Origin of the sequence: Kitasatospora sp. NPDC127035, assembly GCF_042726075.1 — a bacterium.
Classification (GTDB): Bacteria; Actinomycetota; Actinomycetes; order Streptomycetales; family Streptomycetaceae; genus Kitasatospora.
Map to the genome: position 1 here is coordinate 1 of NZ_JBHXDN010000006.1, position 55,709 is coordinate 55,709.

Annotated in this window: 53 protein-coding genes and 1 tRNA gene (1 of these 54 running past the window's edge); 24 read left to right on the plus strand and 30 right to left on the minus strand. The window is 73.1% G+C overall.

What is annotated here, in order from left to right; genetic code table 11:
- Positions 1-59: 59 nt before the first annotated feature.
- Positions 60-278 (minus strand): zinc ribbon domain-containing protein, encoded by a 219-nt coding sequence (locus tag ACFWIC_RS05075; protein WP_329878954.1) that lies wholly within the window; start codon positions 276-278, stop codon positions 60-62.
- 118 nt (positions 279-396) lie between these two features.
- A complete protein-coding gene (locus ACFWIC_RS05080) occupies positions 397-1,716 on the minus strand; it encodes a hypothetical protein (protein ID WP_329878953.1) in 1,320 nt (439 codons plus the stop codon).
- A 214-nt stretch (positions 1,717-1,930) separates the two neighbouring features.
- On the opposite strand from ACFWIC_RS05080, the gene ACFWIC_RS05085 reads away from it, so the two are divergent.
- Positions 1,931-2,005, plus strand: a tRNA-Val gene (locus ACFWIC_RS05085).
- A gap of 55 nt (positions 2,006-2,060) precedes the next feature.
- Here the strand turns inward: ACFWIC_RS05085 and xerC are convergent.
- The 16 genes from xerC to ACFWIC_RS05165 all read right to left on the minus strand — a co-directional run bounded on the left by xerC (position 2,061) and on the right by ACFWIC_RS05165 (position 14,621).
- Positions 2,061-3,203 carry a tyrosine recombinase XerC gene (xerC, locus tag ACFWIC_RS05090; protein WP_380515922.1) on the minus strand — a complete coding sequence of 381 codons (1,143 nt, stop codon included), beginning with the start codon at positions 3,201-3,203 and terminating at the stop codon, positions 2,061-2,063.
- Complete coding sequence (locus ACFWIC_RS05095; RefSeq protein ID WP_380515925.1) at positions 3,203-3,391, minus strand: helix-turn-helix domain-containing protein; 189 nt, start codon at positions 3,389-3,391, stop codon at positions 3,203-3,205. The genes xerC and ACFWIC_RS05095 overlap by 1 nt, the downstream gene beginning before the upstream one ends.
- A gap of 159 nt (positions 3,392-3,550) precedes the next feature.
- On the minus strand, positions 3,551-4,816 hold the full coding sequence (locus tag ACFWIC_RS05100; protein WP_380515928.1) for a DUF3631 domain-containing protein: 1,266 nt from the start codon (positions 4,814-4,816) through the stop codon (positions 3,551-3,553).
- 79 nt (positions 4,817-4,895) lie between these two features.
- Positions 4,896-5,768 carry a DNA primase gene (locus tag ACFWIC_RS05105; RefSeq protein ID WP_380515931.1) on the minus strand — a complete coding sequence of 291 codons (873 nt, stop codon included), beginning with the start codon at positions 5,766-5,768 and terminating at the stop codon, positions 4,896-4,898.
- 183 nt (positions 5,769-5,951) lie between these two features.
- Entirely contained in the window at positions 5,952-6,953 is a 1,002-nt protein-coding gene (locus tag ACFWIC_RS05110; RefSeq protein WP_380515934.1) for a DNA cytosine methyltransferase, read from the minus strand.
- A gap of 186 nt (positions 6,954-7,139) precedes the next feature.
- Positions 7,140-7,415, minus strand: a complete 276-nt coding sequence (locus ACFWIC_RS05115; protein ID WP_380515937.1) for a hypothetical protein — start codon at positions 7,413-7,415, stop codon at positions 7,140-7,142.
- Positions 7,416-7,429: 14 nt separating this feature from the next.
- Positions 7,430-7,873 (minus strand): hypothetical protein, encoded by a 444-nt coding sequence (locus ACFWIC_RS05120; RefSeq protein ID WP_380515939.1) that lies wholly within the window; start codon positions 7,871-7,873, stop codon positions 7,430-7,432.
- Positions 7,874-7,911: 38 nt separating this feature from the next.
- Positions 7,912-8,100, minus strand: coding sequence for a hypothetical protein (locus tag ACFWIC_RS05125; RefSeq protein ID WP_355401005.1), 189 nt, complete (start codon positions 8,098-8,100; stop codon positions 7,912-7,914).
- Between the two features lie 230 nt (positions 8,101-8,330).
- On the minus strand, positions 8,331-10,484 hold the full coding sequence (locus ACFWIC_RS05130) for a hypothetical protein (protein ID WP_380515941.1): 2,154 nt from the start codon (positions 10,482-10,484) through the stop codon (positions 8,331-8,333).
- Positions 10,485-10,582: 98 nt separating this feature from the next.
- On the minus strand, positions 10,583-12,121 hold the full coding sequence (locus ACFWIC_RS05135; protein ID WP_380515944.1) for a hypothetical protein: 1,539 nt from the start codon (positions 12,119-12,121) through the stop codon (positions 10,583-10,585).
- A gap of 17 nt (positions 12,122-12,138) precedes the next feature.
- On the minus strand, positions 12,139-12,375 hold the full coding sequence (locus ACFWIC_RS05140; protein WP_380515947.1) for a hypothetical protein: 237 nt from the start codon (positions 12,373-12,375) through the stop codon (positions 12,139-12,141).
- Positions 12,376-12,392: 17 nt separating this feature from the next.
- On the minus strand, positions 12,393-12,740 hold the full coding sequence (locus ACFWIC_RS05145; protein ID WP_380515949.1) for an ATPase: 348 nt from the start codon (positions 12,738-12,740) through the stop codon (positions 12,393-12,395).
- A 51-nt stretch (positions 12,741-12,791) separates the two neighbouring features.
- Positions 12,792-13,121: an RRQRL motif-containing zinc-binding protein gene (locus ACFWIC_RS05150; RefSeq protein WP_380516323.1), complete on the minus strand. Its 330-nt coding sequence runs from the start codon at positions 13,119-13,121 to the stop codon at positions 12,792-12,794.
- A gap of 44 nt (positions 13,122-13,165) precedes the next feature.
- Positions 13,166-13,522 carry a hypothetical protein gene (locus tag ACFWIC_RS05155; protein WP_380515952.1) on the minus strand — a complete coding sequence of 119 codons (357 nt, stop codon included), beginning with the start codon at positions 13,520-13,522 and terminating at the stop codon, positions 13,166-13,168.
- Between the two features lie 14 nt (positions 13,523-13,536).
- Positions 13,537-14,346, minus strand: a complete 810-nt coding sequence (locus ACFWIC_RS05160) for a hypothetical protein (RefSeq protein WP_380515953.1) — start codon at positions 14,344-14,346, stop codon at positions 13,537-13,539.
- Entirely contained in the window at positions 14,343-14,621 is a 279-nt protein-coding gene (locus tag ACFWIC_RS05165) for a hypothetical protein (protein ID WP_380515956.1), read from the minus strand. Before ACFWIC_RS05165 ends, ACFWIC_RS05160 begins: the two co-directional genes overlap by 4 nt.
- 451 nt (positions 14,622-15,072) lie before the next feature.
- Here ACFWIC_RS05165 and ACFWIC_RS05170 point away from each other — a divergent pair, with 451 nt between their 5' ends.
- From ACFWIC_RS05170 to ACFWIC_RS05180, 3 genes are all read left to right on the plus strand, one after another.
- Positions 15,073-15,918, plus strand: coding sequence for a sigma-70 family RNA polymerase sigma factor (locus ACFWIC_RS05170; protein WP_380515958.1), 846 nt, complete (start codon positions 15,073-15,075; stop codon positions 15,916-15,918).
- A gap of 55 nt (positions 15,919-15,973) precedes the next feature.
- Complete coding sequence (locus ACFWIC_RS05175; RefSeq protein ID WP_380515960.1) at positions 15,974-16,729, plus strand: hypothetical protein; 756 nt, start codon at positions 15,974-15,976, stop codon at positions 16,727-16,729.
- 144 nt (positions 16,730-16,873) lie between these two features.
- Complete coding sequence (locus tag ACFWIC_RS05180) at positions 16,874-17,989, plus strand: hypothetical protein (RefSeq protein WP_380515963.1); 1,116 nt, start codon at positions 16,874-16,876, stop codon at positions 17,987-17,989.
- Between the two features lie 569 nt (positions 17,990-18,558).
- On the opposite strand, the gene ACFWIC_RS05185 is transcribed toward ACFWIC_RS05180, so the two are convergent.
- Positions 18,559-19,080 carry a toll/interleukin-1 receptor domain-containing protein gene (locus tag ACFWIC_RS05185; RefSeq protein ID WP_380515966.1) on the minus strand — a complete coding sequence of 174 codons (522 nt, stop codon included), beginning with the start codon at positions 19,078-19,080 and terminating at the stop codon, positions 18,559-18,561.
- A gap of 169 nt (positions 19,081-19,249) precedes the next feature.
- Here ACFWIC_RS05185 and ACFWIC_RS05190 point away from each other — a divergent pair, with 169 nt between their 5' ends.
- Positions 19,250-19,864, plus strand: coding sequence for a hypothetical protein (locus tag ACFWIC_RS05190; protein WP_380515969.1), 615 nt, complete (start codon positions 19,250-19,252; stop codon positions 19,862-19,864).
- 942 nt (positions 19,865-20,806) lie between these two features.
- Here ACFWIC_RS05190 and ACFWIC_RS05195 read toward each other — a convergent pair.
- The 7 genes from ACFWIC_RS05195 to ACFWIC_RS05225 form a co-directional block, all read right to left on the minus strand.
- The gene (locus ACFWIC_RS05195; RefSeq protein ID WP_329878952.1) at positions 20,807-21,832 is read right to left on the minus strand and encodes a methyltransferase; all 1,026 of its coding nucleotides are present in this window, start codon (positions 21,830-21,832) and stop codon (positions 20,807-20,809) included.
- A gap of 76 nt (positions 21,833-21,908) precedes the next feature.
- Complete coding sequence (locus ACFWIC_RS05200; RefSeq protein WP_380515972.1) at positions 21,909-23,348, minus strand: FAD-binding oxidoreductase; 1,440 nt, start codon at positions 23,346-23,348, stop codon at positions 21,909-21,911.
- 118 nt (positions 23,349-23,466) lie between these two features.
- Positions 23,467-24,798, minus strand: coding sequence for a sulfate adenylyltransferase subunit 1 (locus tag ACFWIC_RS05205; protein ID WP_380515974.1), 1,332 nt, complete (start codon positions 24,796-24,798; stop codon positions 23,467-23,469).
- Between the two features lie 2 nt (positions 24,799-24,800).
- Positions 24,801-25,688: a sulfate adenylyltransferase subunit CysD gene (gene cysD / locus ACFWIC_RS05210; RefSeq protein ID WP_329878949.1), complete on the minus strand. Its 888-nt coding sequence runs from the start codon at positions 25,686-25,688 to the stop codon at positions 24,801-24,803.
- Entirely contained in the window at positions 25,685-26,248 is a 564-nt protein-coding gene (gene cysC, locus ACFWIC_RS05215) for an adenylyl-sulfate kinase (RefSeq protein WP_329878948.1), read from the minus strand. The genes cysD and cysC overlap by 4 nt, the downstream gene beginning before the upstream one ends.
- Entirely contained in the window at positions 26,245-28,077 is a 1,833-nt protein-coding gene (locus ACFWIC_RS05220) for an FAD-dependent oxidoreductase (RefSeq protein ID WP_380515978.1), read from the minus strand. Before ACFWIC_RS05220 ends, cysC begins: the two co-directional genes overlap by 4 nt.
- An 86-nt stretch (positions 28,078-28,163) precedes the next feature.
- Positions 28,164-29,804 (minus strand): carbamoyltransferase C-terminal domain-containing protein, encoded by a 1,641-nt coding sequence (locus tag ACFWIC_RS05225; protein WP_329878946.1) that lies wholly within the window; start codon positions 29,802-29,804, stop codon positions 28,164-28,166.
- Between the two features lie 654 nt (positions 29,805-30,458).
- On the opposite strand from ACFWIC_RS05225, the gene ACFWIC_RS05230 reads away from it, so the two are divergent.
- The 8 genes from ACFWIC_RS05230 (at position 30,459) to ACFWIC_RS05265 (ending at position 38,867) form a co-directional block, all read left to right on the plus strand.
- Entirely contained in the window at positions 30,459-31,802 is a 1,344-nt protein-coding gene (locus tag ACFWIC_RS05230; protein WP_380358963.1) for an alkaline phosphatase family protein, read from the plus strand.
- A gap of 165 nt (positions 31,803-31,967) precedes the next feature.
- On the plus strand, positions 31,968-32,273 hold the full coding sequence (locus ACFWIC_RS05235; RefSeq protein WP_329878944.1) for a hypothetical protein: 306 nt from the start codon (positions 31,968-31,970) through the stop codon (positions 32,271-32,273).
- Positions 32,270-33,700, plus strand: a complete 1,431-nt coding sequence (locus ACFWIC_RS05240; RefSeq protein WP_355405807.1) for a hypothetical protein — start codon at positions 32,270-32,272, stop codon at positions 33,698-33,700. The genes ACFWIC_RS05235 and ACFWIC_RS05240 overlap by 4 nt, the downstream gene beginning before the upstream one ends.
- The gene (locus ACFWIC_RS05245; RefSeq protein ID WP_380515983.1) at positions 33,697-34,920 is read left to right on the plus strand and encodes a cytochrome P450; all 1,224 of its coding nucleotides are present in this window, start codon (positions 33,697-33,699) and stop codon (positions 34,918-34,920) included. Before ACFWIC_RS05240 ends, ACFWIC_RS05245 begins: the two co-directional genes overlap by 4 nt.
- Positions 34,921-34,996: 76 nt before the next feature.
- On the plus strand, positions 34,997-36,514 hold the full coding sequence (locus tag ACFWIC_RS05250) for an aldehyde dehydrogenase family protein (RefSeq protein ID WP_355405805.1): 1,518 nt from the start codon (positions 34,997-34,999) through the stop codon (positions 36,512-36,514).
- Between the two features lie 33 nt (positions 36,515-36,547).
- Positions 36,548-37,387: an LLM class flavin-dependent oxidoreductase gene (locus tag ACFWIC_RS05255; protein WP_329951562.1), complete on the plus strand. Its 840-nt coding sequence runs from the start codon at positions 36,548-36,550 to the stop codon at positions 37,385-37,387.
- Positions 37,388-37,485: 98 nt separating this feature from the next.
- Positions 37,486-38,250 (plus strand): phytanoyl-CoA dioxygenase family protein, encoded by a 765-nt coding sequence (locus tag ACFWIC_RS05260; RefSeq protein ID WP_329878939.1) that lies wholly within the window; start codon positions 37,486-37,488, stop codon positions 38,248-38,250.
- Positions 38,247-38,867 (plus strand): hypothetical protein, encoded by a 621-nt coding sequence (locus tag ACFWIC_RS05265; RefSeq protein ID WP_380515988.1) that lies wholly within the window; start codon positions 38,247-38,249, stop codon positions 38,865-38,867. The genes ACFWIC_RS05260 and ACFWIC_RS05265 overlap by 4 nt, the downstream gene beginning before the upstream one ends.
- Positions 38,868-39,091: 224 nt before the next feature.
- Here the strand turns inward: ACFWIC_RS05265 and ACFWIC_RS05270 are convergent, their stop codons facing one another.
- Genes ACFWIC_RS05270 through ACFWIC_RS05285 form a run of 4 tightly spaced genes read right to left on the minus strand, consistent with a single transcriptional unit; the run spans position 39,092 to position 43,929 of the window.
- On the minus strand, positions 39,092-40,213 hold the full coding sequence (locus ACFWIC_RS05270) for a hypothetical protein (RefSeq protein WP_380515991.1): 1,122 nt from the start codon (positions 40,211-40,213) through the stop codon (positions 39,092-39,094).
- A complete protein-coding gene (locus tag ACFWIC_RS05275) occupies positions 40,200-42,047 on the minus strand; it encodes a B12-binding domain-containing radical SAM protein (RefSeq protein ID WP_329951565.1) in 1,848 nt (615 codons plus the stop codon). The genes ACFWIC_RS05270 and ACFWIC_RS05275 overlap by 14 nt, the downstream gene beginning before the upstream one ends.
- Before the next feature lie 13 nt (positions 42,048-42,060).
- The gene (locus ACFWIC_RS05280; RefSeq protein WP_329878935.1) at positions 42,061-42,354 is read right to left on the minus strand and encodes a phosphopantetheine-binding protein; all 294 of its coding nucleotides are present in this window, start codon (positions 42,352-42,354) and stop codon (positions 42,061-42,063) included.
- Positions 42,355-42,387: 33 nt separating this feature from the next.
- Positions 42,388-43,929, minus strand: coding sequence for an alkaline phosphatase family protein (locus ACFWIC_RS05285; RefSeq protein WP_329951566.1), 1,542 nt, complete (start codon positions 43,927-43,929; stop codon positions 42,388-42,390).
- A gap of 621 nt (positions 43,930-44,550) precedes the next feature.
- On the opposite strand from ACFWIC_RS05285, the gene ACFWIC_RS05290 reads away from it, so the two are divergent.
- From ACFWIC_RS05290 to ACFWIC_RS05340, 11 genes are all read left to right on the plus strand, one after another.
- Entirely contained in the window at positions 44,551-45,480 is a 930-nt protein-coding gene (locus tag ACFWIC_RS05290; RefSeq protein WP_329951567.1) for a glycosyltransferase family 2 protein, read from the plus strand.
- Entirely contained in the window at positions 45,477-46,295 is an 819-nt protein-coding gene (locus ACFWIC_RS05295) for a PIG-L deacetylase family protein (RefSeq protein WP_380515996.1), read from the plus strand. Before ACFWIC_RS05290 ends, ACFWIC_RS05295 begins: the two co-directional genes overlap by 4 nt.
- A 60-nt stretch (positions 46,296-46,355) precedes the next feature.
- Entirely contained in the window at positions 46,356-47,468 is a 1,113-nt protein-coding gene (locus tag ACFWIC_RS05300) for a radical SAM protein (protein ID WP_355405797.1), read from the plus strand.
- On the plus strand, positions 47,461-49,827 hold the full coding sequence (locus tag ACFWIC_RS05305) for an AMP-binding protein (RefSeq protein ID WP_380515999.1): 2,367 nt from the start codon (positions 47,461-47,463) through the stop codon (positions 49,825-49,827). The genes ACFWIC_RS05300 and ACFWIC_RS05305 overlap by 8 nt, the downstream gene beginning before the upstream one ends.
- Positions 49,827-50,600 (plus strand): SDR family oxidoreductase, encoded by a 774-nt coding sequence (locus tag ACFWIC_RS05310; protein ID WP_329878929.1) that lies wholly within the window; start codon positions 49,827-49,829, stop codon positions 50,598-50,600. Before ACFWIC_RS05305 ends, ACFWIC_RS05310 begins: the two co-directional genes overlap by 1 nt.
- Positions 50,597-51,883 carry a Gfo/Idh/MocA family protein gene (locus ACFWIC_RS05315; RefSeq protein WP_380516002.1) on the plus strand — a complete coding sequence of 429 codons (1,287 nt, stop codon included), beginning with the start codon at positions 50,597-50,599 and terminating at the stop codon, positions 51,881-51,883. Before ACFWIC_RS05310 ends, ACFWIC_RS05315 begins: the two co-directional genes overlap by 4 nt.
- Entirely contained in the window at positions 51,883-53,118 is a 1,236-nt protein-coding gene (locus ACFWIC_RS05320) for an LLM class flavin-dependent oxidoreductase (protein ID WP_329878927.1), read from the plus strand. The genes ACFWIC_RS05315 and ACFWIC_RS05320 overlap by 1 nt, the downstream gene beginning before the upstream one ends.
- 43 nt (positions 53,119-53,161) lie before the next feature.
- Entirely contained in the window at positions 53,162-54,115 is a 954-nt protein-coding gene (locus tag ACFWIC_RS05325) for a transglutaminase domain-containing protein (RefSeq protein ID WP_380516005.1), read from the plus strand.
- A 159-nt stretch (positions 54,116-54,274) separates the two neighbouring features.
- Positions 54,275-54,643: an MmcQ/YjbR family DNA-binding protein gene (locus ACFWIC_RS05330; RefSeq protein WP_329951573.1), complete on the plus strand. Its 369-nt coding sequence runs from the start codon at positions 54,275-54,277 to the stop codon at positions 54,641-54,643.
- Positions 54,644-54,711: 68 nt separating this feature from the next.
- Positions 54,712-55,107 (plus strand): VOC family protein, encoded by a 396-nt coding sequence (locus ACFWIC_RS05335; protein ID WP_329878924.1) that lies wholly within the window; start codon positions 54,712-54,714, stop codon positions 55,105-55,107.
- 28 nt (positions 55,108-55,135) lie between these two features.
- A protein-coding gene (locus ACFWIC_RS05340) for an ROK family protein (RefSeq protein ID WP_380516009.1) crosses the window boundary here: on the plus strand, positions 55,136-55,709 show its 5' portion. It continues 359 nt past the right edge of the window; the window shows 574 of its 933 coding nt (coding positions 1-574); it begins with the start codon at positions 55,136-55,138; its stop codon lies beyond the right edge, outside the window.

The window sequence follows — 55,709 nt, forward strand, 5'->3', positions numbered from 1 at the left end:
GGTGACCCCTACGACCGTAGGGGTCACCGGGCCGCCGGGCGCGCCAGAAGCGGTGTTCCTCAGCCGCAGCATCCGCCGCCGCAGCAGCCGCCCCCGCCGGAGGCCTGCTGCGGCGCGCCACCGGACGACCCCGCGCCGGTCACGGCGACGGCCGACAGCAGCTTGACGGTGTCCTCGTGGCCCTGCGGGCAGACCGCGGGGTCGTTGGCCTGGGCCATCGTGCGGCGGAGTTCGAACGTGGCCCCGCAGGAGCGGCAGCGGAAGTCGTAGCGTGGCATACCCCGCAGCGTAGCCGGGGTCCGCGTCCGGGCGCCCGTGTCCGCGCATTCCGGCCTTCGGCTCCCGGCTTCCGGCGCTCGGCCCGGAGCTCCAGACTTCCGGCCTTCCCCCCGGCTACTACCGCTGTCCGCCCAGGTCGCCGCGGATCAGCTCCACCACGTTCGCCGCCTTCTCCCGCACCGCGGCCAGCTCGGTCAGGAACCGCCAGTAGTCCGGATGCCGCCCGGCCTCCTCCAACTCGACCGCCGCCCGGTCCAGCCGCGCCACCGCGGCATCCAGCGGAGCCGCGTGCCGCGGGTCAGGCGCCTGGCGCCCGGCCATCGCGAGCCGCTGCGCGTCCCGCAGCGCGAACCGGGTGCGCTCGATCTCCCGGCTCGGGTCGTGCTGCACCTCGTTCAGCTGCCGCAGCCGCTCGTTCACCGCGACCACCGAGCCGTCCGCCGTCTCCAGCAGGGCCCGCACCGTGCCGAGCGCGGCCGTCGCGTCCGGCCACCGCTGCTCGTCGCGCGCCCGTGCGGCCTCGGCCAGCTTCCCCTCGGCCGCCCGCCGGGCCTCCACCACCTGGTCCGGCACCCGCTGGAGGTCCTGCCAGCACGCGATGGTGAACCGCCGGCGCAACTCGCTCAGCGCAGGCTCCACCGTCTCCGCCTTGGTCTCCAGCGCCTGGATCCTGGTCCGCAGACTGGCCACCCGGCGGTCGATCTCCCGAGCCCGCTCCGGCAGCTGCTCCGCGTCCGCCGCGATCGACTCCGCGCGCTCCTTCACCCGCTCCGCGCGCTGCAGGGTCGCCTCCACGCCGTGCCGGCCCGCGCCCTCGTTCAGCCGCCCCAGCTCCGGCGCCAGCTCGGCCAGCCGCGCCGCCAGGTCGTCCGCCCGCAGCCCCGCGCCGCGCACCGCCTCCAGCGCGTTGCTCGCCGCCAGCAGCGCGTGCTTGGCCTGCTCCACCGCCGGCGCCACCCGCATCAACTGCGACTCGGCCCGGTCCAGCGACGGCTGCAGCTTCCGCAGGAAGTCGTTCAGCTCCGCCAGCGCCGAGCCGAGCTGCCCCTTCACGTCGTTCAACTGGTTCCTGGCCCGCGCCGCCGCGCCGGACTCCAGCTCCTCCGCGTCCAGGTCGTGCGCGTCCAGAGCCGCCAGGTAGTTGACGGTCACCTGGTCCACCCGGCCGGAGATCGCCTCGAAGTCCGACACCGCCCGCCGGGCCGTCGCACTGTCCCCGACCGCGCGCACCGTCTCCACCGCCAGCCGCACCTCGCGCTGGGCCGAGTCCACCTCGTAGAACGCCTGCTGCGCCGCGTCCCGGGCCGCCCGGGCGTCCGACCGCGCCCCGTCACCGCCGCGCCGCCCCCACCAGCCCCCGCCGGTCCCGAACGACGCCGCCCCGGCCGCCCCCAGCACGCCCGCGACCACCAGCGGCAGCACCAGCGCCTCGGCCATCACACCCCCCGGCCACCGCCGCCCCCGCCCGCCTCCGCCGGCCACCCTCACTGTGCGCTCCCTGCTCCGACAGCTGATCCACCGCCCATTGTTCCCGATCACCCCACCCGACCGGCACCCCACCCGTCCCACCCACCGAGCACCTGCACCACACCACCCCGCGGACCAGGTACTCTGGGCACTCGTCGTGCGCCCTCCACAGGCCCACGACCAGGGGCGCGTAGCTCAGTGGTAGAGCGCTGCTCTTACAAAGCAGATGTCGGCGGTTCGAAACCGTCCGCGCCCACCAGCCAAAATGCCCCGGACCGATCATGGTCCGGGGCATTTGACATCTCAGACCGACATCAGTGACGACGCTTGAGCAGCCGGTCCATGTTCCCGAGCGCCTCGCGCTGGGTGTCCTGCGCCACGTGGGTGTAGACGTTCATGGTCAAGCCGATCTGGCTGTGCCCCAGGATCTCCATCACCACCCGCGGCGGCACCCCACAGGCCACCAGCAGCGTCGCGCACCCGTGCCGGGCGTCGTGCAGCCTGATCACCGGGACGCCGGCGGCCTTGGCCACCCGGACGAACGAGCGGTAGACGTTGGTGGGCTCGATCGGACGCCCGGTGCGGGTGGTGAAGATGTAGCCGGTCTCCTCCCATGTCTCGCCCTTCGTCTCGGCGGCGCGGCGGGCTTCGTCCTGCTTCAGCCGGTGCCACCGCAGCGCCGCCACGCAGATCCGGGGGAGCGGCACCGGTCGGCGCTTGCCGCTCTTCGTGGTGTCCGCGTACAGCTCCCCGCGGACCCGCTGCACCTGCTCGCGGATGACCAGCACCCGCTTGTTCAGGTCGACCTCGGACCAGCGCAGCCCGATGATCTCGCCCCGCCGCATGCCGAGCGCGATCGCCAGCAGGAACGCGGCGTACAGCGGGTCCGTGCGGGAGGCGGAGAGGAACGTCAGCGTCTGGTCGAGGGTCCAGGGCTTGACCTCACGGCTCGTCACCCGGGGCGGCGGGATGAGCATCGCCACGTTGCGGACGATCAGCTCGTCCCGTACCGCCGCGGTCAGCGCGGACCGGAGTACCCGGTGCGACTCCTTCGCCGTGGCGGCGCTCGCCTGCTTGGTGACCTTCGCCAGGAACGTCCGCACGTCGCGCGGGCTCAGCGACTCCAGCCCCTTGGAGCCGAGTAGGGGAATCAGGTAGAGGCGTACGTGCGTCTCGTACTTGGCCTGTGTGGTCTTCTTCCGCTGGGGCTTGATGAAGTGCTCCAGCCAGTACGGCAGCCACTCGGAGAGCTTCGCCGATTTGGTGGGGGTGGCGATGCCCTGCTTGGCGCGCTCCACCAACTCCTTGCGCTTAGTGTCGCACTCGTCCCAGGTCTTGCCGTAGGCGAACTTGCGGGCCCAGGTGCCGTCCGGCTGCGGGACATAGACGGCGGCCTGGTAGCGGCCGTCCTTTCGCCGGGTCACAGTGCCGGCGCCGTTGGGGTTGCGCTTCGCCATTAGGCATTCTCCTCGATCTTGGATCGGATGTAGTTGGCGAGGCACTCGACCGGGATGCGGCGGGACCGACCCTCGGTGATGGTGCCGAGCTTTTTGGAGCGGATGAGGTCGTAGACCTTGCTGCGGCTCATCCGAAGTGCGGCCATGACCTCAGGCACGGTCATGACTTCGGGAATGGCAGTGGCCATTGGGCGACTCCCAGAGGTCGGAGCGTGGCGAAGGGGTGGAACCGGTGCAGGTTCCACCCCTTCGTTCTCTGAGGTGCCGCTACCGCCGCTACCCCGCTACCTCCCAGGTCAGAGGGGGTGTGGAGGTAGCGGATGTGGTAGCGGTAGCGGATAGGGCGGTCAGCCGACGGTGGTGAGGTCGGCCGACGGTTCGGTGGCGGGGGCTGGGTCGGTAGCCGCTACCGCTACCTCTGCCGCTACCGGAAAGAGGGCCCTGACCTGCGCGGTAGCGGCGGTAGCGGCGGTAGCGGATTCCTGGGAAACAAGGGGGCAGTACCGCAGCCAGGCGTCCGCGAGGTCTTCGGCGTAGTAGCCCTTGAGGACGGTTCGCGGGGCGGTCTTGATGTTGCGGGGGCGGATGGGCTTGCCCCCACCGGTGACGTACTCGCCGAGCATCTGGGACAGGGTTCGGGTGGTGAGCGGGCGGCCGTCGAGGTCGGCCCACGGAGCGTCATCGAGGTCGTTGAGCTTCTCCACTAGGGCGCTGCTGAGCATGCGCTCGGTGCCGTCGAAGATGGTCCGCAGGTCGGTCAACAGCCGGATTCCGAGGGATCCGCCGTCGTTCTCCTGCGCGGCTTTGACCAAGGCAAGGCAGGCTGCGCGGGCACGCTTGGGCCAGTGGCCGCCGGCGGCGTCGGCGACGGCGAGCAGCGGCTCCCACACGTCGGCGGGCCGGTCGCTGACACCTTCGGGCATCTCCGGCCACGCACCGTCGACCTGCTCGCGCACGGAGTCGGCCCAGGCGGCGAGCCGGTCACGCAGCACGTGACCCTCGGGCACGTGGATACGCTCGCGGAACGACTCGACCTTCTCGTTGGGGGCGCGGCGGCGCATCCGGATGACGATGGAGCGCCCCATGATCGTGTCGGGAAGGTCGCCGAGCCCGGCCAGCGCGAGGGGGGCGTAGACGGGGAACTTGACGACCTTGTGGGTGTCGCCTTCGCGGACGCTGCGGGTGACGCCGCCGGTGCGGCGGTAGCCGGAGTTGATGAGCCCGCGCAGGTCTTCGGCCCCGGCGGCCTTGGGGCCGAAGACGGTGTCGACTTCGTCCCAGAGGATCGTGGGCCGGCCGTCCTCGTCGCCGGAGATGGAGCGGAACAGGGCGCTGGCGGAGATGTCGTTGGTGACCAGCGGGTTGGGCACGAGGGTCTGGGCGATCTCCAGGACGCGGGTCTTGCCGCTCTGGGGTTCCGGGGACAGGAGGGCGAGGCGGGGGGTGGTCGCGAAGCAGTCGATGAGGTGGGTGTGGGCGTCCCAGAGCACGAGCGCGACGTAGGCGGCCTCGCTGGGGAGCGCGTTGAAGCGGCGGTGGTGCCGCTCCACCTCGTCGAGAAGGGTCGCGCCGTCCTCGGCGGTGGTGGTGACGGGCGCGGTGGGATCGGTCATGCTGGTCTCTCCGTTCTGTAGGGGCTGGATGGGAGCGGGCCGCCGGTCTTTGGCGAGAGGGCGGCCCGCTTCGAGCAGGTCAGACAGCGTGTGCGCCGGCGGCGGCGAAGCCCCGGTCGACGGCCCGGGCGGCGTACTCGTGCGGGACGCCCACCGAGACGGCGGCGTCGATGACGTGCCGGGCGAGGGTGTCGAGACCGCAGGGGCCGGGGCACTGGGAGTGTTGGGCTGCGAGAAATCGGGCGACGCCGAAGGCTTGCGATCCGGCGCCGCTCTCTCGGTGGTCCGCGATTTTGGCGAGGCCACGTTGCAGGCCGGTGTGGATGTAGCGCTCGGTGTGGCGGCACCCGGCGGCCACGGTGCGGGTCCAGGGCGGCGGGGGTGAAGAGGCCACCCGCGCCCCGTTCGCCGCCGGCCAGGTGGCCTTTTCCCTGACCATCAGCGCGCGGACGGCATCAGGCAGCGAGGCCATGGAGCCGGTGCCGTAGCCGAGCCAACGGGCGTACTGCATCAGCGACTTGACATCGACGCTCGGCCGGACGGCGTTCGCGGAGGCCATGGTGCCCCGGTAGACCCAGTGCTCGCCCCGGGTGGTGGTCACGGTGAGCGTGGCGGGCAGGGTCGCGCGGGCCCAGGCGAGGGCGTCGGCGCTGTCGAGGTCGACCACGGTGAGACCGGCGCCACCCGGGTGGTAGGCCACGGTCTCGGCCTCCCTCCACGCGCGGGCCCATGCCCGGCTCGTCAGGACGGAGGGGTCGGTGGTGGCGGCGGCCCACGCGTGGCAAGGCGCCGGGCAGGCGCACGGGCCGGGGTCCTTCATGTTCGACCGGCCGCCACAGGCCATGTTCTTGCAGGCCGGGCAGTTGTGGAGCGGGCCTTTCCCGGCCCGCAGGGGCAGCGCCGGAAGGCCGAGCCGGGCCAGTTCGAGGGCGAGTTGGAGGAGAGGGTTCACGCCGGTCTCCAGACGTCGGCGGAGGGCTGTTCGGTGACGTGCTGTTCGGCACAGACCTTGTGCGCGGGTCTGCGCTGCTCGTCCCGCAGGGGGGTGGGGCGACCGCACCACCGGCACGGCAGGGTACGGGTGCGGTCGTAGTGGGATGCGTCGCGCCAGTCGAGGGCGGCGGCCACGGGTCGCCTAGGCGTCGAGGGCGACGCTCAGCAGGTGCTTGCCGAGCAGGGGCGGGACGGCGTTGCCGATCTGCTGGCCGATGTCCCGGCCGGACCATGGCTGGTCGGCGGGGAAGGACTGCAAGGCACCGGCTTCGGACCAGGTGAACCGGTTTTCGGTGCCGTCGTCAGCGAGCACGCGCACGCGGGAGACCTTGCCGGTGACGGTCGCGGACGGCTCCGTGCTCGCCCGGCGCCCTCGGGCCTTGGGGTCGCCGCCGGTGCCGTAGTTGGAGACCACGCTGAACGCCCCGCACCGCCCGGGGAGGGCGTCGGCCATGGTCGTCCAGGGCAACAGGCCGGGGTCGCCGGCGGTGCGGGGGACGTGCTTGGCGTAGGGGCGGTGGGTGGGTTCGGGCAGGGCGGCGGGGCCGGTGCGGCGGGCGATCAGGACGGCGCGGCGGCGGGTCTGCGGGACGCCGTACTGCTCGGCTTTCACGGTCCCGGTGGCGACGCCGTAGCCCTGGGTGCGCAGGATTGCGGCGTAGGCGTCCCAGACGGGCAGGACGGCCGGGACCTGCTCCAGGACGATCGTTTCGAACGGCCGGCCCCGGTCGTGGGCGTCCAGCGCCCACCGCAGCGGCTCCAGCACGAGACGGATCAAGTCCGCCGTGGGGTGGCCGGTTCGGCGGGAGACATGTCGACGTTCGGAGAGCCGGTGGGCGAGGGCGACGATTTCGGCGAGGGCCCGGCGCCCGGCGCCGGTCCCGGCGGCGCTGAACGGTTGGCACGGTGGCCCGCCCAACAACACGGTCGCGCTGGGGAAGTCGTCGGGCGAGAAGTCGCGGACGTCGCCCTCGATCGTGGCCAGGCCCGCCGCACGGCGGGTGGCACAGGCGTCCGGGCTCTGCTCGATCCCGGTGACGTGGACGCCGAGCGCGGCGGCGGGGAGGTCGAGACCACCGACGCCGGCGAACAGGTCGACGGCCCGGTGTCGAGCGGGTGGTGTGGTCTGGAGGGGAGAGGGCATGCTGATCCCTGTCTATTAGGGACGCACGGCCCCGCAGCAACCGGTGTCACCAGCCAAGGTCTTCCGGTCGGTGCGGGGCCTCGTGCTGTCTGGCGGGAGCGGGTCTGTCCGGTCCCCCGCACCACCCGCACCCCGGCCGCCGGCTGCGGCAGGGTCCGGGCGGCACGGCCGGTCGGGCAGACCGGGCTAGAAAGGCGGCTCGTCGCTGTAGACGGCGATGGACCAGCCGATCCAGCGGCGGGCGATCCAGCGCGGAACGGGCATCAGGCGGCGGACGTGGTCCGGGTCCCAGCAGTCGCAGTACTCAGTCCTGGTCCCGTCGTACTCGCCCGTCTCGGGGTGGCCGTAGTCGTAGTCCCACCCGCCTTCGCCCTTGCAGCCGGGGCACTTCGGGTTGGGGGTGTCGGTCAGCTCGATCACGGGGTCGGGCCAGATGTTGAAGCGCAGACGCATGCAGGCCATGGCGTTTCTCCTGGTCAGCGGTTGCGGTTGGAGACGGTCACGTTGACGTTCACGGCACCCTGGCCGCCCCGGCCGCCCCCGCTGCCGGTGGTTTTGGCGAGGGCGTAGGCGCCGACGCCGAGTGCGGCGAGGCCGCCGATGCTTCCGGCGGCGGCGGCAACGGCCTGGACCGCGTAGCCGACGCCGAGACCACCCGCGCCGAGCGCGACTCCTCCGGCGAGCAGACGGGCGGGCCACGGGTCCCGCTGCGGGGCGGGTGCGGTGGCCGGGGGCGGGGCGGGCAGGTAGACGGCGGTCGGGGCGAGCGCCGGGCCGTAGTGCACCGGGGCGGGGGCGGTGGGGTGGTAGACGGCGGGCGGGGCGGTGAGAGTGGGGGCGGGGGTGAGGTAGTAGGGGGTGCCGTCCGGGCCGTGGTGCACCGGGGCGGCGAACGGCTGCTGCGGGGTGGTGCGGTCCATGGGGGGTCTCCCGTCGGCGGGGTGGTGCGCGGGTGGGGTCAGTGGCCGGAGATGAGCCGGACGAGGGAGGTGAGGAAGTCGTTCACGGGTCCGGCGACGCCCGTAGTGGCGGCGGTGAAGCCGGACAGCCAGAGCACGAGGGCGGTGGGCAGGGAGGCGCGTCGGCCCCGGATCAGGAGGGCGGAGATGACGGCGAGCACGGTGGCGGCGGTGGCGGTGACGATCACGGTGGGGACCTCTTGTCGGTCGGCGGGACGGGAGCAAACGGCCCGTCCGGGGCGGTGGTCCGGGCGGGGGTGTACCTGTCGTGTGGCCTGTCGCCTGTCCTGTCGCGTGCCTGTCCTGTCGCCTGTCCTGTCGCCTGTCGTCCGCAGGTCACAGGGGGGATACAGGGCGCGCGACAGGTGACCCGCCCCCTTTTCGGGGCCGGGCGACAGGCGACAAGACAGGGGCGGTCTCAGTCCTCGGCCGGGGGCCGGGGGATGTGCTGGCGGTGGACGTAGCGGGCCTTGCTGCCCTCGCCGACACGGACCGCCTCACCGCTCTCAGCCCAGGTCTTGAGCCATCCGGCGATGGCCTGACGACGGGTCCCGAATTCGGGGTGCAGGATCTTCTCCAGGGCGGACGCTCCGGTGCCTTCGGGTCCGGCGTCGCGCAGAAGCCGAAGCGCGGCGTCCTTCGCGTCAGGCGTCTCGGGCGCGGCGCTCTCGCGGCCGGTGGCCCAGGTGGACGGGTCGGACCAGTCGACGCCCGGCGGGGCGGCCTCGGGCTCGGCGGCGGGCAGGAGCCAGATGGATTCGAGGTCGTCCGGGTCGACGGCCGGGGCGGGGGCGGGCTGGTCCCAGTGCGCGGTGGCCTTCCAGCCCCCGGCCGGAGCCGCACCCCGGCCCGGCCCTCCCGACGGACCCGGGCCGGTGGCGGTCGAGGGTGAAGCCGCGGCTGCGAGGGGCGTGGTGTCGGAGTCGGCCCAGAGGTGGCCGCAGCGCTCGATCAGCCAGCGGTCGGTGTAGTCGGTGCCGGCCGCTTCCAGCGACGGGGCGTCCAGGCCGGGGCGGCGGTGGGAGGTGAGCGCGCTGATGTCCTCGATCATGTCGGGGGTGATGCGCCACTGCCGGCCCTTCGCGGGCTGCTTGCCCTCGGTACCGGCCAGCACCGACCCCGGCCCGGAGAAGCTGTCTTCCGCGCGCAGGGCCCGCCACCCGAAGAGGTGCCCGAGCTCGGAGTCTTCGAGGGCGCCGGTCGCGAGCCTGTTGGACGCCATCTTGCGCACGAGCGGGTCGGGCATGACGTCCTGGGTGACGCGCAGGACGGAGATGACCGCACGGATCGCCATGGCGCGGGCGATGCGCACAACTTCGGAGACACCGGAGAGCACGGCGCGGGCCTCGCGTGTGGCGGCGGCCTCCGCGCCCTCGTCCATGACGATGACGATCTCCGGCGTGTCCGGCCCGACCGGGAGTTTGTCGTCGTTGGCGTCGCGCATGGCGTCCTGGTAGGCGACCTTGCGACGCTTAGCGATCCGCACCGCCGCCGCCAGCATGCGCTTGGCCTCCTCCGGGGTGGAGGCGACCCAGTCCACGCCGGGCACGGGGATGTGGGCGTCGGCCCACCGGGAGCCGGGCCGCTTCAGTTGGGCGTCGCGCCACGCGTTCAGCCACGGCAGACCGATGCTCCCGCCGTTCAGGTCGATCACCCACACCAGTACGTCGTTCGTCTGGTTCAGACGGCCGATCAGGGTGTGGAGCCAGTTGGTCTTCCCGGTCCCGGTGGGGCCGGTCACGATGGTGGACGCCTGCCGAAGGTCCATCTCCGCGCGCGCCCCGGTCGACAGCAGCGCCACCGGCAGCGGGTTGTTGACGGTCGTGGTCTGCGCCATCTCGTCCATCGGGAAGGGAAGTTCCTCGCCAGTGAGGTTCTTCGTGGTGACGTGGATCAGCACGCGGCGCCGGGAGATGCCGGGCATCGTCTGAAGTCCGCAGCCGTCGGGAAGGTCCAGATCGGAGCCGAGTGCCTCGGTGCGATCGGTGATCGCCCGTCGGGTGGTGCCGCCCTCGGGAAGCTCGATCTCCACCGTGTATCCGGCGCCGGAGGGCCAGTGCTCGATCCCCAGCACGGTGACGTCCACCGAGCAGACCCGCTTGATCCGGTCGGTCCACTCGGCGGCGATCTGCCGGCGGGCCCCGATCAGCAGCAGGTGCGCGCGCTTGGACTGCTCGACCTCCTCGTGCGCGGCGAACCCGACCGCGAGGGTGCCGGCGGCGATTCCGGCGACGGCGAGGGACCCGATCTCGGGCCACTGCCAGGGCCCGCCGTGGGCGAGGGCCCAGGACGACCAGCCGCCAGCCGTCATCCAGCACGCGCCCCGGAAACTCAGGGTCGCGGCGGTCACCTTGCGGCGCAGTCCCGCCCCGAGGGCTCCGAGCGCACCGGCCGCTCCGGCGGCCAGGGCCCATCCGGCGGGCATGCCGGTCGCGTGTCCGAGGGCGGTGGTGGTCAGCGCTCCGGCGACGCCGTTGAGGGTGCCGGTCAGGGGGCCGTGTCCGGCCTTCCAGTCCACCCGCGACCGGGGCGCGGGGGTCTTCGTCTTCGGGGTCTTCGGGGTGTTGGTCATGTCGGCTCCAGCCGGATGCGGGCCGGGCCGCCCACGTCGTGTGGGCGGCCCGGTCGGGGTGCGGATTCAGATGGCGCGGGACGGGTGGAGGGACAGGGTCAGACGTTCCACTTCCGCTCGGCCTCGATCCCGTTGCGGGGGTTCTCGTGGCGCTCCAGGTCTTCGGCGTGGGCCTTGCGGAAGGTCGCGCCGACCTCTTCCAGGGACTGGACGACCTTGCCCATGGCGCGGTAGCCCTCGGCGATCTCCTCCGCCACCACCGGGTCCAGCGGCAGCTGCTGGGCTCCCTTCTCGGCGAGGACGCGCAGCACGTCCTGGATCGTGGTGAACGCGACGGGCAGGTCGTCCGCGAGGGCCTGGAACTCGATCATGGTCTCGGGGTCGAAGGTGGTGGCGGCCTGCAACAGGATGTCGGCGGCGGAGGAGAGGCTGAAGGTGGCGGCGGTGCCGCCGAGTTGGTCGGACACGGTGGTGGGCTCCTTCACGGTGGGCTTTCCGAGGGCGATCGGGTCGGCGGTGCGGGTGTGGCCCGGGACCTTCAGGTCCGGCCGGGCGAACAGGCCGGCCACGCCCGCCACCCGCGCGGCGGCGCTGGCCGGGGTGGGGCGACCGGGGATGTTGACGCTCTGAGCGGGGACCGGCACCACGGGCAGCTGCCCGCTCGCCGGGCCATTCGTGGCGGGGTTGGCGGTGCCGTGGATGGCGGCGTCCCGCGCGGCCCGCACGGCGCGGGCACGGGCGGCCATCCGGGTCCAGACGCGGCGCATGTGGCCCGCGACCTTGCCCTTGTGGCGCCAGTTAAAGGCCGCCGCCGATGCAAGGCCGACCAGCCCGGTCGCGGCGGCGACACCGGCCATCCGCGTCCGGTGGCGCATCGCGGAGCGGCGCAGGGCCTTCGCCTGTACCGGCGACACACCCCCGCTGGCAAGCGGCGCCGCACCGCCCCGGGCGACGGCCGTCCCCGCTCCGGTGGCCGGGTCAATCCCGGCCGCCCGCTCCGCCTTCGCCTGGCCCTTCGCGACCCGCCGTGCCGTACGCTCGGCGACCTTCGCCAACCGGTCGTCCCTGCGCGCGGCCCGCACGGTGCCGGCGGTGCGGCGGGCGGTCGGGGACGGGGTTCCGGCCGTTCGACCCATGGCGGAGGGTCCTTTCCGAGACGCGGCGGAGGAGGTGAGACCGGCGGACGGGTGCCCGGCGGCGGTCGACGGACCGGCGGCGCGGCCGGGCGAGCGAACACCGGGCGGCGGGCTGCTGCCCGCCGTCGCACGGCGGGCAGCGGAAGGGGCGGGGCCGGGGGCGAAGAGGCCACCCGGCCCTCCGGAGTGCCGGTCGGCGGTCCGGCGGAGCGCGGTGTTCGGGGTGTGGTGGCGGGCGGTTCGGGCCCGGCGGGCGAGGCCGCCGAGCGCGGCGGCACCGGCTGCGGTGCCAGCCACGGCGAGGGTGACCGGGCCACCGAGGGCCAGCGCCCCGGCGACGGTGCCGCCGAGCGCGTTCGCCACGGCCACGGCGAGCGGCACACCCGGCACCGCCCCCGACGGCGCGCCGGGTGGTGTCTTCACCCCCGGATCGGCGGCGGGCGGCTGGACCGGGGGAACGGCCGTGACTTCGACGAGCGTCGGGGTCTGGGGGTCGGACATGGCTCCTCCAGCCCTGATCAGTAGCCGAGGTCGGCGGGATCGGCGCCGTCGAGGATGGCGGCGGCGTCAGCGAGCATGGCGCGGGCCTGGACGCGCAGGATGAGGGCGGCGTACGCCGCCTGCTGGCGGGGCAGTTCGCCGTTGCTCCGGTCGCTGGCGAAGGCGTCGCCGGACCGGGCAGCGGCCAACTTGTCGACGGCGGCCCGGTCGAGGGAGGTGGCAAGGTCGGTGACCTGGCGGCGGGTGAAGCGCACGATGAGGTCCTTCCTGGTCAGCGGTCGACGACGGGCTTGTCGAGGTCGCGGTGGGTGAGGCGGACGCGGGTGCCGGTCTTGCCGAGCCGTCGGGCCAGGGCCATGGCGACGGTGGCGGCGCGGTGCCGGCCGCCCGCGCAGCCGACCGCGACGGTCAGCGGCGCGTCGGCCACGATCGCCTCCCGGATGCCGGGCGTGCCGAGCACGGCCTGACGCACGGGCAGGTCGTTCGCGGTCTGGTGGCGAAGGGTCGGGTCGACGTGCGGGTCCCGGAAGTGTCGGCGCAGGTCGAGGGTGAGGTGGGCCTCGGGCGGGGCGCCGTGGAGGTAGCCGAAGCTGACCACCCGAATATCGGTCACGGACATGACAGGGGCCTCCTGTCGCTGGGGCAGCGGAGAAGATCAGGGGAGGGTGGTTCAGGCCGCGCGCGGGATGCCGTCGGCGCACGGAAGACAGGTGCCCAGGTGCGCGGGCAGGACGTATCCGGCATCCGCAGCGCAGGTCGGGCAGGTGCGGCGCGCCTTGTTGGCGGCGGCCAGCGCGCGCCACCGGCCCGGCGTCATCGGCCGCACGGGCTTCGCCCGGTCGAGCCGGTACAGGAAGGCGGCCCGGTCGCCGTCGCTCCGGCGGGAGCGCCAGAGGATCTGTGCGGCGACGTCCTGGCCGCCCGGCCGCAGCCCCCGGGCGCGGAGCTGGCGGCGGGTGAGGAGGTGGTCGGGGGCCATGCGCCACGGGTAGGTCGGCATCCCGCCGTGGCGCTCGCCCGCCGGGTCCCAGTGCCGGGGGCGGCTCACTCGTCGCCCACCGGGGCGGCAGCGGTGGGGGGCTTGTAGTAGCCGACCAGCCGCAGCGGCACGCCGGCGTAAGTGGTGGTGGCGGTCAGCCAGGCAAGGGTGCCGGACTCGGTGGCGTCGTGGTCGACGGCGGCCGGGTCGATGTCGAGGGCCTGGCGCGACTGCTCGAAGCCGTCGAGGCCGTCGTGGAACGCGAAGTCCAGCCCCCAGGCGAGGATCAGGGTGCCGGAGGGGTCGCGGTCGGAGGTGACGACGTACTCGGTGCTGATCCTCGGGGCGGGCAGGTCGGGGTGAGCGGTGAGCGTGGCCATCAGGGCGCCGGTGGCGTTGATCTGGGTGAGGGCGGTCTGCAAGGTGGGGTCTCCTGTCAGGCGGCGATCGGCGCGGTCGCGGGCGCCTGGAGGGTGCGGAGCTGGTCCCGTACTCGCTGGGCGCGGGGCTGGCCGATGCCGTACTCGGCGCGCAGGGTACGGACGGACGGGAGGGCGCCGTCGGCGAGTACGGCGGCGAAGCGCTCGGCGGCGGCCGGGGTCAGCTCGTCGAGGCCCTCGGGCTGTTCGCGCTGGTCGGGGCCGGTGTATCCGGTGTACTCGTCGTCCCCGGGTACGTACTCGTCCACCGGGTACGGGCGGGTACGCTCCGGCGCCGGGGCGGGTACGGGGCGGGGCGGGAGCGGGCAGAACTCCAGCTCCGCCACCGGTTCGGCGGCCGGGACCGGCGCCGTCTCGGGTACGGCGGGTACGTCCGCCGGATACGGCACGGCCGGGGTGGGTACGGGCTCGGCCCACAGTGGCGGCAGATCGTCCTCCACCGCCGTTTCGGGCTCGCTCCCGGCGGGTGCGGTGTGGGTGTGCAGGACGTGCACCCGCCACAGCACGAGCGGGGCGATTGCCGAGACGGCTACGATCAGCCGCCAGTCCGGAGTGATGACGCCGGCGCCGAGCAGGTGCGCGGCGGCGTTCGTGGCGATCATCCCGAGCACCGGCGGGAACACCTCCCGCCCGGCCCGCAGCGCCCGCAGCGCGTAGGTGTCCAGCGCCAGCGGAAGGCCGGCGGCCACGACGGGGTGAAACCCGCTGTCGACGGCCAACGCCCACTCGCCGTGCGCCGACACGACCACGGCCGCGCTCATCGCCAGCCACGCCAGCACATCCATCCGCCCCGCGTGCCGCTTCACGCCGCCACCCGGTCGACGCTCGCCATGCGGCGGATCACGGCCGGGCGCCGCAGTGGCACCGGCGCCGACCGCAGCAGCGCGGCGGCGTAGGCGGCCAGCTCCGGGTCCTCCCGGTGCAGGTCCGCCAGCACGGCGTCCGCGGCGTCGAGCCGGGCCGCACGCTCCGACTCGCTCTCGCCGGGCACCCCGGCGAACAGCTCCTCGTCCACGCCGAGCGCCAATTTGGCGAACTCTGCCCCGTCCAGGGGCATCTGGCCTGCAACAATCGAGCTCACGGGTCTACCTCTTCTCAGTTGGGGGCGTGGACCCGAGGGCCGCCGCGCGATCCTTGGCCGGGAACGCGGCGGCCCGACCTGTTTGGGTCCGAGCCACTCGTCATGTCACGAGCAGCCATGACCCCCGACCCGGCCGACGAACGGACGGATCGGGGACCAAAGACACTCGAAACGCTGCGGACGTCACCCGGTCCGCACGGGGACGGGGACGAGCCCCGTCGTGAAAGCACTCTGTGGAGTTCTCAAAGATCAAGCACTGCCTTCGGGGGGCTGCCACCCCACCCCTCCGGGCGCATTTGTGCAGGTCAGAGAAGCGAGAAGCTCACCCCAAAGTGGTGCTTAGGGGGGCTTTCGCTCTCGCCTGATACCCAAGGTAGGCAGAGTCGGACTGGGCGTCAAGTCCCCCTCGCGGTACTCTTGCTTCGCCCCCCTAGGCAGCGAAGGGATGACCATGTACGAGGAACTGGAACGGGTGGCCAGCGTCGCCGTTCCGATCGAGCGCGCTAAGGCGGCAATCTCGCTGATGGCGGACTATCAGAGCCGGGTAGTCGAGCTGTCCCGTGTCCGCCGTGAGGCCATCGAAGAGGCGTCGGCGTCGGGCATGTCGCAGACGGAGATCGCCGCGCTGCTCGGTGTCAGTCGTGGGCGCGTCGGTCAGCTCGCGTCCGCCGGTCCCGCCCCGGAGCGTGCGTTCTTCGGCTTGGGTCCGATGACGGTGGCGCTCGGCGGCAAGTACGAGGCCGGGAAGTCGCAGGACGAGAACCCCAGCGAGGTCGTGACCAGGGAAGACCTCAGCAACTACGAGCGACTGCGGAAGCTATTTGCCAGCCTGAGGCTTGACTCCGACTCGGAGGTGATCCCGCCGTCCGGCATCGTGAACCTGAACCGCGACCACCTGGTGGTCATCTGCGGGCCGCGGTTGTCGCCGATCGTGGCCCAGGTGCTTGAGGGGGACGACAACCTGCGCTTCCGCAAGGATCGCGCCTGGCACCTCGTGGACCTGCAGACCGAGACGGAGTACCGTTCGCCGCTCGACGAGGACGGAACGGCCGGCGACGTCGGCTACCTCGCCCGACTGCCCCGACTCGACGGCAAGGGCACGTTCCTGTACATCGCGGGCATCCACGCGATTGGCGCAAACGGGGTCGTCCACTACCTGGAGAACCACTTGGGCGAGCTGTACCGCGAGGTGAAGACGAAGCGCTTCTCCACGCTCATCTCGTGTCGCTACGACCCGAAGACCCTTGAGGTCCTGGAGAGCAGCAGGGCCACTCCGATCTACCGACACGAGGGCTGACATGCGCGTCTCTCTTGCCACGGAGCCCGGGGGGTCGGGTGCCAACGAGGACTGGGTGGGCGCCACCTCGTCGCTCGCTGTCGTCCTGGACGGGCTCAGTACGGTCGGGCTTGAGACCGGCTGCGAGCATGGCGTCACCTGGTACGTCGCCCAACTCGGTGGCCACCTGATGGCCGCGCTGGCCGACACCGAGCGCTCACTGACCGACGGGCTAGCCCAAGCCCTAGAGCAGGTGGCGGTGCTGCACTCCACCTGCGACCTGGCCAACCCTGGGACGCCGTCGGCGACGGTCTCGATCCTCCGGGCCGGCGTCGAGCATTTCGACTACCTGGTGCTCGCCGACTCCCCCATCGTCTTCGAGCGGGGCGGGGATTACCTGGTGAAGACGGATCTGCGAGTCGACACCGTTGTGCCGGAACTTCGGGCCGAGACCGAGCGCTTTATCACCGGAACTCCGGAACACACTGCGAGCGTGCGCCGAATGGTCACGGCGCAAAGGCTCACCCGCAACACGGTCGGTGGCTACTGGGTGGCGGCGTCTACCAGGGAGGCAGCAGACCATGCCTTCACGGGATCGGTGCCGGCCGTTGGCATCGGCTCCGTTGCGGTCATGTCGGATGGTGCCTCCCGGCTGGTCACTGACTATGGTGAGGCATCCTGGGCGGAGGTCTTCACGACGCTTAGGACTGCGGGCGCGCATGGGCTGATCTCGGCTGTCCGCGATGTCGAGGCCACGGACCCGGACGGTGTTCGCTGGCCGCGCTATAAGAGGGGCGACGACGCGGCCGTCGCGTTCTGCCAGATTCTGTGACCAGGGCCCCGGGGCCAGCGCCAGCTGGGGGTAATCAACTAGGGGCGAACGGAGTCTCCCCTTCGTCTCGGTTTCCCCTGCTCGCCACCGTTCAATGGGTAAGGATCCGACCTAAAGGAATCCTTCCCCGGATCAAGGAGAGCCGTGAGCATCGCGAGAGAGATCACCAAGAGAAGCATATCTACTGATGTCGCCTACCTCGGTCGATATGCCGGAGACTCTCGATCCCTCATCAAGTCCGGAAAAGGAAGTCATGTTCCTATTGTGGCCTTGTGCATGGTTCCGTACATCTCGCTCTGCGTATACGAGTCCCAGAAAAAACTGGGAATCGTCATGCCAGACGCAAGCTCGCAACTATCTGCGACTGCCGACTCTATAGTTGCACGTTCTCGCCACTCACTTAAGCTCTTCGAGGACAGTGGTCGCGGAGGCATGTCAGGACTATTGTCGCACTTTCGAGACGTGATATTCCCGGCCCATTTTTCGCAGTTTAGGGGGAAGTATGCACTCTCTCCAGCCAGAATATTTGGGCAAGACTTGGGTGTATCATACTTCGACGGTAATTTGATTTCCACCACCTGCTCATCGACACTCTTTCTGGGCATGGACCTGGAGACGGCACTTAAGCAGGGGGTCGAGATACGAGACCTGTATGAAGAGTATGGATCTTATCTTGCCGGGCTAGGCGCGAGCCTGGATTCAGGGCCAGCAAGCTACGCGATCTACTTGAAATCCGAATCATTTAGTTCGCGCGACGATAGAATTTCAAAGTTCTATCGAGGCGGATTCAATGGGGATGAGAACCTTGCCCTAAATGCAGCCCTTACTGTATTTCAGGGACTTTTGAACTTTGTGGACCAGGTCGTCTGTCGCGAGCTCGATCCCCTCGACCTAGAATATACGCCATTCAAAATTCGCTACGTCACGCTCTATCATGTCCTGACCAGTCTACGTCTGCTGCGAAATGATCCATCATATTCACTCTCGGGTCGCTCCATGAGGGTTTTGAATGGGATTCTATCAACGACGGAGGCCCGGACTATATTGTCCGAAAGTGGGCGCCCGTTTCGCAACAGCCTGGTCCACTACGATCTAGACACCCGGGCTAGAGTGTCGGAAATTGACTTTGGAGATCCGCTTTTCGGGCTGGTCCATGCCTGCTTCCAGCTGCACAACTTCCGCTCGTTCAGTGCGCTGGTCGACCGCTGCATAAAGACGACCGTCGGTCGACTTAACGAATGGGCGGAGTCTGCGAGCTGATCTCAATCCGCAGGTGTCCCACGTGGGGAGAAGCTTGGGAGAAAGTCTGGACAAGGCCCACTTTGGCCGGCTGACGCCGGAGTTCATCACGGTCCGGCTGCGGCTGCTGCCGCACGCCACGGCGCCCATGGCCGTGCCGGTGCTGGTTGACGGACGACGTGACTGGCAAGGGCGGCATCCTGTTCCACAACGCTGCACAGGTGGTGCAGGCGCCAATGGAGGTGGAGCCCTGTTTGGGCAGGGGTGCAGGCGACATCAGCAGGTGACATCAACGGCGGTGGACGTTCAGAAGCAAGTGCGGTCCGAGGTGGAAGCTGCCCGTCCTTGGGCAGGGCCCTGTTCGAGGTCGAGTAGGCCAGTGATCGAACTTACAAAGCAGATGTCGGCGGTTCGAAACCGTCCGCGCCCACAGATGAGTAGGGCCAGTTCGGAGGCAGCGTCCTCCCGAACTGGCCCTCGGTCGTTCCTGGCCCCCTACCCGCCCCGTGCCACTGGTGTGCCAGATCCGGGGGCTCCGGCTGCGAGTCAACGAGGGCTGCTGCATGAGGGGTCCAGGTCATGGGCGGGCGTCAGGAGCCGTTGAGGCGGGAACGATCCCAGAGGCGGCGAATCTGCCGACTTAGGCCCCATTGCCTCCGTGCCAGATCAGGGGTCCGCCTAATAATCTGCTCGGCAATATATCTTGAATCCTGCCGAGTGTTTCGATAATCGAACCTAAGGTACTGCAGCTCCGCGACCGCCTCGATTGATCGGGGGAGTTGCTCAGGGGCGATTCGGGGGACTCCTGCGAGCAGGATCGGAATGATGGGCTTCGTGGCGGCGAGTCCCTCTTCGATTTCGCGGCGAACCCAGTCTTCCTGATTGTCGCCTCTCGAGAATTCTTTGCCCCAATCCTCGCCGACGATCACGAGCATTGTTGAGCAGGATTGAATCGCTTCGCGAATCGCGACGATGTAGTTGTCTCCTGCGGGAATCGATCTACCCGCCCGGAAAATATTATCGACACCTAGCGATTGGGAAAGTAGTTCGTCAAGTAGGGCGGCAGCGTATGCATCCGAACGCCTGCGATAGTTAATAAATATTTGCGCCATTAGTACCTTTTGTGAACTTTGGTCACCTGTGGGCAGTAGAAGATCTATCAAAGCTCCATCTGTAGAGGTGGTCGTGGCCTACGCTAGCTCGGATTGATGGGTGCCTCATCGTGCATCTGTTTCAGCATCCACTTCCCGTAGTCCCCTGATCCTAGTACCGGAGGGTTTCGTGACTGATCCCGCCAGTGGTCAAGCCGCTTCGGCTGTGCCGCGCCCCCGGAGGGGTGCCAAGCTGCCGGCTGACGATCTGCTGGATTTAATGCGGTGGCACATTGACAGGTATGACCGCCTCAGGTCGTCCACATCGTCGCGTGCTGCGGCGATTCTGAGTGCAAATGCGATCATTATTGCCGGGTCTGTCCTTCTTGCAAATTATCATTTTCAATCCAATGGAACGCCTCGCAGGATTTTGGTAGAAGTAGCCTTTGCGGGCCTGGCGTTTGTCACCCTGATCCTGGTTTTACGCAGCCTCTGGAGTTGCATCGATGCGATTGCGGCGCGGAAGACGGTCAGAATGGTGAATTCCGAGGAAATCGACTCGCGATTTCTCTTCAACTGGGGAGACACCCTGGGGGAAATCGATGGGCATAGCAGCTTCACGGTGCGCGTCCTGAAGCTCACGATGGAGGATGTGTTGAAGAATGCAGCCTCTGAACTTTGGACGGATATTCTTCAGCACTCGCGCAGGCATCGCCACTTGAGGAATGCCGTAACTGTCTTCAAGTACGGAGTGATTTCGTTCCTAGGGCTCACTGTCCTCACATTTGCCCTCTCGTTCCTCTAGGGCTTTCCCGATTCCCGGTGATCGGTCTGGGCGAGCCAGGTTGATGCGGCTGGTGTCGCCTGGCTCGGGACCGCCTGACGTGAGGTGTTCAATGCGTTGTGGCGCGCGATCATCTTGATTGCTGCAGGCCAGCGCCTGGCGGACGGCCTTGCCCATGCGGTCGGCGATGGCCCGGTCCCGGTCGCTGGTCATGTGCTGGTAGATGAGCGCGGCGGTGCTGCTGCGGCCCATCCTGGTCATGAGCTCACGGGTGCTGGCCCCGTTCTGCGAGGTGAGGGTGTTCCCGGTGTGGCGGAGGTCGTGGAAGTGGGCATCCTCACTGACCCAGGCAGCTGTGCGGCGGTCAGTCGCGGGTACCGGCGGCGTGGTGACCGGGGAACTGGCAGGCCAGGCGCGGTGCAGGTCAGCGCAGGTGCCGCACGCCAAGGCCTACAAAGCAGATGTCGGCGGTTCGAAACCGTCCGCGCCCACGGTGGAGAAGGGCCGGTTCGGAGGAGTGAATCCTCGCGAACTGGCCCTTGATCGTTTCCTCGCTCCCAGAGATCCTTCAGTGTCTCCGCGATGGCACCGAGCCGGTCAGGTGCTTCCTCGGTGCGGTCCTACGCGGGACGCCCCGCCTTGATGGATCTGAGCGGGGACAGAAGGCCTCAGACGGATGTCGGCGGTTCGAAAGCCGCTCGCGCCCATCAGTGCAGATGCCCCGGACCGCGAGCGGTTCGGGGCATCTGGCATCTCGGACCGACATCGGTGACGAACCCGTACTGCGCCCCGTCCGGTCGAATCACCGGGGCGCTCCCGGCCGGGTCGTGCAGTGGCGACGCGCGTTCGCAACCGGCCGCTTCTGAGTCCGGGACAGCCGGTGACGTTGAAGGCCGTGAAGTTCGGTGAGAGCTGCCCGTAGCGGTGTTCACCCGCGTGCGGGTGGGGGTGGGGTTCCGGGGGTCAGGGGAGGCGGGTTTCGAGGATGCGGAGGGTGTCGGTGATGCGGATGGTGCGGGTGACGAGGAGACCGGCGCGGGTGGCGAGGGTGCGGTAGTCGGACTCGGGGCGGTCCTGGCCGCCGACCAGGACGGTGAGGAGGAGGCCGCGGAAGAGGGCCTCCTGGTCGGACTCCTCGTCGACCATGCCCTCGATGACGAGGAGGGTGGAGTCGGGGCGCATGGCCTCGCGGATGCGTTCCAGGATGCGGACGATGGTGTCGTCGTCCCAGTCGTGCAGGGCGCGCTTGATGGTGTAGACGTCCGCGCCGGGCGGGACGGAGTCGAAGAAGTCGCCGGCCACCACCTCGTAGCGGCCGTCGACGCCGGAGGCGGCGAGGAGGTCCTCGGCGAGGGGGACGGTCTCGGGGCGTTCGAGGATGGTGCCGCGGAGGGCGGGGTTCTCGGTGAGGATCGCGGCGAGGAGGCTGCCGAGGCCGCCGGCGACGTCGACGACGTGGTGGGCGGCGGTGAAGTCGTAGGCGCGCGCGGCGGCGGTGCTCTCGGCGACGGAGACGGCGCTCATGGCGGCGTTGAAGCGCTGCTTGGCGTCCGGGTCGGTCTTGGTGAGCTCCCAGAAGGAGACGCCGCCGTTGGCGACCTCGAAGGAGGACTCGCCGGTGCGCACCGAGTGCAGCAGGTCGCCCCAGGCGGCCCAGTGCCAGTTGGCGGCCATGAAGCGGGCGTCGGTGGACTCGGGGTTGCCGGGTTCGCTCACCAGGACGGCGGAGAGCGGGGACTGGGCGTACGTCCGGCCGTCCGGGAGGCGGTGGAACACCCCGTAGGTGGTGAGGGCGCGCAGCAGGCGGCCCAGGGTGGGGGCGTGGGTGCCGGTGAGTTCGGCGAGTTCGGTGACGGTGCGCTCGCCCGAGACCAGCAGGTCGGGTATGCCGAGTTCGGCGGCGACGTGGATGGCGCGGGCCCGCCACGCCCCTTGGAGCAGGGCGACCATGTCCTGGTGGGCGTCGAAGGTCTCGGGCTGCTGGGGCATCTGGGTCTCCGTGGGTCGCGAGGACGGGGGAGGTGCGAGGGGGCCGGCCCGCAGCTCGGGCCGGCCCCCTGCGGTGCTAGGCGGTGTGCGCCGGCGGGATGTTGTGGTTGTAGCGGAACGCGTTGGCCGGGTCCCAGGCCGTCTTGAGGGCGACCAGCCGCTCGTAGGCGTCGGCGGTGTAGGCCTCGCGGACGTACGCGGGGTCGGTGTGGGCGATGCCGGCCATGAAGTTGAGCATGCGGGTGCCGCTGTACCAGGGCTCGAAGGTCGCCACGACCTTGGCCTGGGCGGCGAGGACCTCGTCGTCGGCGCCGGTGCCGAGCACGCCGGCCGCGTACACCTGGAACGGTGCGGGTACGTGGGCGACGGCGTTGGGCGTCTTCGGCGGGCGGGCCAGGGCGCCGCCGAGCTGGCGCAGTTCCAGGCCGACCACGCTGTGGGTGCCCGGCCCGACGAGGGACAGCACGGCCTCCACGACGTCCTCGTCGAAGGTGCGGAGCTGGAACGTGTTGATGTGGTAGGAGCCGGGCGTGGGCGGGTCGTTGTGGATGGTGCCGACCTCGGTGTACGGCATGTCGGTGACCGTGTCGAGCAGGGTGGGGGCGACCTCGCGCAGCGGCCGGATCAGCCGCTCGCCCTCCTCCGGCGTGCCCAGGTAGCAGAGCCGCAGGTGCAGGGCGAAGCGCCCGCGCAGTTCGGCGGGCACGCCGTCGACGTCCGGCCAGTCGAGCATGAAGAAGGAGGAGCTCATCTCGTCGGGCATCTCGGCCGCCCACGTGCGGTAGCGGTGCAGGGCCGCGCGGGTGGACTCGGCCGGGAACCAGAGGCCGCCGCCGTACACCCGGGTCAGTTCGACCAGGCCGACCTCGATCGCGGTCACCGCACCGAAGTTGCCCTTGCCGCCGCGCAGCGCCCAGTACAGGTCGGGGTTCTCGTCCTCGGTGGCCACGCGGGGCTCGCCGTCGGGGGTGACGACCTCGATCCGGTGGACGTGGTCGGCGGCGAAGCCGTGCTGCCGGGAGAGGACGCCGACGCCGCCGCCGAGCGTGTAGGAGACGGCGCCCACGAACGGGGCCGAACCGTTGAGCGGGGCGAGGCCGTGTTCGGCGGCGGCCGGGATGACGTCCTCCCACAGGACCCCGGCCTCCAGCCGTGCGGTGCGCTGCTCCGGGTCGATCCGCACGCCCGTCATCCGGCCGGTGGCGAGGTAGAGGGCGTCGCCGTCGGCGGGCACCGAGGCTCCGTGGCCGGTGTTCTGGACGGCGACGCCGAGCCCGAGCCCGGCGGCGAAGCGGACGGCGGTGGCGACGTCGTCGGCGTTCTCCGGGACGACGACGAGGGCGGGCCGGTGCACGACCGAGCGGTCGAAGCCCGCGGTGTGCTCGGCGTAGCCGGGTTCCCCGGGCAGGAAGACGTCGCCGGCGAGGCGCAGGGAGAGGGCGGCGGTCTCCTCGGGGGTGACGGTCGTGCCGCCGCTGGAGGGGGTGCCGTCGGTGGCGGTGTTCTTCTCGTTCACTTGGTGCCTTCTTCTCCATCGTTCCGTGGTCCGCGGCCGGCTGTCTGGTGCGGGCCGCGCGGGTGGTTCGGTCCGGGTGGTTCCGCGGGGCGGGTGTGGTGTCGAACGGGCATGCGTGTCAACGGGATTGGCCGTTCGCTTCGTGCGATTCGCCGGCGGTGCCGGGTGCCTGGCCCACCATTCCGGCCGTGAGCGTACTGCCGTCCGCCGGGTCGATGAGCAGGAACGAGCCGTTCCGGCGCGAGCGCGCGTACGGGTCCAGGGGGAGCGGTTCGGCGGTGCGCAGCGTGACCCGGCCGAGGTCGTTGACGGAGAGGCTGCCGTGTGCCGGGGAGGGGCGCAGGCCGTCCGGGTCGAGCCGGACGGGAATGGCGGTGACCAGTGCGGGGACGGTCCGGGTGGCGTGTTTGACGAGGACCCGGGCACCCTCGCGCAGGGGCCGGTCGTGCAGGTGGCAGACGGTGGCCTCGACGGTGCGGGTCGGGCGCGGCGCGGCGTCGACGGGGGCGATGAGGTCGCCGCGCGCCACGTCGAGGTCGTCGGCGAGCCGCAGGCTGACGGACTGCGGGGCGCGGGCGGAGTCCACCGGGGTGCCGAGCGCGTCGATGGCGGTGACGGTGCTGGTCAGGCCGGCCGGCAGTACGGTGACGCGGTCGCCGACGCGCAGGGTGCCGGCGGTGATCCGGCCCGCGTAGCCGCGCTGTCCGGTGGCGCCGGGGCGGATGACGTACTGCACGGGGAAGCGGGCCGGCGTGTCGTCCGGTTCGCCGGCGGCGGGCACCGTCTCCAGGTGGTCGAGCAGGGTCGGCCCGCCGTACCAGTCCATCCGGGTGGAGGCGGTGACGACGTTGTCGCCGTCGCGGGCCGAGATGGGGATCGCGGTGACCTCGGGCACGCCCAACGACTTTGCCAGGGCGGTGAATTCGTCGACCACGGCGGTGAACGGGGCGGCGCGGAAGTCGACCAGGTCCAGCTTGTTCACGGCGAGCAGCAGGTGCGGCACCCGTAAGAGGGCGGCGACGGCGGTGTGCCGCCGGGTCTGTTCGACGACGCCGTGCCGGACGTCGGTCAGGATCACCATGAGCTCGGCGGTCGAGGCGCCGGTCACCATGTTGCGAGTGTACTGGACGTGTCCGGGGGTGTCGGCGAGCACGAACCGCCGTCTGGGCGTGGCGAAGTAGCGGTAGGCGACGTCGATGGTGATGCCCTGTTCGCGTTCGGCGCGCAGCCCGTCGGTGAGCAGGGCGAGGTCCGGGACGGACAGGCCGCGGGCGCGTGAGGCGTGCTCGACGGCGGCCAGCTGGTCGGACAGGACGGACCGGGAGTCGTGCAGCAGTCGCCCGGCGAGGGTGGACTTGCCGTCGTCGACGGAGCCGGCGGTGGCGAAGCGCAGCAGCGAGGTCGCGGTGGTGGTGAGGGCCTCGGCGGGTTGCCCGGTGGCGGCGGTCATGGCTAGAAGTACCCCTCGCGCTTGCGGTCCTCCATGGCGGTGTCGGAGAGCCGGTCGTCGGCGCGGGTGGCGCCGCGTTCGGTCAGCCGGGACGCGGCGATCTCCGTGATGACCGCGCGCACCGTCATCGCGCTCGACTCGACGGCGCCGGTGCAGGCCATGTCGCCGACGGTGCGGTAGCGGACCGTCCGCTTCTCGGCGTGCTCGTCGGCGCGGGGGCCGCCCCAGTCGCCGGCGGTGAGCCACATGCCGTCGCGGCGGAAGACCTCCCGGTCGTGGGCGAAGTAGATGCCGGGCAGCTCGATGTGCTCGCGTTCGACGTACTGCCAGACGTCGAGCTCGGTCCAGTTGGAGAGCGGGAAGACCCGGAAGTGCTCGCCGGGGCCGTGCCGGCCGTTGTACAGCTGCCACAGTTCGGGGCGCTGGCGGCGAGGGTCCCAGCCGCCGAACTCGTCCCTCAGGCTGAACACCCGTTCCTTGGCCCGGGCCTTCTCCTCGTCGCGGCGCGCACCGCCGAACACGGCGTCGAAGCGGTGGAGTTCGACGGCCCGGCGCAGGCAGTGGGTCTGCAGCGGGTTGCGGCTGCCGTCCGGGCGCTCGGTCAGTTCGCCCCGGTCGATGGACTCCTGGACGAGGGCGACGTGCAGCCGCAGCCCGTACGCGGCGACGACGCGGTCCCGGTAGGCGAGGACCTCCGGGAAGTTGTGGCCGGTGTCGACGTGCAGCAGCGGGAAGGGCAGCGGCGCGGGGGCGAAGGCCTTCCGGGCCAGGTGCAGCATCACCACGGAGTCCTTGCCGCCGGAGAACAGCAGCACCGGGCGCTCGGCCTCGCCGACCGCCTCGCGGATGATGTGCACGGCCTCCGACTCGATCTCGGTCAGGTGGTTCACAGCAGCCCCCGTCCGGCGAGCAGGCCGAGCAGGGCGGTGACCGACTCCTCGACGCTCTGCCGGTCGGTGGGCAGGACGAGGTCGGGCCGGGCGGGTGGCTCGTACGGGTCGTCGACGCCGGTGAGCCCGGTGAGGTCGCCGGCCGCCTGCCGCGCGTACAGGCCCTTGACGTCGCGCCGCGCGCACTCCTCGACCGGGGTGGCGACGTGCACCTCCAGGTAGGTGGTCGCGGAGTGCTCGTGGCGCTTCCGGACGGCCTCCCGGGCGTCCGCGTACGGCGCGATCACCGGGGCGAGGACGAGGACCCCGTTGCGGGCCAGCACCTCGGCGACCAGGCCGATCCGCTGGACGTTGGCGAAGCGGTCCTCCCGGCTGAAGCCGAGGTCGGCGGTGAGCAGGGTGCGGCTGCGGTCGCCGTCCAGGATCTCGACCCGGCGGAAGCCGGGTTCGAGACGGCGGGCGGTCTCGGCCGCGATGGTCGACTTGCCGGAACTCGGCAGCCCGGTGAGCCAGACGGTGGCACCGGGCCAGCAGGTGCAGTACGGGCGGTGGGGGGTCATCGGCCACTCCGTAGCCTGGGTCGGTGGGTTTCGGCCCGGTCCGCGGGCAGGGCCAGCAGGGCGCGGACGGCCGCGGTCAGCCGGCGGCGGCGCTGCTCCGCGGACGGCGCGGTGTGGGTGGCGGAGCGCCAGGCGACGAAGCCGTCGGGGCGGACCAGCACGGCGCCGCCGCGGCCGGTGCCGCAGGACCGGGTGAAGGACAGGGCCGGGGGCAGGGACTCGCCGGCCGGCAGGACGTGCGCGCGCAGTGGGACGCCGAGGTCGCGGGCGACCTCGGCGGCGGTGGTGCGCCACCGTTCGTCGGCGGTGAGCAGGGTGAGCACGGGGCCGGTCCGGGTGGTGGGTGCGCAGAGGTCGAGGGTGGAGGCGGTGACGGTGCGGTCGCCGCGCCGCAGCCGGACGGGGACGTGCGGCAGGCGGGTGCCGGGGGCGCCGGTCAGGGCGAACGCGGCGGGGAAGGCGTCGGCGGCCGGGTCGGCGGGTCGGTCGCGGTCGGCGGGCCGGGCGGGCGGCCCGGCCGGGTCCGGGAGATCCGGGAGGTCGGCGAGGCCCGCGAGGTCGGCCGGGTCGGACAGGCCGTCGGGGACGGCGGCCGAGCGGTAGCGGTAGCCCATGATGATGGTGCGCGGGTCGGCGGGGAGCGTCCCGCCGAGGCGGTCGGAGGGGACGCCGTCGAGCAGCAGGGTCTGCCGGGCGGTGGCAATGCCGACCGGGCGCCGTTCGGCGTCGTAGCTGTCGAGCAGGGCGGGGCCGGCCCAGCCGCGCAGGACGGCGGCGAGCTTCCAGGCGAGGTTGTGCGCGTCCTGGATGCCCATGTTGGATCCGTAGCCGCCGGCCGGCGGGTGCAGGTGGGCGGCGTCCCCGACCAGCAGGACGGGGCCCTGCCGGTACCGGTCGGCCATCCGGTGCCGGGCCTGCCAGTGGAAGGTGGCGGCCAGGTCGATCCGGATGCCGGGCACGCCGATCGCGGCCCGCAGCAGTTCCAGGCACCGTTCGGGCGCGGGCGCGGGCGCGGGCGCGGCCTGCGGAGCGTCCGGGAGGTTCGGGGTGCCGGGGCCGGGGCCGGGGCCGAGGGCGGTGGCCTCCACGGCCGCCGCCCAGCCGTGCGCGTCGTTGAGCTGCATCAGCGCGCCGGAGAAACCGGGGTTGTCGATCATGCTCATGAAGAAGCGGCGGTGCCCGATCAGCCCGGCCAGATCGGCCCGGAACAGGATGCTGGTGCGGCGGGCCACCGTACCGAGGCCGGTCCGGACGACGCCGACGTGCTCGGGGATCCAGCCGTGCGCGCCGTCGGCGGCGACCAGGTAGCGGGCGGAGAGCCGTTCGAGGCCGCCGTCCGGGCGCCGGACCCGGGCGAGCACGCCGTCCTTCCCGACGTCCAGCCCGACCAGCTCGTGGCCGAACCGGACGTCCGCCCCGGCCCGGACGGCGCCCTCGCGGAGCAGCGGCTCCATGCGGTCCTGACCGCACCAGAACGGCGGGCACGGTCCTGGGACGGCGAGCTCCTCCTCGCCGGTCTCCAGGACCTCGGCGTCGTCCAGCCGGGCGAGCGAGGGGATGCCGATCACCGTGCGGGGGAGCACCCGGTCCGGCTCGGTGCGGGCCCGCGGATCGTCGCCGGGCACCACCTCGAAGCCGACCGCCGCGACCGCCGGCTCCAGGCCGGCCTCGCGCAGCAGCTCCATGGTGCGGCGGGTGACATGGGTGGCGCGGGGCAGCGGCGAGGTGGCGGCCCGGCGTTCCAGCAGCCGGACCGCGACGCCGGCGCGGGCCAGGAACAGCGCCGTCGCCAGGCCCGTCGGTCCTCCTCCGACGACCAGTACGGTCATGGGCGCAGCTTCTCCTTGTCCGCTCTCTCCGCCGACTCCGCCGACTCCGCCGTCCGCGCGGCTCCCGTCGTGCCGGCCGTCCCCGCTCAGGACTTGCTGACCAGGTGGCCGCCGACGACGAGGTGGTCGAGGTTCATCGAGACGAAGGCGGCGACCGCCTCCTCCGGGGTCTCGACGATGGGCTCCCCGGCCGTGTTGAACGAGGTGTTGAGCAGCACCGGGCAGCCGGTCAGCCGCTCGAACTCGCCCAACAGCGCGTAGACGGTGGGGTTCTGGTGCTCGAACAGCGTCTGGTGCCGGGCCGTGCCGTCGACGTGCGCGGCGGCCGGGATGACGTCCGGCCTGGTCACCCGGGTGACGATCAGCATGTACGGCGAGGGCTGGCCGAGGTCGAAGAACTCGTCGCTGCGCTCGGCGCGGACGATCGGCGCGTACGGACGGAACCACTCGCGGAACTTGACCTGCTCGTTGAGGTGGTCCCGCACCGACGCCGGGTAGGGCGCCGCGAGGATGCTGCGGTGCCCGAGCGCCCGCGGCCCGAACTCGCTGCGGCCGTCCCACCAGCCGACGATCCGCCCGTCGGCCAGCAGCGCGGCCACCTCCCCGGGCAGGTCGTCGGGCCGCCGGGACGGCAGTCCGGAGGCGGCGACGGCCGCGTCCACCCGCGCCTGCGGGTACTCGGGCCCGAGGTAGGCGTCGGTGAGCGCGGGCAGCTCGTCCATCGGTACGCCCGCCAGCCGGTGCAGTCCGTAGTAGGCGCAGCCGAGGCTGATGCCGTTGTCGCCGGCGGCGGGCACCACGAAGATCCGCTCGAAGCCGGTCTCCCGGAGGATCCGGCCGTTGGCGACGCTGTTCAGGCCGACCCCGCCGGCCACGCAGAGGTCGGTCAGCCCGGTGCGCGCGTGCAGGGCGGCGGCGCAGTGCACCAGGGCGCGCTCCAGCACCTCCTGGGCGGCCCGGGCGATCGCCGCGCGGACGTCGAAGTCGGCGTCCCGGGCGAGGCGTTCGAGGACGTGCGAGACCTTGCTCGCGGAGATGCTGACCCCGCCGCCGGGCAGCAGGGCGACCAGCTCGGCGAGCTCGTCGACGAACCGCTCGTCCCCGTACGGGGCGAGGCCCATGGTCTTGCCGTCCTCGCTGACCGGGAAGCGGGTCTTCGGCCCGGTGTACGCGAGCCCGATCGCGATGCTGGCGCTGCGGTAGAAGTGGCCGAGCGAGTTGTCGGTCTCGCCGGGCTGGTAGTAGGCGCTCTCGGAGGCGGCGTCCACGACGTGCGCGCCGCTGACCCGGTCGAGCAGGCGGATGCCGTTCCGGTCCGCGGTGTACGAGCTGACGGTCTCCGCCTCGCGGCCGCCGGGCCCGGTCCGGTCGCCGGCCACCAGGCTGCCGGAGTTGTCGCAGACGAGCACGGCGGCGCGGTCCAGCCCGGAGGCCGCGAACGCGCTGTAGGCGTGCGCCAGATGGTGGTTGATCACCTGAACGCGGTTGCGGAACGAGTGGTAGAACGGGCGCGGCACCAGCTCGCAGGCGACGACGTGCTCCACCTCCGCCGCGCCGGTGCCGAGCTGTGCCAGGACGGCCTGCCGGCTGGCGCCCGCCAACAGGTCGGTGCCCAGGCCGTACTTGCTGCGCACCAGCCGTTCCTCGTCGACGGCGACGAGGCGGCTGCCGTCGGTCGCGCACGACGACCAGTCGTGCCCGGAGCCACCGAGGCCCAACACGGTCATAGGAGGTCCTTTCCAACGCGAGGGCACCGGTCGACGCGTACGGGGCTCCCCGCCGCGGGCCGGAGCGGCCGGGCGGGCGGAGGAAGAGGCGCACACCGGAGGGGGCTTGGGGGAACGCACACCGCAGAAGGGCTGGAGGAACGCGCGCCGGAGGAGGACGGCCGGAAGCCGTCCTGGTGTCGGCGGAGCACAGGCACCCGGGAATCGGGGCGACATCGGCACTCTAGTCAGGCGGCGTCACAGACTGTCAAGAACGGGTGCCGGTCCGTGCCCCGAGTTGGCTCAAATCGCCTTTCGCGCCCGTACGTCCCCGGTGCGTCCAGTGGACACAAGGGATCTTCGGGTACGGAGCGGGAGCGGCGCGGACACGAACCCCAAGCGGAACGGCGTCGATCGTTCCGGACGCCGCCTTACCACCCGGCGGCCCCGTCGGCGGGCGCCTTTTCGGCCAACGTCAATCCGAGCGGGACACGACAAGCAGCGGAGCCGTTACCGTGATGCGGTGGCTGTCGGCCGCCGGCCGCCGCCCGTGTCTCCTTCGGGTGGCCCGCCTGTCCGTGGTGCCCCGACGCCCGTGACGCCCCGAGCTCGAACCCCGCCGGTGCCCCCATCCGGCAACCCGATCCCCTGTACGGCTGGACGAGGGAGTACTGGGTGACTGAGCAGCAACGCACCATCGTCATCATCACCGAGGGCGCCGCCCCCGCCCTGCTCGACCGCTGGTGTGCCCAGGGCCTCCTGCCGGGATTCGCCCGGCTCCGCTCCGAAGGGGCGAGCGGTCCGCTCGCGGCGGAGGGCACGCCCTACGAACCGCCCGGCCTGGTGAGCGTGCTCACCGGCCAACGCGCCGCCGACCACGGCTACTTCTCCTACTGGACCTGCCACGACCCGGAGTACTCGCCCCAGGTGCTCGGCTCCGGTGACCGCCGGCACCCGCTGCTCTGGCAGCACGAGGGCTTCGCCGGCCTGCGCTTCGCCTCGATCGGGCTGTTCGGGACCCACCCGATCGAGCCGATGGACGGGTCGCTGATCAGCTACCCCATGCAGGCGACCCTGCACGCCTGCCACCCGCGCGACCTCCAGCGCCGGCTCGCCAAGGAGGGCATCCGGCCGGTGCACGACGTCTCCATCTTCTGGACCGGCCAGCCGCGCGAGCAGCTGCTGCCCCGACTGCTGGAGGCCGATCGCCAGCGGGGGAGGGCCGCCCTCGCGCTGCTGCCGGAGCACGACGTGGTGATCGTCAACCTCACCAGTATCGACCGGACTTCGCACATCTACTGGCAGGAACTGGAGCACGGTCCCGACCGTGAGCAGGAGAGCGCGGTGTTCGCCGCGTACCGCACCTGCGACCAGGTCGTCCAGGACGCCCTGGCGGCGGCCGGGGACCGGGTCGACGTGCTGGCCTTCTCCGAGATCGGCTTCGGCCCGCTGCGCACCTACTGCTCCGTCAACGACGACCTGGAACGCGCCGGTCTGCTCGCCAGGACTCCGGACGGCCGGATCGACTGGGCGAACACCACCGCGTTCGAGGCCGTCCAGGGCACCCACGGCATCAACGTCAACGTGCGGGACCGCTACAAGGCCGGCCGGATCGCGGAGCACGAGTACGAGCGGGTCCGCGCCGAGGTGCGCACGGCGCTCCTGGAGACCGTCAACCCCCGCACCGGACGGGAGTTCCTCGCCGAGGTGCTCACCCGTGAGGAGGTCTACCCCGGCGCGGCGACGGCCGGCGCGCCCGACCTCCTCATGGAGCCCGCCGACTGGCGCTACCTGCCGATGGGCGATCCGCAGTGGGCCGCGCACGTCCACCGGACGTGGCAGAGCGGCTGGCACCGGCGGGAGTCCTACTGGGCCGGCCTCGGCCCCGGTTTCGCGTCCCGGTACACCGACGACGCGGTGGCCGCCCCGATCGACGTGCCGGCCACCCTGGCCCGGCTGCACGGGCGACCGGTCCCCGAGGGGTGGCGCGGCCGCCCGCTCGGCCCGGCCGTCCCCTGAGACCAGGCTCCGTCCGACCCCCGAGTGCGGGCTCCGCCCGACCCCGAGTGCGGGCTCCGCCCGGCTCGTGCCCGACGCCCACGTTCCGCCCCGATCTGCAGCGGAGGTCCACTGTTCATGTCCGACATACGCGTACCTGAACGCGGGCGCCCGAGGCGCCGGACGGTGTCCGGGCCACCCGGGGGAACGGACCGTGCCGCCCTCGCCCCGAAGGCCTCGTTCACCCCGTGGGACCCGCCCTCGCCGGACGTGCCCCACTGGACGGGCGCCGCCGACCGCACCCCGGTCGAGCTGCTGCGCGCCGCCCTCGCCGAGGGCCTGCTCGGAGGGCCGTGGCACGACGGCTTCCCCGCGTACACCTGGCACCGGGACGGCGACGACGTCCACGAGTTCCGGCTGACCGGCCGGCTGACCGGTCAGTACACCGGGTACCCCCTGCACCCCAGCGAATGGCCGGAGGGCCTCGGATGAGCACGCTCCCCGACGTCACGCTCGCCTGGAAGTGGCACGAGCCGTCGACCGTTCCCGCCGACGAGTTCACCGCGACCTGGGCCGACCTGGAGATGACGGTCGGTTCGGAGACGCCGCTGACCACCGTCGAGGACGGGGCCGCCGGCACCGTCCGCCCCCACACCACCGGCTCGCTCTACCCGCTCGCCGAGTGGATCGCCTTCAACTGGTGGTCGCTGCTGGCGGACGCCCGGCCCGGCACCCAGATCTCCCAGCTGCGCTTCTGCTACCGCAACGGCGTCGGCGACCAGCGCGGCGCCTGGTGGGTCCGCTCGCGGCGGCACGTCCTGCGTGCGGCCGGCGGCGGCTTCCACTGGCCGGACGTGCTGTTCGTGCCCGAGGGCCGGCAGACCCGGATCGTCTGGATCCCCGACGGAGGTCCGACGCCCCGGCCCGGTCCGCGCCACGTGGCGCGCGGCAACCTCGTGGTCGGCTCCGAGGCCCTCGCCGAGACGTTCCGCGGCTTCGTCGACGCCGTCGTCGCCCGGCTCGCCGACTGGGGCATCACCGGCACCCCGCTGCAGCGCGAGTGGGCCGCGCTCGCCGACACCGACGAGGCCGAGGCGGCGTTCTGCCGGGCCGCGGCGCGGCTCGGCCTGGATCCCTACACCGAGGCCGGACCGTACGCGGCGGAGATCGTCCGGGTCGTCCGGGAGCTGCCCGATCCGCTGTCCTTCGACTTCCTCAACGGGGTCGCCCCGGGCCGGATCGCGGACCAGCTCCGGTGGGTCGGGCGGGCCCGGGAGGTCGCCGGCCAGGGTGGCCAGGCCGACCCGGCCGTCACCGAGCTGCGCGAGCTGTGCGCGGACGTCCGGACGGCCTTCCACGCGCCGGGCCGGCTCGACAACGCCTGGCACCTGGGCTACGAACTGGCCCGCCGGGTCCGCGCCTGGGCCGGGGTGGCACCCACCGAGCGGTTCGAGACGGACACCCTGCTCACCCACCACACCGAGCCGGTCCCCTACGTCGACCGCGGCCTGGTCGCCTACGGGACGCGCACCGGCGCAGGGGGCCCCGCCCTGGTGTCCAGCCGGTCCTACACCGAGCGGCCGCGGCGCTTCCTGGAGGCCCGCGCCCTCTGCCACTTCCTGTTCGAGAACGGACCGGAGTTCCTGATCGCCGCCGCGCACACCCACCGCCAGCACGTGGCCCGCGGCTTCGCCCTCGAACTGCTGGCCCCCGCCCGGGGCGTGGCCGAGCGTCTCGGCGATCCGAGCGGGCTGGTCACCGCCGAGGACGTCGAGCAGATCGCCGAGGACTACGGGGCCGGCACCATCGTGGTGGAGCACCAGCTGGACAACCAGGTGCTGGCCCAGGACTTCCCGTGGGAGCCGACCGCACCGACCGTGTTCCGGGCCCCGCGCTACCCGCGGGAGGCGGCCCGGTGAGCGCCGACGACACACTCGGCACCGGCACCGGCACCTTCCCGTACCCGGCCGGGCCCGGCGGCACCGTGCCGCCCCGGTACGCGCGGCTGCTCGCCGAGGACCCGGTCTCCCGGGTGCGGCTCGCCGACGGCGCCGAGATCTGGCTGGTCACCCGGGACGCCGACGTGCGGACCGTACTGGCCGACCCGGCGTTCAGCCGGTACCGGGCCGCCGTGCTGCCCGGCAGCGGCTTCGGTCGCGGCCAGGGCACCGGCATCGTCGACCTCGACGCACCCCGGCACACCGGGCTGCGCGCGCCGGTGGTGGCCGGTTTCGCCCCCGAGCGGGTGGCCCGCTGGCGCCCGCGCATCGAGGCCGTCGCCGACGAGTTGCTGGCCGGTCTCGCCGGCGCGCCCGGGCCGGTCGACCTGGTCGCCGCGTACACGGCGCCGTACGCCGGCCGGATCATCTGCGAGCTGCTCGGCTTCGACGGCGACCGGTGGTCCGCGATCACCGGCGACATCGAGACCCTGCTGCTGTCCGGCGGGTCGGACGGCCCCGGCACCGCGGCCGTCCGTGACCGCCTCCAGGGGGCCTTCGCCGGTCTGCTCGCCGAACGCCGCGCGCGGCCCGCCGACGACGTCGCGACCGTCCTGCTCGGGCTGGACGAACCGGCCTCGGGCGGGCAGCACCTCACCGACGGGGACCGCACCACCCTGCTGCACGGCCTGGTGATCTCCGGCTTCATCGGCGTCCGGGACCTGCTGGCCCGGCACCTCTACGCGGTGCTGGCCGAGCCCGACCGCCGGGAGCGGCTGGCGGCCAAGCCCGACCTGGTCCCCGGCGCGGTCGCCGAACTGCTGCGCTACTACCCGTCGAGCAACGACGGGCTGCTGCGGGTGGCCACCCGGGACGTCGAACTCTCCGGAGTCCGTGTCCCGGCCGGGGCCGCGGTGCTGCCGCTGATCTCGGCGGCCTGCCGCGACCCCCGGATCGTCGACCGGCCCGACACCCTGGAGCTCGACCGCACCCCGGTGTCCGTCGCCGCCTTCGGCGCGGGCCCGCACCGCTGCCCTGCGCTGGACCTCGCGGTGGTCCAACTGACTGTCGGGCTGGGCCGGTTGGTCGCCACCTATCCGCAGGTCGCGCTCGCCGTGGCCGCCGAGGAGGTGCGGCACACCTCCGACCTGCTGCCGCTCGGCGTCGCGGCGCTGCCGGTCCGGCTGGGCGCCGCGGCCTGACCGCGTCGCCCGCCCGCCGGGCGCCGCGGACCCGGGCGGTCCGCCGGACCCGCCCCAGTCGCAGAGAGGAGGACGGATGGGAGAGCACTTCCCCCGGTACGTCGACGGCCGGCCCGCCCCGGCCCGGGACGGGGCGACCTTCCGGTCGTTCGAACCGGCCACCCGGCGGCACCTGGCCGACGTGCCGCGCTGCGGACCCGAGGACGTGACCGAGGCCGTGGCCGCGGCCCGCCGGGCCTTCGACCACGGGCCCTGGCCGCGTACCGCGCCGGAGGAACGGGCCGCCGTGCTGCGGCGGTTCGCCGACCGGCTCACCGCCGAGACCGCCCGGTTCGCCGAACTGGAGGTCCGCGACAACGGCACCACCCTGCGCAAGGCGCTCGGCGCCGACGTGCCCGGCGCGGTCGCGGCGTTCCGCTGGAGCGCCTGGTGGGCGGAGCAACTGCCCGAACGGCTGCACCGCGGACCGGCGGTGCCGGGAGGCCCTGCCGCGCGTCACCTGCGCTGGCACCCGCTCGGGGTGGTCGCGGTCGTCGTGCCGTGGAACCTGCCGCTGCTGCTCGCCGCCTGGCGGATCGCCCCGGCGATCGCGGCGGGCAACACCTGCGTCGTCAAACCGGCGTCCTTCACCTCGCTGACCACCCTCGGGCTGGTCCGGCTGCTGCACGAGTGCGGGCTGCCGCCCGGGGTGGTCAACGTGGTCACCGGGCCCGGAGGCACCACCGGGGAGAGCCTGGTCCGCGCGCCCGGCGTCGACCTGCTGTCCTTCACCGGCTCGGACGCGGTCGGCGAGAGTGTCCGGCGCGGGGCCGGTGCGGCCGTCCGGCTGGACCTCGGCGGCAAGTCGCCGAACGTGGTGCTCGCGGACGCCGACCTCGACCGGGCGGCCGACGGGGTCGTCTGGGGCGCCTTCCTGCACAACGGCCAGGTCTGCATGGCCGGTTCGCGCGCCGTGGTGCACGCGGCCGTGCACGACGAGTTCGTCGAGCGGGTCCGGGAGAAGGCGCTCGCCCTGCGGCTCGGCGATCCGCTGGACGTGGCGACCGACCTCGGTCCGCTGGTCTCGCGCAACCAGGTCCGCACCGCCCTGCGGTTCACCGAACTCGGGGTCGCCGAGGGCGCCCGACTGCTGTGCGGGGGCAGGGTGCCCGGCCCCGGCGAGCCGGCCGAGGGGCTGGACCCGCAGGCGTACTTCCCGCCCACCGTGCTGACCGGCGTCGAACCGGGCGCCACCGTGGCCCAGGAGGAGGTCTTCGGGCCCGTGCTCTCGGTGATCCGGGCGGCCGACGACGCCGACGCGGTGCGGATCGCCAACGGGTCGCGGTACGGGCTGAGCGCCGGGGTCTGGTCGGGCGACCGGGACCGGGCCCGTGCGGTCGCCGAGTCGCTGCACGCCGAACAGGTCTGGATCAACGACTACCGGCTGGTCGACCTCGACCTGCCGTCCGGGCCCGAGGTGACCGGTGACCTCGTCTGGGAGCGGCTGACCAACGAACTCGACGGCTACCGCCGCCGGCAGAGCATCACCGACGGCACCGGCCCGGCGGACCCGTCCGGGCCCGCACCCACCCCGTACCACCTCCTGGGGCTCTGAGCGCCCCGCCCTCCGGCCTCCCGTGGAGCCCCGATGAAGATCGGCATCGCGTTCCCCAACACCATCCCCGGCGCCTCCGGCCGGCTCCAGACGGAGTGGGCCGTCCGGGCCGAGGAGCGCGGTTTCTCGACCGTCTCCGCGACCCACCGGCTCCGCTACCCCGGGCACGAGCCGCTGCCGGTGCTCGCCGCGGCGGCGGCCGTCACCTCGCGGATCGGGCTGTCCACCAACATCCTGGTCGCCCCGCTGACCACCGCCGAGGTGCTCGCCAAGGAGGCGGCGACGGTCGCCTCGCTCGCGGAGGGGCGGCTCGTCCTCGGCCTCGGGCCGGGAGTGCGGGCCGACGACTTCGAGGCGGCGGACCGGGACTTCGGCCGCCGCGCGCAGGTCTTCGACGGGCAGCTCGCCGAACTCGCCCGGCTGCGCGGCAAGGAGGGCGCCGGGATCCTGCCCGGGCCGGTGCCGCCCGTCCTGGTGGGCGGGCTGAGCGCGAACGCCGTCCGGCGGGCGGCCCGTTGGGCGGACGGCTGGACGGCGCCCGGGCTGGAACCGGAGCTCGTCGCCCCGACCGTCCGGCAGGTGGAGGAGGAATGGGCGGCGGTGGGCCGGGAGGGGATGCCGAGGCTGGTGGCGCTGTCCCGGTACTGGCTCGGCGCGGACGTCGCCGAGGAGGCGGCCGGATTCGTCCGGGACTACTTCGGGGTGCTCGGGGACGAGGCGGAGTCCTTCGTCGAGAAGACCCCGCGCTCGCCCGGCCGGATCCGCGAGCAGATCGCCGAACTGGCCGCCGCCGGATTCGACGAGATCGTCTTCCACCCCACGGCGGCCCGCCTTTCCCAGGTCGACCGGCTGGCCGACGCCGTCCTTTCCTGAAAGAGCGCTCCCGAAAGACGGCTCCTGAAAGACCGCAGACGCGCCCGTACGAAAGTGTTCCGAAGTGTTCCGATGTGTTCCGAGGTGAAATCGAGACCATGAACGCGACCCTGACGGGAAATAGGACCGAGGCCGTGGAGGATCTTCGGGAATTCGGCTACTGCCTCCTGGAGTCCCCGCTTCCGTCCGCCGAGTTCGAACGACTCCGGGACCGCCTGCTGGAGGTCGCGGAGGAGGAGCGCAAGGACGGCACCGCCTTTCTGTACGACGGCGGCAACCAGCGTGTCTTCAGCCTCCTCAACAAGGGTGAGGAGTTCGAGCGCAGCGTCTGCGACCCGCTGGTGCTGGAACTCATGGAGGAGGTCCTGGGCTTCAACTTCCTGCTGTCCAGCACGCACGCCAACATCGCCGGCCCCGGCGGGGTCGCGATGAACGTGCACGCGGACCAGACCTTCGCGCGACCGCCCTGGCCGCCGTACGCCCTGGTCGCCAACAGCATGTGGATGCTGGACGACTTCACGGAGTCCAACGGCGCGACCCGTCTCGTCCCCGGCACCCACCGGCTCGGCCGGCAGCCGGACTACGCGCGCGGCGAGGGCGACGTCGAGACGGTGCCGGTCTGCGCGCCGGCCGGCAGCGTGATGATCTTCGACGGCCGGCTCTGGCACCAGACCGGGGCCAACACGACCGACCGGCCCCGGCACGGCATCCTCAACTACTACTGCCGGGGCTACGTCCGGCAGCAGCAGAACTTCTTCTCCGGGCTCAGGCCGGAGGTCGCCGAGCGCAGCACACCCGCCATGCGGCGGTTGCTCGGTTTCGAGAACTACTTCTCGCTCGGCCTCGCGGACGGTCTGGAGTGAGCGCCGGACCGGGCGGCGCCGCGCCCGACCCGGGCCGGTTCCTCCAGGCCCCGGCGGCGCGGCCGGTGCTGCGGCTGGTGCTGGCGGACCCGGCGGGTGCGGCCGGCGGGGTGCTGCCGGCCGCGATGGGGCCGGAGCTGGTGGTGGAGCCGCTCGCCGGACCGCTCGACGGCGCGGAGCCCTGGTCGGTCGGCGCCGGTCGGTGGCCGCTGCTGCCCTGGGCGCTGCTCGCGGTGGCGGGTGCGGGGCCGGGCGGCGCGACCGTGCTGGCGGACGCCGTCCGGGCGGTTCGGGCCGCCGGGGCCGCGGGCCGGCCGCCGGCCGGACTTCTGCTCTGCCCGTCGCCGGACGCCGCGGCGCCGCCGCTGGAGGCCGGTGCCGAGGCCGACGGTCCGTTGCCCTGCCCGGTGGTGGTGCTCGCCCGCGACGGTGACGGCAGCGGCCCCGCCGGTACCGGTACCGGCGGGGCCGCGGACGGTGCGGTGGCGGCCTGGCGCCGTCTCGCGCCGGAGGCCTTCACCGTCCGGCTGCTGGGTCCGGCGGGCTGGTCCGACCCGGCCGCCGCCGCCGAGACGGCCCGGACGGTCAAGGAGGAACTGCACATCTGGCCCGCCTGACCGGTGGCGGCCCGGTCCCCGCAGGGCGGGCCGGGCCGCTCCGGGGCGCGGTGCGCGCCCGGCGGCGGTGCGCGGAGGCCCGGCCGGAGGGATCCGGCCGGGCCCTTCCGGTGGCGCGTGGTGTGTGGCGCGTGGCGTTCGGCACGTGGCGCGTGGTGTGTGGCGCGTGGCGTTCGGCACGTGGCGTGTGGTGTGTGGCGCGTGGTGTGTGGCGCGTGGTGCGGTCAGCCGGTGAGGGCGCCGTACAGCTCCAGCGGACTGGCGCGCCGCAGGTCGACGTCGGCCGGCAGGTCCAGCCCCAGCTCCTCCTCCAGCAGGATGGCCAGCTCGATCATGCGGGCGGAGTCCACCAGCAGCTGGATGCCCAGCGGGACCTCCGGATCCAGCTCGACCCCCTCCACCCCGAGTCCGGCCACCAGGGCGGAGAGGAACTCCGCGAGGCTGTACGGACTCGACGTAGCTTCACCCATGGTCGGGGTGTCCTCTCGGTCGGGACCCGGTCGCCGCGCGCCCGCGGGCCGGCCCGGGGCACGCAGCGGAAGGTCCTGGACGTAGGGCAGGCCGAGCCGCAGGGCGGTCTCGGCCTTGGCCAGCTCGCCGCCGAGGTAGCCGGCGTGGGCCGGTTCGGCGACCACTCCGGCGCTCAGCAGCCCCAGCAGCATCGACTCGGCGCGGACGCCGGTCATCTCGTGCCGGGGGGTCAGGTCGTTGTCGTAGTGCCGCAGGACGATCCGCCGGGCGAGCAGGTCGAGGCCGATCACCACGAATCCGTCCAGCGCCCGGCTGATGCCCACCCGCCGGCCGCCGGGCCGCAGCCGCCGGAAGGCCGGCCGGGTGCTCGCGGGGCCGCCGTCGGCGCCCTCCCCGGGGCCCGCCGTGTCGTCGTCCACGTCGGGGGCGGCGGGGGCGGGCGCGGAGGCGGTGCGCGCCGACAGGTCGGCGATCACCCGGCGCAGCACCGCCGGGTCGCACTCGCCCCGGGCGTCCACCAGCTCGATCTGGGCGCGCACCTGCGCGACCTCGCGCAGCGCGACGCCGCGCAGCACCGGCAGGTAGCCCGCCGCCCCGCGGATCAGGCGCTGCTCGGCGTCGACCCCCTCGCGGAAGAGCGCGACGAGGCTCTGCCCGGCCAGGAAGCGCGGTGAGTCCCGTCCGCAGACGACCAGGCCGCGGATCGAGGGCCGGTGCGCGATGGTGCGCACCAGCTGCTCGATCCCGAGGTTGGCGGTCATCAGCGTCCCGACGATGGCCACGTCCGGCAGCCCGGAGAGCGGTTCGAGGAGCTCCCGGCTGCTGAGGCTGCACACCGCGATCCGGCCGGCCGCGGCGGGCTCACCAGGTGGCACCGCTGCCCTCGCCGCTGTAGCTGCGCGGCAGCCCGCCGGGCCCGAAGCTGGGCAGGGTGGAACTGATCTCCATGACGCGGGCGCCCAGCCGGGTGAGCCGCTTGCCGACCCGCAGCTGTTCGGAGCGGAGCCGGTCGAGCCGGTCGCGGAAGTACTCCTCGACGTCCACGACCTGGACCTCCTGCTTGTCCCGGTCGAGGGAGTCGTTCATCACGGCCTCCAGGTTGGACATGAAGAAGCCGTAGTTGAACTGGCCCATCTCCTGGCGGATCTCGTGCACCGTGGCCTTGAAGTCCTCCATCACCTCGTCGACGCCGGGCAGTCCGCCGAAGCGCCGGTGCAGCCGGGAGATGAAGGTCTGCATCACCACGTTGTAGGTCTCGAACTCGAAGACCGCGGACTGGTCGGTGATGACCCCGCGCTGGTGGTAGTCGTCGTTGTTGTAGAGCCTGGCGAAGTGCTTGGCCAGCAGGCCGACCCGCTCGTCGGCGAAGTCGTAGCCGTACGGGTCGAGGTTCTTCTGGTAGCTGTCCCAGAGCAGGCCCTCGCCCTCGATCCGGCGGACGATCGCGGTGCCCGGGTAGATCTCCAGCCGCTCGGTCATCCGGCGCAGGTTGTGGCCGGAGTTGTCGCGCAGGAAGCGGGCGTTGGCGATCAGGGTGTCGAGGGTGGCGTAGGGGTGGAAGGGGATGAAGCCCATCGCCAGGTAGATGCCGTGCTCGCGCAGCATCCGGATGATGGTGACGTTGTCCTCGACGGTGGCCCGCTTCTCCCAGAGCAGCAGCTCCTCGGCGGTCCCGGCCTCGATGCCGACGTTGACCTTCTCCAGCCCGGAGGCGGTGAGCAGGTCGAGCAGGGCGTGGTCCTCGGGGGTGTCGCTCCAGTTCTCGGCCCGCATGCAGACGTTGTAGTAGATGTCGAGGCCCCGGTCGAGCATGCCCTGGGCGATGGCGGCGGCCCGCTTCTTGCCGACCCGCCCGCCGTCCGGGTCCTCGAAGGTCGAGTCGACGAAGTCGAACGTGCGGAACTGGTGGCGCTCGACGATCTGCGCCACCTCCTCGACGATCTGCTCCGGGCCGCGCCCGCGCCAGGCCTTGCCGGCCTGCACGCGGTTCTTCAGGTGCGGGGCCGAGCAGAAGGCGCAGTTGGCGACGCAGCCGCGGCTGGTGCTGACCCGGACGTACTCCAGCTTGTCGCCGTGCTGGCTGAGCTGGTCGCGGGCCGGGAAGGGCAGCACCTCCAGGTCGTGGATGAGCGGCCGGGCGGGGTTCTGGCGCAGGGCGCCGTCGGCGTCCCGGTAGCAGATGCCGGGGCAGTCGGTGAGCGCCTCGTCGAGGTACAGGCGCTGGACCAGGTCGAGGATGGTGGGCTCGCCCTCGCCGACGGCGACGAGGTCCGTGTAGGGGTTGTTGCGCAGCACGTCGAGCCCGGCGAACGTGCCGGCCGGGCCGCCGCAGGCGATCGGGGTGTCGGGCAGGGCCTCCTTGAGCTGCCGGCAGAGGCTGACGCAGCTGGTGAGGTTGAGGCTCATGAGGGTGAAGCAGACGAGGTCGGGACGGTACGCGCGCAGGTGCTCGACGGTGGCGGCGTGCGCGTCCTCGTCGTGGTCGACCTCGCGGATCTCGGCGGTGAAGCCGACGCTCCGCAGGACGCTGGTCATGTAGGCGACCCCGAGGTGCTCGGGGGACATCACGAGGTCGCCGTCGAGCAGGATCAGGAAGCTGACCTTGAAGCGTCCGGGGTCGGTGATGCGCGGGTCGAGGGCGATGGCGAACTCGCCGGGCTTCTTCCGCGGGGGTGCGGGGCTGAGGTCGATGTCGATGGGCTGTCGCATCGGATGCTCCCGGTCAGGCGCTGGTGCCGGCGGCGGTCCGGTCGCCCCGGAGCCGGTTGTCGACGTACTCGGCGAGCAGGTCGAGGTCGTCGATGAGCTTGATCGACAGGTCCTCGTCGGCGATCTCGACGCCGAACTCGCTCTCCACCCAGATGAGGAACTCGATGGTGTTGATGGAGTCGAGTCCCAGTGCCTCCACGAGTCCGCGGTCCGGGATGTCCGCGGGGGAGAGGGACAGCTCCAGCGAGTCGACGAGCACCTTGCGCAGCCGGGCCTTGGTGTCCTGTGTGTCCTGCGTGTCCTGCATGACGCTCATTCCTCCGTGGGTGTGGCCGGTCGCTCAGAGGTAACCCATCTCGCGGAGCCGGCTGCTGGTGTAGTCGTCCTCCTCCTCGGCGGCACGGTCGGCCGCTTCGGAGGGCGGTGCCGTGGCGCTGCGGGCCGCCACCCGGGGGTCGGGCCCGGGGACGGGCACGCCCTCGGTGAAGATCTCGGTGCGGGCGCGGCCGTCGACGTCGTCGGGCCAGGCGGCGCCCAGGTCGGCGAGCAGCGTGGGCAGGGTGTCGGCGAGCGGGACGCTGCGGTCCAGCCGGCCGGGGCGGGTGCGCGGCGAGCGGTGCGCCCAGATGCCCTGGTGCCGGTGGAGGCCGGTCTGGGCGCTGGGCTGCCAGAGCTCGCCGGTGAGGTCGGTGACGGGCAGGACGGATTCGTCGGCGGGCAGCAGGAGCAGGTCGGGGGCGCGTCCGCGCAGCGGGCCCGGGTAGGCCTCGGCACTGGGCAGGACGCTGCGGAAGACCCGGTCCCCGGTGGGGCCCTTGAGGTCCTCGAACAGCTCGACGACCTCGGCGGTCACCCGGTCCCGGTCGCGGGGTGCGACGGTGCCCCGGGCCTGCCGCGCCCGCAGGTTGAGGTTGAGGCCGTAGCTGCCGGGGACGGGCATGTAGACGGCGGTGCGGGCGAAGTCGATCCGCCGGCCGCCGGCGGCGAACCAGCTCGCGGAGCCGTCGGCGGGCGCGTCGCCCGGCTCGGTGGCGAGCAGGCCCGCGTCTTCGAGGATCCGGTGCACGGCGAGCCCGTACCGGCCCTGGCCGAGGCCGTGGTCGGAGACCAGTGTCACCACGGTGTCCTCGTCGACCAGGTCGAGCAGCTCGCCGACGGCGGTGTCCAGGGCGCGGTGGATGCGGGTGTTGGCGAGCTCCCAGCCGGTGCCGGACGGGGCCGGCTCGTGCCGGGGGTGGGTGGTGTCCTCGTAGTGCCAGTAGTGGTGGCCGACCCGGTCGGCCTCGGTCAGGACGACCATCACCACGTCGGTGGGCCGGGTGGTCATCAGGTGCCGCACCGACCGCACCCGGGCCTCGACGTTGCGCTCCGCCTGCTCCAGGTAGCCGAGGTCGCCCCGGAACATGGTGGCCAGGTCGGACTGGAAGTGGGCTTTGGCGGCGGCGAGTTCACGCAGCAGGGAGTCCGGACGGCAGTGCCGCAGGGTCCGTTCGAGCGGCCAGGTGATCTGGTAGCCGGGCAGGTCGGCGGGCGGGTGCGACATCGGGATGTTGATCAGCCCGAGGGTGTACTCCTGGGCGGCCAGCCAGTCCCAGGCGGAGGAGCGGCCGAGGTCGCCGGCCTGGGTCACCCGGGCCCGGTAGTCCGGCTCCTGGGTGTCGTAGAACTGGTAGATGCCGTGCTTGCCGGGCTGACCCGCCGTCACGAAGGTGCTCCACCCGGGTGCGGTGTGGGCGGGCCAGGTGCAGGTGGTCCGGCCGACGGCGGAGGTGCGGAGCAGTCCCGCGATGTTCGGGAGCAGGCCCCGCTCGATCAGCGGGTCGATGACGTCGAAGGTTCCCCCGTCGATTCCGATGACGAGGGCACGGGGCGTGGGTGGCACGGGGGTTCGCCTCCAGCTGTGGGCAGCACCTGCGTTCCGGGTCCGGAGCTTCGCGCTGCCTGGGGATCCGCCCGGAGGGGGGAGTGCGGGGGTGGGGGCCGGTCTCCGCCGACGCACGGGTGCGCCGGCCACCGGCGGTCCGGGGCCGACCGCAACACTACGCATTTCTCCGGGATATTGGTACACGGCAGGACGGCCGAATTCCGGTGATCTCCCATTCGCCCCAGCCACCACAATTGACCACGGGTCACCGGGTGTTCCCGCCGGAAGCGGAATTTCGATCAACGGGGCGGGGTGGCGGGACCCGGCCGCGGGGCGGCCGGAACGGATCGGTCGGCCCCGGATGATCCTTACCGCGGGCCGTCGGCGGGGCCCGCGAGTATGTGAGGATTCCGTTCCGCCGGTTGACTTCGCCGGGCATCCCGGTAGAGCCTCTCAGGGCGGGCCGTTCGCTGAGGAATGAAGTGCCGACGGCTGTTCCCACGTATCTTCACGTATCTTCACGCACTGATCCCACCCGTATTCCGGCAGTGCGTCCCGTCCGGGTTCCCGGCGTTCCGTACCGGTGACCGGGGTGTGACGGGCCATGCCGATCGCCTCGCACGCGGAAGGGCCGACCCGATGCACTTACGCACGCGCTCCGCACCGGCCGGACCGGCCGTGGTCGTCCCCACCCGGGGCGACCACGAGCGGCTGCGGGTGACACTCGCCTGCCTGGCCGTGCAGAGCGCAGCACCCGGCCACGAGGTGATCGTGGTCGACGACAACGACGCGGGCGGGGCCGCCGCCGAGGGCCTCGCCGGTGTGCTCGGACAGGCGCGTGACTGGCTGCCGCTGCGGGTGGTGCCGGGCCCCGGCCGGGGTCGGGCCGCCGCCCGCAACGCCGGTGCGGCGGCGGCCGACGGGGCCGGCTGGCTGGTCTTCCTGGACGCCGACGTGATCGTCGGCCCGCACTTCCTCGCGGCGTACGCCGGGGCGGCCGAACCCGGCTGCTTCCTGCACGGCAGGATGCGTGAACTTCCGACCGCGGCGCGGTTGTTGGCGGAGGTGGCGGATGCCCCGCCGGCCGTCGTCCGGGAACTCGTGGCCGGTCTCGCCGACCCCGGCGCACCGCCCGACCGCAACCCCCGGCGCCGGACCGTGGCCAACGCGCTGGAGCGCGCGGTCGAGGCGATGGAGGCCGGGGTGGTGCCCGACGTCGCCCCGTGGCTCGGCCTGGTCGGCGCCAACTCCGCCGTGGAGCGCGAACTCTGGCGGCGGGCGGGCGGATTCGACGAGGAGTTCGGCCGGCTCTGGGGCTGCGAGGACCTCGAACTCGGGCTCCGGCTGTACGACCTGGGGGCGCGCCGGAGGCTGGTGCCCGAGGCCGGCGGCGTCCACCTCAGCCACGCCCGGCCGGACCGCTGGGACCAGCACGACCGCAACCTCGCCCGCTTCTCCGACCTGCACCCCCGGCCCTCGGTCCGCGCCCTGGCCGCCCTGCTCGGCCCGGAGGGCAGCCCGGAGCGGTACGCCGCGGCCGTCCTCGCCGCGACGGCGGACGCGCCGTGACCGGGACGGACGAGGCACTCCGGCACGTCGTCGTCTCACCGCACCCCGACGACGCGGTCTGGTCGCTCGGCGGCCGGCTCGCCCGCTGGACGGCGCTGGGCGCCGAGGTCACCGTCGTCACCGTCTTCGACACCGCGGACGGCGCCGCGGGCCACACCGCGGACACCTCCCCGGGCCACCGCGCGGCCCACCGCCCGGACGACTGGCGGCGGATCGCCGAACCCGCCACCCGCCGCCGCGAGGACCGCGCCGCGCTCGCCGCGCTCGGCGTCACCCGGGTGTCCCTGGGCCTCACCGACGCCGCCCTGCGCACCTCCGCCGGCCGGCCCCGCTACACCGCCGCCCCCCGGGTCCTCGGCCGGCCCCACCCCGACGACGGCCCGCTGCCCGACACCATCGCCGAGGCGCTGCGCCCCTGGTGCCCGCCCGGCACCCGGCTGCACGCCCCGCTCGCCGCCGGACGCCACGTGGACCACGCCCTGGTCCGCGCCGCCGCCGAACGACTGGCCGTCCCCGGCACCGCCTGGTACGAGGACTTCCCCTACCCGCTGCGCCGTCGCGACCACGACGGACTGGTGGCCCGCTGCGAACCGCTCACCCCCGCCGACCTCGAACGCTGGCTGGCGGGCGCGGAGCACTACACCAGCCAGGCCCTGGCCCTCTTCGGGGGGCCGGGCCGCCTGCGCGAGGCGCTCGGCGCCCGGGCCCGCGGCCACGGCGCCGCCGCCGGACACCCGTACGCCGACCGCTACTGGCAGCGGCCCGGGCCGACGGAGGCGGGCGGCGCGCGGCAGACCCCTCGGCCACCCGCCTGACCCGCTCGTCCGGACCACCGCGCCCGCCCAGCCAGCTGACCGCGAAAGGACCGAGACCCCATGCCGTCCACCACGCCACTTCCCCTGATCGGCAACGACCTCGTCATCAACGAGGACTCCTGCAACCTGAGTTGCACCTACTGCCTGACCGGGCAGAGCAACCTCAAGGAGGGCCACTCCCTCAAGCTCATCTTCGACCCGCCCAAGCGCGACGACTACTCGCCGACCACCGACCTCGGGCGGCGCATCAACACCGTGGCCGGCCGGCTGCACGGCCGCTTCGACCTGCCGCTGCTCAAGGTGACCGGCGGTGAGATCTTCCTGGTCCGCGGCATCATGGACTTCCTGGAGGAGCAGTCCGCCCACTACGAGGTCCTGGTCATCCAGACCAACGGCGTCCTGGTCAACGAGGAGCAGCTGGCACGGCTGCGCTCCTTCGGCAACGTCGTCCTCCAGATCTCGCTGGACAGCCACCTGTACACCGGCAACAGCTACCGGGTGCAGTCCGAGTCCCTGCACGCCAAGGTGCTCCGCACGATCGGCCGGATCCTGGAATCCGGCCTGCCGGTGGAGATCTACGGCGTCCTCAACGACCGCAGCATCACCGAGCTGTGCGAGTTCGCGGGCTGGCTCGGAGGCTTCGACAACCCGCCCACCTTCTTCCCGTTCCCGGTGCGCGGCCCGGACTCCGAGACCTTCAAGGTCCGGCCGGACCAGATCGGCCACATCGAGGAACTCGTCCGGCGCTACGACGAGTTCGCCCACATCCTGCCGCCGCGTCCGTACTTCGACCGGCTGCTCAGCTTCTACCGCGAGGGCAAGCGGACCTTCCGCTGCCACCTGCCCCGGCTGGTCGTCTCCACCTTCAGCGACGGGGTGGTCACCCCCTGCCCCAACATCTGGTTCTCCGACATGGGCAACGTGCTGTCCGACGAGGCCGAGGGCGTCCTCGACAAGCTCGGCTCCAGCGGCCTCTACCAGGCGCTGCTCGCCCCCCGGCCGCGGCTGAGCGCCTGCCACGGCTGCTTCACCCCGTGGGACACCCTGTCGATGTACTTCGAGAGCGAGATCACCCTCGACGAACTGTGCACCGCCCCCACCTACGCCCCGCCCCGGATCCGCGGCATGATCGAGCAGGCCAAGGCCGACTACCTGGCGGGCGCCGATGTCTGACGCCGCAGGGTCCGGCCCGCAGACGCTGCTCGGCGCCGTCGGCCGGCTCGACCCCGACCGGGAGGTGCTGCCGGGCCTGACCGCCGGCGCCCTCCTGGCCGCGGCCGGGGCCGCCGCGGACGCGCTCGCCGCCGAGGGCGTCGAGGGCGAGGCGGTGGTCCTGCGGCAGCCCAACGAACCCGCCTGGGTGACCGCCTTCCTGGCCCTGCTGGCGGCCGGCGCCCACCCGCTCCCGGTCGCCCCCGACACGCCGGACGCCGAGGTCGCCCGGCTGCTCGCCGCCGCCGGCGGCGGCCGGGTCCTGGACGCGGCCGGCCTGCGGCCGACCGGTACGCCCGGCCGGAAGTCCGGGGACGCCCCCGCGGTGCTGCTGCCCACCTCGGGGTCGACCGGTGCGCCCAAGCTGGTGCGGCGCTCCGAGGCGAGCTGGCTCTCCGAGGCCCGCCGCTACCGTGACGGGGTCGGCCTCACCGCGCGGGACACCCTGCTGCTGCCGGTCCCGCTCTCCCACGCGTACGCGCTCGGCTGGCTCTGCGGCGGCCTGCTCACCGGGGCGGCCCTGCGGCCCGTCCCGCCCACCGCGCTCGGCCGGGTGGGCCGTGAACTCGCGGACGGCGCAACCGTGGTGGCCCTGGTACCCGCCACCGCCCGGCTGCTCGCCACCCGCCGCCGGCTGAAGGCCCGGCGGGCCGCCCCGGAGGACCCGCCGCCCGCCCCGGCGCTGCGGATCGCCATGGTCGGCGCGGGCCCGGTCGACGCCGCGCTCGACGCCCTGTTCCGCGAGGCCTACGGGATCGGACTGGCCCGCAACTACGGTTCCACCGAGCTCGGTGCCGTCCTCGCCGGGCCGGCCGGGCTCGCCCCGCTCGACAGCGGCTCCCCGCTGCCCGGCGTCACCGTCCGGCTCGTCGACCGCGCCACCGGCGCCGAGACGCCGGACGGTCCGGGGCTGCTCCGGATCCGCACCGACGCGCTCGCCGACTGGCACGACACCGGTGACCTGGCCCGGCGCCAGGGGAACACCCTGCGCGTCCTCGGCCGCGAGGGCACCGCCGTGCGGCGCGGCGGACGCTGGGTGGCCCCGTTGGAGATCGAGGCGGTGCTCCGCGGCCACGACGGCGTACGGGAGGTCCGGGTCGGAGCGCGGCGCCGCGCCCACGAGGGCGAGGACGGCATCGTCGCCGAGATCGTGGTCGCCACCGGCGGGCCGGACGAGAAGGAGCTGCGCGCGTACGCCGAGCAGCACCTCGCCCCGTACAAGGTCCCCGACACCTTCCTCCTGCGGGCCGCGCTGCCGCGGACCGCCGCCGGGAAGGCCGCCGCCGCGCCCCGCTACCGGCTCACCCCGCGCGCGCTCGCCGCCGCCCGGGCCTACAAGGCCTCCGAACTGCTCTTCGCCCTGCACCGGTTGGGGCTGCTCGACGCGCTCTCCGACGGGACCGGGCTCGCCGAACTCAGTGCCGGGTCGGGCTGCGACCCGCGCGCCCTGGAACTGCTGCTGGACACCGCGACCGCGCTCGGACTGCTCGACGCCGGGCCCGCGACGGCGCCCGCCACCGGGCCCGCCGCGGACCCCGCCACCGGGCCGGACCCGGCCGGGCCGCGCGTCCGGGCCGCCGAGCTGATCGCCTTCGTGGAGCTGGAGGAACGCCTCTCCCGCGACCTCGTCACCCGCGAGACCCTGGCGGCCGTCGCCCGCGCCGGCCTCGCCGGGCGCGACTTCGACCGCCGCTCCGCCGCCGACCCGGCGCACACCGCGCTGGTCCGGGCCTACCAGGGCGCCATGGGCGGGCCGGCGGCCCACGCCCGCACCGCCCTCGGACTCCGGCTGCTCCGCCCGCGCCCCGGCGCGCGGCTGGTGGAGGTCACCGCCGGCGCGGGCCGCTACCTGGAGCGCCTGCTCGCCGCCGACCCCACCGCCACCGGCCACCTCTGGCAGGCGGGCCGGCTCGCAGGACCGCCCTCGCCGGCGGTCGTCGAGGCCGTCGAGGCGGGGCGGGTCACCGTCGGGCCGCATCCGCCGCGCGGCGGGGCGGACCTCTGCGTCGTCGCCAACGCCGTGCACGACCCCGCCTCGGGCGCGCGGCTCACCGAACTGCTGGAGACCCTGCGGCCCGGCGGGAGGCTGCTCGTCGACGACGTGTTCCTGCCGTCCGCCGGCGATCCCGCGACCGCCGCCGCGCCCGACCTGGCCGGCGGCGCCGAACTCGCCCTCGACTGGCTGACCCACGGCGGCACCGACTGGCCCACCCTCGACGCGCTCGCCGCCGGGCTGGCCGAAGCGGGCGCCGACGTCGTCCGCAGGCTGCCGTTCGAGGGCTCCCCCTGTCATCTCGTCATCGTGAAGGAGGCCGACTGATGGGCGAATCCTCCGCCCGCATCGCGGACAGCATGGGACAGCACGGCCGGGTGGTCGTGGTCTCCGGAGCCTCCGGGGACATCGGCCGGGTCGTGGCCCGCCACCTCGCCGACCTGGGGGCCACCGTGGTCGCCGGCTACCACCACGGCGAGGAGCGGGTGCAGAAGCTCGCCGCCGAGATCGCCGAGACCGGCGGCACGTTCGTCCCCGTCCAGGCCGACCTGGCCACCCCGGACGGCCCCGCCCGGCTGGCCGGCACCGCCCTCGACCGGTTCGGCCGGATCGACGGCCTGGTGGCCGCCGCCGGGCTGCGCACCCGCCGTCTCGCGATGGCCACCGACGCCGCCGCGCTGGAGACCCTGCTCCAGGTCAACCTGGCCGGTTCGATCAACCTCGCCAAGGCGTGCCTGCGGCCGATGATGCGGGCCCGGTACGGACGCATCGTGCTGTTCGGCTCCCGGGCCGGCACCAGCGGCCTGCCCGGCCACAGCGCCTACGCCGCCACCAAGGGGGCCCTCCAGCCGTGGGCCGCCTCGCTGGCCGGTGAGGTCGGCAAGCACGGCATCACCGTCAACGTGGTGGCACCGGGGGCGATCCGGGCCGAGGTCATGGACTTCTCGCCGGAGGAGCGCGACCTCGTCCTCAAGTTCATCGGCGCCGGCCGGCTCGGCGAGCCCGAGGAGGTCGCCGCCGCGGTGGCGTTCCTGCTCTCCCCGGGGGCCTCCTACGTCAGCGGCAACACCCTCGTGGTGGACGGCGGTGCGCGCTTTTGAGCACCGCCCCGGGCGCCGGCACCACTCCCGGCACCGGCGCCGCACCGCTGCGCACCGCCGTCCTGGGTGCCGGCTGGGTGGCCCGCGAGGTCTGGGTGCCGCTGCTGGAGGCGCACCCGGCGTTCGAGGTGGCCGCCGTGGTGGACGCCGACCCGGAGGCGGCCCGCGCGGTCGCCCCGGCCGGCCGCGCCGTGCCGGTCGCCGCACGGCCGGAGGAGCTGGCGGACGTCCCGCTGGACGCCGCCGTCGTGGCGCTGCCCAACCACCTTCACGTCCCGGCGGCCCGGGTGCTGCTGCGGCGCGGGGTCCCGGTGTTCGTGGAGAAGCCGGTCTGCCGGACGGGCGAGGAGGCCCGGGCGCTGCGCGCCGCGACCGCGCCCGGCGCGGGGGTGCACGCGTGGAGCGCGGCCCGCCACCGCGGCGACGTCCGGGCGCTGGCGGCCCTGCTGCCGGACCTCGGCGAGATCCGCGCTCTCGGCCTCAACTGGACCAGGGCGGCGGGGATCCCGCAGCGCGACGGCTGGTTCACCGACCGCCGGCTGGCCGGCGGGGGTGCGCTGCTCGACCTCGGCTGGCACCTGCTGGACGTCGGGTTCGACCTGCTCGGCTGGCCCGACGTCGCGCGGGCCCTGGGCAGCCTCTCCGGCGACTGGCTGGGGCGGGCCGAGGGAGCGGCCGACTGGAGCGCCCGCCCGGTCGCGCCCGGTGCCCCGTCCGGCCGGCCACCGGGAGCCCCCGCCGAGCGGGTCGAGGACACCGCCCGCGGCTTCCTGCTCACCACGACCGGCGTGGCGGTCACCGTGGAGTCCCGGTGGGCCTCGCACCAGCCGCTGGACAGCACCGTGATCACCGTGGAGGGCTCCGAGGGCGTCGCCGTGCTGCGCGGCACCTTCGGCTTCAGCCCGCACCGCCTCGGCCGCTCCTCGCTCACCGTGCTGCGGCGCGGCCGGGAGGAGAGCGTCCCGCTGCCCGAGGAGCCGGTCGGCGCCGAGTACGGGCGCCAGGTCGACGAACTCGCCCGGCGGCTCGTCCGGGCCCGCTCCGACGGCCCGGGACCGGGCCCCGGCCCCGGCCCCGGGTCGGTGGCGGGAACGGGGCGAGCCCCCGACTCGCTCGCCGAGATCGCCGTCCTCGCGTCCTGCGTCGACCGGCTGTACGCGTCGGCCGGCCGCCCCGCCCCCACCGACCGGGGACCCGCCGCCGACCCGGGACCCGCCACCGACCCGGGACCCGCCACCGCACCCCACCCCCGAACCGCCGACCTCCCGCACCGGAGCCGCTGATGAAAACCGCCTACTTCACCCACGTCTGGGGCCGTGAGAACCTCACCGTCCGGGACCGCTACGACGAGCTGTGGCGGGAGGTCGAGGCCGCCGACCGGCTGGGCTTCGACTACGCCTTCTCGGTGGAGCACCACTGCACCCCCCGGGAGAGCTGGATGTCCTCCCCGGTGGCGTTCGCCACCGGCGCCGCCCTGCGCACGGAGCGCATCCGGGTCGGGCCGATGGGCTGGGTGCCGCCGCTGCGCCACCCGCTGCACGTGGTCGAGGAGGTCGCCACCCTCGACCAACTCCTCGGGGGCCGGCTGGAGGTGGGGCTCGCCTCGGGCGTCAGCGACGAGCCGTTCCTGCCGTTCGGCGCCGACTTCGCCAGGCGCAAGGTGCTCAACCGCGAGTGCGCGGACCTGCTGCGCACCGCGTTCGCGGCCGAGGGGCCCTTCGACTTCGACGGTCCGGTGCACCGGATGCGCGACATCGAGCTGTCCTTCGGCGCCGTGCAGCGACCGCACCCGCCGATCTGGATCCCCACCGGCGACCGCGCGACGCTCCGCTACCTGGCGACGATCGGGGGCCACACCGCCTCGACGATGATCGTGCCGCGCGCGGCGACGGCCACGGTCTACCGCCACTTCGTCGACTGGTGGCGGGCGGGCGGCCGGACGGGGGAGCCGAACATCGGTTACTGGAGCCTGGTGCACGTGGCCGAGACCGACGCCGAGGCGGAGTCCCGGGCCGCGGACCAGGTCGTCGACGCCTTCGTCAACACCCTGCGCTACGGCTCGGTGAAGCGCTCCGGCACGCCGGCCGCGCCGGCCAGCAGGCTCAGCACCGCCGACATCCTGGCGGGCTGCCACGACTTCAAGTTCCTGCTGGACCAGAACCTCGTGTTCGTCGGCTCCCCGGAGACCGTGGCCGAGCGGATCCGGGCGGCGGCCCTGGAGGGCTGCTTCAACACGCTGTTCGGCGAGTTCGTGTTCGGTGACATCGCGGGCGCCGAGGCGATCCGGTCGATGGAGCTGTACGCGGAGGGCGTGCTGCCCCGGCTGGCGGACTTCTCCCCGTTCGCCGCGCAGGAGGCGGAGGCCGACGGGCCCGACGCGCCCGCCGGCGACCGGGCGGACGGCGGACCGCGGGAGCAGGGGCGGACGGCGGTCCCCGCCGCCGTCCCGGGCCCGTACAGCGCGGACGAACAGGACGAGGTCGCCGCGCGCCTCGAAGCCCTCGGCTACATCGACTGAACCCGAGCGACCCGACGATCCGAGCGACCCGGAGGAACCCCCGATGGCGACACCCGTCGGCAGCACGGCACGCGAACAGCACGTGCCGGAGCCCGCCGCCCTCGACGAGCTCGTCCGGCGGCTGCGGCAGGTGCCGGACCGGCAGCGGCGCTTCGCCGTCACCGCGACGGGCGCCCGCCGGCTGCACCGGATCCGGCCCGAGCTGCTCGCCGCCCTCACCACCGCCGGCGTCCCGTACGTCGGCGAGGGCGGCGACCGGCTCTACGACGGGTACGACCTCGGCAACACCGCCCTGCACCTCGGTCTGGTCTCGGTGCAGAGCCGCTCCATGCGGTCCTGGGCCAAGGCCCTGGAGACCGCGGCCCCGGCCGGCCCGGAAGGGAGCGGCCGGGGCTACCGGGTGGAGGTGGTCGCCGGGTGCCCGGCCCCCGGGCACCCGGGGCGGTGCGGGTACGGGGTGCTGACCGCCGCCGGGCGGCGGCGGGCCGAGGGCGGGCCGGTGGACGCCCGGCTGGCCGGGCTGCTCGTCCGGCCGGTCGCCTCCTGGCCCGAACTTCCTTCGAACATCAGGGAGTTGCTTGCCGAGGTGGAGGGCATCGGGTTCTTCCTGCTGCCCGAGGCGGTGCGCTGGGACCAGGAGTTCATGTGGCACACCCGGATGGCGGACTGCGGGGGTGCCGCCGCCTGGCTGGTCTCCGAGGGTGAACGGCGCGGGATGAGGACGCGGTTCTCCTTCGGGCTGCTGGTCGCCCAGCCCTACTCCACGCCGCACTGCTGGGCGGAGTTCCTGGTCGACGGCGTGTGGGTGCCGGTGGATCCGCTGCTCGTCCGGGCGCTGAACGACTGGGGCGGGCTGGACGCCCGGTCGTTCCCGCCCGACGGCCGGCCCGGCGCGCTCTTCCACCGGCTCTCCGACCGCTTCACCAAGGTGGTCAGCCACGCCGGCGTGTGGGCCCAGGTGTCGCTCCCCACCGAGCGGATCGAGGAGGGCGGTTGAACCGCCCGACCGGCCCTTGCAGGGGCGACAGTCGGTTTTCGGACATCTCCCCGCTACGGCCTGTGTCGTGGCCGTGACCACTCCGCGCACGGCCTAGGCTGGGCACTGACCCTGGAGCCGTGGGGCCCCAACTCTCTTTGGACGACGGAAGGATGGGGCATGACTCCGCAAGAGCTGTCCGACTTCGCGCTGGAACTCCCGGGCACCACCGACGACGAGGCGTTCGGCCCCGGCGCGACGGTGTTCAAGGTGGAGGGCAAGGTTTTCGCCATCCTCCAGGACGAGACGTCGGACCAGACGGCCCAGGTCACCCTCAAGTGCGAGCCGGACCTCGCGCTCCATCTGCGCGACCAGTACCCGGCCGTGGGACCCGGGTACCACGTCAACAAGCGCCACTGGAACACGGTCGTCCTCGACTCCACCGTCCCGGTCCCCGAAGTACGGGAGATGGTGGAGCACTCCTGGGACCGCGTCGTCGCGGGCATGCCCAAGGCGGCCCGCGACCGGCTCCGGCTGCAGCGCGGCTGAGGCCGGCCGGCGGTCCCGTTCCCGACCCGCACTGACCTGCACGAACCGAGCGAGAGAGAGCACTGCTCATGGCAGTCCCGAAGCTGACCCTGTTCGCGATCGTCGCTGACGACCTGGCCAAGTCCCTGGCGTTCTACCGCCGCCTCGGGCTCGACATCCCCGCCGAGGCGGACTCCGCGCCGCACGTCGAGGTGGTCCTCGACGGCGGTCTGAAGCTCGCCTGGGACTCGGTCGAGACCGTCCGCAGCTACGACGCGGAGTGGCAGGCGCCGACCGCCGGCAGCCACCGCTTCGCCGTCGCGTTCGAGTTCCCGGACGCGGCGTCCGTCGACGCCAAGTACAAGGAGCTGGTGGGCGCCGGTTACGTCGGCCACATCGAGCCCTGGGACGCGGTCTGGGGCCAGCACTACGCGATCGTCCTCGACCCGGACGGCAACGCCGTCGACCTGTACTCCGCGCTGTAGGACCGATCTCCCCACGGAGGCCCGGGTCGTGACACTGCTGGGGATCGACGTCGGCGGGACCAAGGTCGCCCTCGTGCTGGAACGCCCGGGCCTGCGCCGACCGGTGCACGCCCGCTTCGACTGGCCGCGCCAGGCCGACCGCCGGGCGGACCGCCCGGCCGACCTCCGGGTCGGCCGGGAGGCCGATCTGGCGGCGCTCGCCGCGGCGGTCGTCCGGATCACCGGCGCGGCCGGTCCGGGCGCCGTCCGGTCGGCCGGGCTCGCCCTGCCGGCCACCGTCCGGGACGGCCGGCTCACCTCCTGGCCCTCCCGGCCCTCCTGGGCCGGGCTGCGGCTGGACACGGTGCTGGAGCGGGTCCTGCCGGGCGTCCCGGTCCGGTACGAGGACGACGGCAACCTCGCCGCGCTCGCCGAGGCCGCCCGCGGCGGCGTCCGTGACCTGGCCTACCTGGGGCTGGGGACGGGCGTCGGCGGCGGGATCGTGCTCGGCGGCCGGCTGCACACCGGCCCGTACGGCGGCGCCGCCGAGGTCGGCCACCTGGTGGTCGACCCCGGCGGCGCCGGCTGCGTCTGCGGGCGGACCGGATGCCTCCAGGCCGTGG

Excerpts from the sequence above, each read along its gene's own strand:
- ACFWIC_RS05240 (WP_355405807.1), top strand. The coding sequence starts at position 32,270 with ATGAGCACGCTCCCCGACGTCACGCTCGCCTGGAAGTGGCACGAGCCG.
- ACFWIC_RS05290 (WP_329951567.1), top strand. The coding sequence starts at position 44,551 with ATGCACTTACGCACGCGCTCCGCACCGGCCGGACCGGCCGTGGTCGTC.
- ACFWIC_RS05115 (WP_380515937.1), bottom strand. The coding sequence starts at position 7,415 with ATGGCCTGCATGCGTCTGCGCTTCAACATCTGGCCCGACCCCGTGATC.
- ACFWIC_RS05150 (WP_380516323.1), bottom strand. The coding sequence starts at position 13,121 with ATGCCGACCTACCCGTGGCGCATGGCCCCCGACCACCTCCTCACCCGC.
- ACFWIC_RS05195 (WP_329878952.1), bottom strand. The coding sequence starts at position 21,832 with ATGCCCCAGCAGCCCGAGACCTTCGACGCCCACCAGGACATGGTCGCC.
- ACFWIC_RS05305 (WP_380515999.1), top strand. The coding sequence starts at position 47,461 with ATGTCTGACGCCGCAGGGTCCGGCCCGCAGACGCTGCTCGGCGCCGTC.
- ACFWIC_RS05300 (WP_355405797.1), top strand. The coding sequence starts at position 46,356 with ATGCCGTCCACCACGCCACTTCCCCTGATCGGCAACGACCTCGTCATC.
- ACFWIC_RS05135 (WP_380515944.1), bottom strand. The coding sequence starts at position 12,121 with ATGTCCGACCCCCAGACCCCGACGCTCGTCGAAGTCACGGCCGTTCCC.
- ACFWIC_RS05280 (WP_329878935.1), bottom strand. The coding sequence starts at position 42,354 with ATGCAGGACACGCAGGACACACAGGACACCAAGGCCCGGCTGCGCAAG.
- xerC (WP_380515922.1), bottom strand. The coding sequence starts at position 3,203 with ATGGCGAAGCGCAACCCCAACGGCGCCGGCACTGTGACCCGGCGAAAG.
- ACFWIC_RS05170 (WP_380515958.1), top strand. The coding sequence starts at position 15,073 with ATGTACGAGGAACTGGAACGGGTGGCCAGCGTCGCCGTTCCGATCGAG.
- ACFWIC_RS05220 (WP_380515978.1), bottom strand. The coding sequence starts at position 28,077 with ATGACCGTACTGGTCGTCGGAGGAGGACCGACGGGCCTGGCGACGGCG.
- ACFWIC_RS05185 (WP_380515966.1), bottom strand. The coding sequence starts at position 19,080 with ATGGCGCAAATATTTATTAACTATCGCAGGCGTTCGGATGCATACGCT.
- ACFWIC_RS05310 (WP_329878929.1), top strand. The coding sequence starts at position 49,827 with ATGGGCGAATCCTCCGCCCGCATCGCGGACAGCATGGGACAGCACGGC.
- ACFWIC_RS05250 (WP_355405805.1), top strand. The coding sequence starts at position 34,997 with ATGGGAGAGCACTTCCCCCGGTACGTCGACGGCCGGCCCGCCCCGGCC.
- ACFWIC_RS05325 (WP_380516005.1), top strand. The coding sequence starts at position 53,162 with ATGGCGACACCCGTCGGCAGCACGGCACGCGAACAGCACGTGCCGGAG.
- cysC (WP_329878948.1), bottom strand. The coding sequence starts at position 26,248 with ATGACCCCCCACCGCCCGTACTGCACCTGCTGGCCCGGTGCCACCGTC.
- ACFWIC_RS05080 (WP_329878953.1), bottom strand. The coding sequence starts at position 1,716 with ATGGCCGAGGCGCTGGTGCTGCCGCTGGTGGTCGCGGGCGTGCTGGGG.
- ACFWIC_RS05095 (WP_380515925.1), bottom strand. The coding sequence starts at position 3,391 with ATGGCCACTGCCATTCCCGAAGTCATGACCGTGCCTGAGGTCATGGCC.
- ACFWIC_RS05225 (WP_329878946.1), bottom strand. The coding sequence starts at position 29,804 with ATGACCGTGTTGGGCCTCGGTGGCTCCGGGCACGACTGGTCGTCGTGC.
- ACFWIC_RS05145 (WP_380515949.1), bottom strand. The coding sequence starts at position 12,740 with ATGTCCGTGACCGATATTCGGGTGGTCAGCTTCGGCTACCTCCACGGC.
- ACFWIC_RS05255 (WP_329951562.1), top strand. The coding sequence starts at position 36,548 with ATGAAGATCGGCATCGCGTTCCCCAACACCATCCCCGGCGCCTCCGGC.
- ACFWIC_RS05075 (WP_329878954.1), bottom strand. The coding sequence starts at position 278 with ATGCCACGCTACGACTTCCGCTGCCGCTCCTGCGGGGCCACGTTCGAA.
- ACFWIC_RS05110 (WP_380515934.1), bottom strand. The coding sequence starts at position 6,953 with ATGCCCTCTCCCCTCCAGACCACACCACCCGCTCGACACCGGGCCGTC.
- ACFWIC_RS05330 (WP_329951573.1), top strand. The coding sequence starts at position 54,275 with ATGACTCCGCAAGAGCTGTCCGACTTCGCGCTGGAACTCCCGGGCACC.
- ACFWIC_RS05275 (WP_329951565.1), bottom strand. The coding sequence starts at position 42,047 with ATGCGACAGCCCATCGACATCGACCTCAGCCCCGCACCCCCGCGGAAG.
- ACFWIC_RS05130 (WP_380515941.1), bottom strand. The coding sequence starts at position 10,484 with ATGACCAACACCCCGAAGACCCCGAAGACGAAGACCCCCGCGCCCCGG.
- ACFWIC_RS05260 (WP_329878939.1), top strand. The coding sequence starts at position 37,486 with ATGAACGCGACCCTGACGGGAAATAGGACCGAGGCCGTGGAGGATCTT.
- ACFWIC_RS05205 (WP_380515974.1), bottom strand. The coding sequence starts at position 24,798 with ATGACCGCCGCCACCGGGCAACCCGCCGAGGCCCTCACCACCACCGCG.
- ACFWIC_RS05120 (WP_380515939.1), bottom strand. The coding sequence starts at position 7,873 with ATGGACCGCACCACCCCGCAGCAGCCGTTCGCCGCCCCGGTGCACCAC.
- ACFWIC_RS05100 (WP_380515928.1), bottom strand. The coding sequence starts at position 4,816 with ATGACCGATCCCACCGCGCCCGTCACCACCACCGCCGAGGACGGCGCG.
- ACFWIC_RS05335 (WP_329878924.1), top strand. The coding sequence starts at position 54,712 with ATGGCAGTCCCGAAGCTGACCCTGTTCGCGATCGTCGCTGACGACCTG.
- ACFWIC_RS05320 (WP_329878927.1), top strand. The coding sequence starts at position 51,883 with ATGAAAACCGCCTACTTCACCCACGTCTGGGGCCGTGAGAACCTCACC.